Consider the following 54734-nt stretch of genomic DNA (forward strand, 5'->3'; position numbering starts at 1 on the left):
CGGGCGACGGCGCCGAGTGACAGCTGACGACGACAAGGTGAGAGAAGGCGCGATGGAGAAACAGATAGCGCGGCTCAAGCTGCTACGCGGCCTGAGTCTGGTGGGGGTGGTGTTTACCATCGTGGTGATCCTGGTGGGCGTCTGGACACGTCTGGTGGACGCGGGTCTCGGCTGTCCCGACTGGCCGGGTTGCTATGGTCGCCTGGTGGTGCCCGACGCCGATACGGCCTCACTGCACTCCCCGGATGCCCCGCTCGAGACCTTCAAGGCCTGGGTCGAGATGATTCATCGCTATATCGCTTCCGGCCTCGGTTTGCTAGTGCTGGCACTGGTGGCGTTGGCGTTCCCGCTGCGCCGGCTGGCGGGGTATCCGTGGCGTTTGACCCTGGTGCTGCTGGTGGTGATTATCCTGCAGGGTGCTTTTGGTGCCTTTACCGTCACCCTAAAGCTATGGCCGCAGGTGGTGACCCTGCATCTGCTGGGGGGGCTGACTGTAATGCTGCTCTTCCTATGGCTCTATCTGCGCCTGCGTCAGACCTCCTTCGAGGACATCCACAAACCGGTCGCCAAGCGACGCATGTCGCCACTATGGGCGTTGGTCGCGGCCCTGCTGGTGGGGCAGTTGGCGCTGGGCGGTTGGACCTCAAGCAACTATGCCGGCATCTCCTGTCAGGGGTTCCCGACCTGCAACGGCGAATGGTGGCCGGACATGGACTGGAGTGACGGTTTCCATCTGACGCAGACGGTGGGGCCCAACTATCTTCACGGTCAGTTGCATGCAGATGCGCGCGCCGCCATTCACTTCGGCCATCGGTTAGGCGCATTGGCGCTGGGGGTGGGACTGGTATTGCTGGCCGTGGCACACTGGGCTCGGCGCGATCTGCGCCCCTGGATGCTGGGTATCCTCGGCGCTTATGCTCTTCAGATAGCGTTGGGCATCGCCAACGTGCTGCTGTGGTTGCCGTTAAGCCTGGCACTTGCGCATACGGCAGGTGCCGTACTATTGATTGTGGTGATGACGCTCACTTACTGGCGGGCGGGTCTGACGCACTCCCACGAGTCGGGACATCAGCAAGCGGATAACGAGAAGGAGTGGGTTCATGCGTAACCCTGCGATCGAGCAGGCGGAGCTGCTGCCCGGAGACCAGAACATGGCGTCTGCTGGCTGGCAGTGGCGCGACCTGATTACGCTGTGCAAGCCGCGTGTCGTCATCGTGATGCTGGCGTGTGCACTGGTCGGGATGGCCTTGGCAACGCCGGTTATTCCGCCACTGGCCACGGTGGTCTATGGGTTGCTGGGCATTGCCCTGTGTGCTGGTGGTGCGGCGGCCTACAATCATGTGCTTGACCGTCGCCTGGACGCCATGATGGTGCGCACCTCACGGCGTCCGCTGGCGACCCAGCGTCTGCCGACCCACTATGCATTGATCTGGGCAACAGGATTGTCGGTGGTCGGGTTTGCGCTGCTGCTATGGCAGGTCAATGCCTTGACGGCATGGCTGACGCTGGCGTCTCTGGTTGGCTATGCGCTGATTTACACGGCCTTTCTCAAACGCGCCACGCCGCAGAATATCGTGATTGGGGGGGTGGCCGGCGCAGCGCCGCCGCTGCTCGGCTGGACGGCAGTGACCGGCCAGCTGAGCGCCGAGCCGCTGCTGTTGCTGCTGATTGTATTTGCCTGGACGCCGCCCCACTTCTGGGCGCTGGCGATTCACAAGCGCGATGAGTACGCCAAGGCCGGGGTGCCGATGCTGCCCGTGACCCACGGTGACGCCTTCACCCGTCTGCAGGTATGGCTCTATGGCTGGTTGACCGTGGCGGTGACCTTGATGCCGTTCGTGATTGGCATGAGCGGGATGCTCTATCTGATTGGGGTCATGGCGCTCAATGCGCGTTTCATGTTCTGGAACTGGAAAGTATGGCGGGGCCAGGATGATCAGGCGCCGATCAACGCCTTCTGGTTCTCGATTCGCTACATTCTTGGGGTGTTCGGCGTACTGCTGTTCGACCACTACGCCGTCAACTGGGTGATGTGAGCGAGCAGGCGGGGAATAGTTTGAGTCAGCAGGGCCGGCAGAGATGCCGGCCCTGCTGGTTGGTGAGGATCGCAGTCCTTCCTGGCTTGATGGATGCAGGGTGGCTGCGTATGGTTCACGTAACGAAATAAGCGACCCTTAGCTGAGTAGAGAGTGTATGAGCGTAACCCTGTTCTGGAGCCTTGTGGCCCTTGCCGTCGTGATTGTCGCGGGGCTTGGTGCCTATGCTGCCACGCTGTGGCGAGAGGTGCGTCGGCGCGAAGCCTTCCGCCAGGATGAGGTGCGGCGCGCCCATCAAAACTGCCTCGACAGCCTTGGCGCGATTGCCGCCGCCATGCGTGCCGAACAGATGGATCTGGTCGAGGGCGCACTGCGCTGCAAGGTGCTGCTTGAGATCATCGATCCGGCGCTGGTGGAGCGCGAAGCGTTTCGGGTCTTCGGTACTGTGCATGCCGAAACCCAGCACCTGCGTACGCACTCCTCGCGCAAGGAGCTGACGCCACGGCAACGCATGGACGAGGATCGCCAGCGCTTGGCGGTGGAGGACGCCTACCGTCCGGCGCTGCTGGATGCTGCACAGGCCATTGAGCGTTTCAAGCAGCGTTGGCCGGAGGGCTTGCACTGAATTGTCTTCGCCAATTCGCGCACTTTCTTGTACAAGAGTTCCACGTAGTTTACATTTTGACTGTCAGCCGAGTATCCAGCGCCCATTTGCGAACATGACTGGTGCTGGTTGCTCTGGCATGAGACGATGCGTACCAGCACATGAGCACTAGCCGAATTGTTGCAAATGTGCTTTCTTTTACCTTGAGTTGATCGAAAAAATCGAATCAGCTCTACGGTTTATATGGATACGCGGTGTAACGATACGTTACGACTAGCGCTGTGTTAGGAAATGGAGTCTTACATGAAAAAATCAACGACTGGCTTGCTGCTCGGTTCTGCATTGGCACTCGGCCTCGCAGGCTGTGCTACGTCCGGACCTACTGGTGGTCAGACATCTTCGCAGATGTCTGGTTCCTCCTCTTCTGCCGATCGTGCCTGGTACCAGCATCCTGCTGTATGTGGTGTTGCGGGTGGTCTGATCGGTGGCAGCATTGGCTATGCCACTTCCGGCAGCTCAGATGAAGAGCAGGGCGGTGCCATCGGTGCTGGTGTAGGCGCTTCCATTGGTGCGCTGCTGTGCGCAGATCGTACACCCGAGCCGCAGCCCCAGCCGGAACCGGAGCCGATGCCCGAGCCTGAGCCCGAGCCGGAACCTGAATTCGAGCCGGTAGTGCTGAGCAGCGAAGTGACTTTCGCATTCGACTCCGCAGAGCTGCGCCCTGAAGCCAGCATGACGCTGGACGAAGTGGCACATCGCCTGCGCGAGAACACCGATCTGCGCGTCAACATCGACGGCCACACCGACTCTGTGGGCAGCGCCGAGTACAACCGTGGCCTGTCTCAGCGTCGCGCTGACTCCGTGCGTGCTTACCTGGTGTCTCAGGGCATCGACGAAAACCGCATGCGGACTCGCGGTTTCGGCGAAGAGCGCCCGGTGGCTACCAACGAGACCGACGAAGGTCGCGCTCAGAACCGTCGCGTCGAAATCGACCGGCAGTAACGCCTTGCGCTACGGCGCATGATGCTTGAGCGGCCACGCCGCTCATCTAACGAGGGAGTGCCACTGGCACTCCCTCGTTGCGTCTGGCTCCCACCCACGCGGCCCATGGCGCGGTGGGGGCGGCATCTGCTACTCTAGGTGGCTGTTTTTCGCCCTGTTTGCTTGATCAGTACCCTTAGACATTCACCTGTTGCGACATGTGATCCCTGGTATGGATCACCACTGCGCCCAAGGAATTTCCGCAATGCCCATCGTGACCCTGCCCGACGGCAGTCAGAGAACCTTCGACGAACCGCTTAGCGTGATGCAGCTGGCCGAATCGATCGGCCCCGGCCTGGCCAAGGCCTGCGTGGCCGGCAAGATCGACGGCGTGCCGGTCGACGCAGCTGATATCATCGATCACGACGCCAGCGTCGCCATCCTCACCGCGCGGGACGAGGAGGGGCTCGAAATCATACGCCACTCCTGTGCTCACCTGATCGGTCACGCGGTCAAGCAGCTCTATCCCGAGGCCAAGATGGCCATTGGTCCGGTGATTGACGACGGCTTCTATTACGATATCGATTTTGGTCGCTCGGTGACCCCGGATGATCTCGCGGCCATCGAGACGCGCATGAAGCAGCTGATCGATCAGGAGTACGAGGTGGTTCGCGAATACGTCGATCGCGACGCTGCGATGCTGGCCTTTCTGCACCGCGATGAGACCTACAAGCAGGAGATCGTGCGTGAGATTCCAGAGGGCGAGACCATTCGCCTCTATCACCACGAAGAGTATGTCGACATGTGCCGTGGGCCCCACGTGCCCAATACGCGCCATCTCAAGGCTTTCAAGCTGACCAAGCTGGCCGGCGCCTACTGGCGCGGTGATGCCGACAAGCCGATGCTGACCCGTATCTACGGTACCGCCTGGCCCGACAAGAAGCAGCTCAAGGCCTATCTCAAGCGGCTCGAAGAGGCCGAGAAGCGCGACCACCGCAAGTTGGCCAAGAAGATGGACCTGTTCCACCTTCAGGAAGAGGCGCCAGGGATGGTGTTCTGGCACCCCAATGGCTGGACCATGTACCAGGCGCTGGAGCAGTACATGCGTCGCGTCCAGGTTGCTCACGGCTACCAGGAGATCAAGACGCCGCAGGTCGTGGACCTCTCGCTGTGGAAGAAGTCGGGTCACTGGGGCCACTATAGTGAGCTGATGTTCACTACCGAGTCCGAGAAGCGCCAGTACGCGGTCAAGCCGATGAACTGTCCTTGCCATGTGCAGGTGTTCAATCAGGGGCTCAAGAGCTACCGCGACCTGCCGCTGCGTCTGGCCGAGTTTGGTAGCTGCCATCGCAACGAGCCGTCCGGCTCACTGCATGGCCTGATGCGGGTGCGCGGCTTTACCCAGGACGACGCCCATATCTTCTGTAGTGAAGGTCAGATTCAGGCCGAGGCGGAAGCCTTTATTCGCCTCACGCTTGAGGTCTACAAGGAGCTTGGCTTCGATGACGTCGAGCTCAAGCTGTCGACGCGTCCCGAGGACTTTCTCGGCGAGGCTGAGCTGTGGGATCGCGCCGAGGCGGGGCTCGAGGCAGCGCTCGATGCTACCGGGCTCGAGTGGGAGCTGCAGCCTGGCGAGGGGGCCTTCTACGGTCCCAAGATCGAGTTCGCACTACGGGATTGTCTCAATCGGGTCTGGCAGTGTGGTACTCTGCAGCTTGATTTCAATCTTCCAGGACGTCTGGGTGCCCAATTCGTCGATGAAGACGGCGCTCGCAAGACCCCGGTGATGCTGCATCGTGCGATACTCGGCTCCTTCGAGCGCTTCTTGGGGATCCTAATCGAGCACTATGCCGGCGCCATGCCGCTGTGGCTGGCCCCGCAACAGGCGGTGATCCTCAATATCACCGATGCGCAGCGGGATTTCGCCCTCGAACTCGAGCAGCGTTTGCAGAAAATCGGTCTTCGCGTCAAGGCGGACTTGAGGAACGAGAAGATCGGCTTTAAAATCCGGGAACATACGTTGCAGAAAGTTCCCTATCTCCTGGTAGTTGGAGATAAGGAAGTAGAATCTGACGCCGTGGCCGTACGTACCCGCAGCGGTGAAGACCTCGGCACCATGAGGGTCGATGATCTCATCGCCCACTTGGTGAGCGAGGGTATCTGATTGCCGGCTGCCCGGGCCACGGCAACGTCAACTAACACGGAGATGTAGCGATCAAGCGAAGCAACCCAAGAGGGCGCGTTCAGGACAAGCGCCCCCCAATGAACGAGCGTATTACCGATGATCAGGTTCGCCTGATTGACAGCGACGGCGAGCAGTTGGGTGTTGTGCCCACCAGTGAAGCACTGGAGCGCGCCGAAGCCGCTGGTATGGACCTCGTGCAGATTTCCAACGCCGATCCGATCGTCTGCAAGATCATGGATTACGGCAAATTCGTCTTCGAGCAGAAGAAGCAGAAGGCTGCCCAGAAGAAGAAGACCAAGCAGATCCAGGTCAAGGAAGTCAAATTCCGGCCTGGCACCGACGAGGGCGACTATCAGGTCAAGCTGAAAAACCTGATTCGCTTCCTCGAAGGTGGCGACAAGGGCAAGGTCACGCTACGGTTTCGTGGCCGCGAGATGGCGCACCAGGATATCGGCCGCAAGCTGATGGAGCGGGTCGCCGCAGATCTCGAGGATCTGGCCAATGTGGAGTCCTTCCCGAAAATGGAAGGGCGCCAGATGATCATGATTCTTGCCCCCAAGAAGAAGTGATCCGAAGGCAAGTCAACGGGTAGTTCGTCTTTATCGGCGGGCTGCCGGCCTTGGGTTTTCTGAAAAATATCGAGCGGAGTTTTCCTCATGCCGAAAATCAAGACCAACAGTGGCGCTGCCAAGCGCTTCAAGAAGACTGCCAATGGCTTCAAGCACAAGCAGTCGTTTCGTAGCCACATCCTGACCAAGAAGTCGACCAAGCGGAAGCGTCATCTGCGTGGGATGAAGCAGATTCACGACGCCGACAAGGCCCTCGTACAGCGCATGCTGCCGAACCTGTAAGCCGGTTGTTCCACTTTTAACGTCAGGAGAATGCTATGACTCGTGTCAAGCGTGGCGTCGTCGCTCGTCGCCGTCACAAGAAAGTACTGAAGCAGGCCAAGGGTTACTACGGTGCTCGTTCGCGGGTGTTCCGCGTTGCCAAGCAGGCCGTGATCAAGGCGGGCCAGTATGCCTATCGCGACCGCCGTCAACGGAAGCGTCAGTTCCGTGCCCTGTGGATTGCGCGTATCAACGCCGCGGCCCGCATCAATGGCATGTCCTACAGCCGCTTTATCGACGGCCTCAAGAAGGCCGAGATCGAGATCGACCGCAAGGTCCTGGCCGATCTCGCCGTGCACGAGAAAGCTGCCTTTGCTGCCATCGTCGAGAAGGCCAAGGCTGCTCAGTAAGTGACGCTGCACCGGTGGCGAAGCGTATACGCCTCGCCACCGCGCATGTCGTAACGTCGCAGGGGAAGAGCCGCCGCTCTTCCCCTGTTTTTTTGTGACCCCGTGTCGGCCGCCTGTCGTGGCCGACGAGATTCGGAGCTTTACGGATGGACCATCTTCCCACACTGGTCGCCGAGGCTCGCCAGGCCATCGCCGCCGCCGATGACATTGCGGCACTGGATGACGTGCGGGTTCGCTATCTTGGCAAGAAGGGTGACGTCACCGCACTGCTCAAGGGTTTGGGCAAGCTGCCGGCAGACGAGCGGCCCGCCGCCGGCGAGCGAATCAATGAGGCCAAGCAGCTGCTTGGCAGCGAGCTTGAAGCGCGCCGCCTGGCATTGCAGCAGGCTGCCTTGAACGCGCGTCTGGCGGCTGAGCGTCTCGATGTGACCCTGCCGGGGCGTGGCCAGGAGAGCGGCGGGCTGCATCCCGTGACGCGCACCCTGGAGCGCATCGAAGGACTGTTCACGCGGATCGGTTTCGACGTGGCGGTAGGGCCCGAGATCGAAGACGATTATCACAACTTCGAAGCGCTGAATATTCCCGCTCACCACCCAGCACGGGGCATGGCAGACACCTTCTACTTCGATGCCAGCCGCCTGCTGCGTACTCACACTTCGCCGGTGCAGGTGCGCACCATGAAGGCCGAGCAGCCGCCGATTCGTGTGGTCTGCCCGGGGCGGGTCTATCGCAGCGACTCCGACCTGACCCATACGCCGATGTTTCATCAGGTCGAAGGCCTGCTGGTCGATGAGGGCATCAGCTTTGCCGACCTCAAGGGCACCATCGAAGACTTCCTGCACGCCTTTTTCGAGCGCGACGATCTGTCGGTACGCTTCCGGCCGTCCTACTTCCCGTTTACCGAGCCCTCCGCCGAGGTCGATATTCAGTGCGTGATGTGCGGCGGTGAGGGGTGCCGAGTCTGCTCCCACAGCGGTTGGCTCGAGGTGATGGGTTGCGGCATGGTGCATCCGGCGGTATTCCAGCACTCGGGTATCGACAGCGAGCGCTACACCGGTTTCGCCTTTGGCATGGGTGCCGAACGCCTGGCCATGCTGCGCTATGGTGTCAACGACCTGCGCTTGTTCTTCGACAACGACCTGCGCTTCCTGCGCCAGTTCGGTTGACCCGCTCGACGCTCGCTTTGAGGAGACAGGACTTTCCATGAAATTTTCCGAACAGTGGCTGCGTGACTGGGTGTCGCCGCAGCTGGCGACCCAGGCGCTGGCCGACCAGATCACCATGGCCGGCCTCGAGGTCGATGCCATTGAACGCGTGGCCGGCGAGTTCAGCGACGTGGTCATCGCCGAAGTGGTGGCCAAATCTCAGCATCCGGATGCCGACAAGCTCAGCCTATGCCAGGTAGACGACGGTAGCGGCGAGCCGGTGCAAGTGGTATGCGGCGCCCCTAATGTGGCGCCAGGACAGAAGGTGCCTTTTGCCCGGGTCGGGGCCGTGCTGCCAGGGGACTTCACTATCAAGCGTGCCAAGCTGCGCGGCGTCGAATCCAGCGGCATGATCTGTTCCGCCTCCGAGCTGGGACTCGAGGAGGAGGCGTCGGCAGGGATTCTGGTGCTGCCCGATAGTGCACCGGTGGGCGATGATCTGCGGCTATGGCTAGGGCTGGACGATAGCACCATCGAAGTCGATCTGACGCCCAACCGCGGCGACTGCCTGAGCGTGCAGGGCATGGCGCGGGAAGTCGGCGTGCTCAATCGCCTGCCGCTCGAAGGGCCCGAGCTTGCGCCGGTGGCGCCGACCCATGAGCAGCGTTTTGCCATTGAGGTGGCCGACCCCGAGCGCTGCCCGCGCTATCTGGGCCGGGTAATCACCGGGGTCGACGTGACCGCCGAGACGCCGCTATGGATGGTCGAGCGGCTGCGTCGCAGCGGCGTGCGCAGCATCGATCCGGTGGTCGATATCACCAACTACGTGATGCTCGAGCTTGGTCAGCCGCTGCACGCCTTCGATCTGGCCAATCTCGACTCGCGCATCGAGGTGCGCCTGGCGCGGCCCGGCGAAAAGCTGGTGCTGCTCGATGGCCAGGAAATCGACCTGCGCGACGACACCCTGGTGATCGCCGACGCCAAAGGAGCCCTGGCGATGGCGGGGGTGATGGGGGGCGAGCACTCCGGGGTCAGCGCCGAGACCCGCGATATCTTTCTCGAATCAGCGTTCTTCAGCCAGCTGGCGGTGGCCGGTCAGGCGCGCTCCTACGGTCTGCATACCGACGCCTCACACCGCTTCGAGCGCGGCGTCGATCCGCAGCTGGCGGTCAAGGCCGCAGAACGCGCCACTCAGCTGCTGCTGGAGATCGTCGGTGGCGAGGCGGGGCCAGTGGTGGAGGTTGCAAGCGTCGCGCACCTGCCCGCCGAGCGCCACGTTGCGCTACGTGCCGAACGGCTCGAGCAGGCGCTGAGCAAGCGGCTCGAAAGCGCCGAGGTAGTGGAAATCCTCGAGCGCCTGGGCATGTGCGTCGAGGTGCAGGTCGACGGATGGCTCGCGAAAGTACCAAGCTGGCGCTTCGATATCGAGATTGAAGAGGATCTGATCGAGGAGCTGGCGCGGATCCATGGCTACAATCGATTGCCGGTGCGTCGCCCGGCAGCGCGACTCGGCCTGCGTGCCGACCATGAGGTTCGCCAGCCGTTGGCCAGGCTGCGTCGCCAACTGGTCGCTCGCGGCTATCAGGAGGCCATCAGCTATAGCTTCGTGGCTCCAGAGCTGCAGCAGACGCTGCACCCCGAGGCGCGTTCGCCGCGCCTGGCCAATCCGATCTCCAGCGATATGGCGGTGATGCGCTACAGCCTGTTCCCGGGGCTGATCAAGGCGCTCCAGCACAACCTCAATCGTCAGCAGGGCCGGGTGCGGCTGTTCGAGACCGGGCTGGTGTTCCGCGGCGAGCTGGATGAGCTCGAGCAGATCCCCATGGTGGGGGCGCTGATATGTGGTTCCCGTGAGCCGGAGGGTTGGGCAGGCGGCCGCGACAAGGTCGATTTCTATGACCTCAAGGGCGACCTTGAGAGCTTGATTGCACTGGGCGGTGAAGCCGATGCCTGGCGTTTCGAGCCGGCCGAGCACAGTGCCCTGCATCCCGGCCAGACGGCCCGCGTTCTCTATCGCGGCGATGCGGTGGGCTGGATAGGTACGCTGCATCCCGCGGTGCGCGGCAGGCTGGGCCTCAAGGTCGATGCACTGCTGTTCGAAGTGCGCCAGGAGGCGCTGAGTAGCGGTGTGCTGCCGGCCTTCGTGCCGCTGTCGCGCTATCCGGAGGTGCGTCGCGACCTGGCACTGCTGGTTGACGAGGATCTACCGCTCCAGGCGCTGCTCGATTGCCTGCGCGAGCAGGCCGGGGAGTGGCTCACTGAACTCAAGCTGTTCGATGTCTATCATGGTCAGGGGGTGCCGGAAGGGCGCAAGAGTCTCGCCTTGGGCTTGACCTGGCAGCATCCTTCGCGCACGCTGAATGACGATGAAATCAATCAGTTAGTCGATGCAATCGTCACCGAGTCCCAAGCGCGTCATGGCGCAGAGCTGAGAGGCTGAGCGTGTCTAGCGCCAGGGACGGTGCCGCTATCCAGCGAGGGAATGATATGGGCGCGTTGACCAAGGCGGAACTCGCCGAACACCTGCACGTGGAATTGGGGCTCTCGAAACGCGAGGCCAAGAGCATGGTGGAGGCGTTCTTCGAGGAGATTCGTGGCTGTCTGCGCGAAAACGAGCAGGTCAAGCTGTCGGGGTTCGGCAACTTTGATCTACGCGACAAGCGTGAGCGACCGGGGCGCAACCCCAAGACCGGCGAAGAGATTCCGATCTCCGCGCGGCGGGTGGTCACTTTCCGTCCCGGCCAGAAACTCAAGAGTCGGGTCGAGGATTTCGACGGCGCGACGGTACTTTAACCCGGCGATCAGCAGTCAACGGCGCCCCCGGTGGGCGCCGAACTGCGTCATGGCTTAGCCCCCGGCGCCGCTTTCCATCAGGTAGGTAATCACCACCTTGATCACATAGCCGAGCATGCCGGCACCCAGCACGATGAACAGCATGATGGTGCCGAACTTGCCGGCCTGAGACTTGCGCGCCAGATCCCAGATGATGAAACTCATGAACAGGATCAGCCCGCCGATCATTACAGGTGTCACCCAGGCCTCGAAGATCTCCTGCATGCTCGCTCCATGTCATTGAATGGCATGCCATTATACGCCTGTGGTAATATCCGACCAAATTTCTCAAGCAAAGAGCTCTCATGGCTACATTGAAGATCTTTGTCGGCACCATGTATGGCGGGGCGCTGGATGTCGCCGAGCAGGTCAAACCGCTGTTCGAGGAGGCCGGCTATCGCGTCGATATTTTCGAGCAGCCGACCCTCGATGACCTGGTTGCCGAACCGCCCACGCTGGCGCTGTTCTGTGTCTCTACCACCGGTAGCGGCGACTATCCCGGTAACCTTGTGCCCTTCACCCGGGCCCTGATCGACCAGAGCCCGTCGCTTGGTGAACTGCGCTATGGTCTGATTGCGCTGGGTGATAGCTCCTACGGGGACACCTTCTGCGGCGCTGGACGCGCGCTGGATGCGCTGCTTGCCGACCTCGGTGCCCAGCGTGTTGGCGAACGGCTTGAGGTCGACGCCATGGAGACCTTCATGGCAGACGATGCCGCGCTTCCCTGGGCCGAGGCGTGGATCGCCGAACACAGCCTGCAGGTGGCGTGATGGGCGGACCGAGTGCAGAGCGTCTGACGGCCCTGCTGGGGCTGCTGGTGGTGATGCTGGCAACCTTGCCGCGCTACCTTGACGGTGGCCACGAAACACGCCTGTCGCTGATGCTGATGGCCTCCGCGGTCGTGACAGTGGTGGTGCTGCTGCACTGGCGGTTGCTGGATGCGGCGGCGCGGCAGCGAGTGCCCGGCCTGCTGCGGCGGCTAGGCTTCTGTCTGCTGGCGGGCTTGGCCGTGATGGCCGCCTGGTACGCCCTGGCATCTACCCTGACCGGCTGGCAAGTACTGCTCTCCCATGGCACTACGGCAGGACTGCTGATGCATGTGCTCAGTCTGTGGTGGCGCCAGGAGCGCTCCGAGCTCCGCTAAGTCCGGCTGCCATGCCTGATTCGCCCAGCGCCATGCGACGCCCCCGGCTGTGCCGGGGGCGTCGTCGGTTTGGGGCGGGCAGATCAGGCGAGCTGGTAGCAGGGGACGTAGGCGGTGCCGGGAAGTTTCATGCGGCCCTGGGCCACGAAGGACGTCAGCAGGGCGTCGAGCTGGCGCATCAGCTCGGGCTCGGCGTGGAGGGTGAAGGGGCCGTGGGCCTCGATGGCCCTGATACCGGGCTCCTTGACGTTGCCGGCGACGATGCCGGAGAAGGCGCGGCGCAGGTTGGCGGCCAGCTCGTGGACCGGCTGCTGCTGGTGCAGGGCCAGGCTCGCCATGGCCTCATGGTTGGGCTCGAACGGGGCCTGGAAGTCGCGGGCGATATTCAGGCGCCAGTTGTAGTAGAAGGCATCCTGCTGGTTGCGTCGGAAGTCGGCCACGTCATTGATCCCGTCGCGCATGGCGCGGGCGACCCCTGTCGGGTCGTCGATGATGATCTGATAGCGCTCGCGGGCCTCCTCGCCAAGGGTATAGGCGAGGAATTCATCGATGCGCTTGAAATAATCGGCGGCGCTAGCCGGGCCGGTGAAGATCACCGGGTAGGGCATGCCGCGGTTTTCCGGATGCAGCAGGATGCCGAGCAGGTAGAGAATCTCCTCGGCGGTGCCGACCCCGCCGGGGAACACGATAATGCCGTGGCCGACCCGCACGAAGGCCTCGAGGCGCTTCTCGATATCCGGCATGATCACCAGCTCGTTGACGATCGGGTTGGGCGATTCTGCGGCGATGATGCCCGGCTCGGAGATGCCCAGATAGCGACCCTGAGTGCGGCGCTGCTTGGCATGCGCCACGTTGGCACCCTTCATGGGGCCTTTCATGGCCCCCGGCCCGCAGCCGGTGCAGATGTCCATGTCGCGCAGGCCGAGGTGATAGCCGACGTCCTTGGTGTACTCGTACTCCTCGCGGGAGATCGAGTGGCCGCCCCAGCACACCACCAGCCCGGGATCGCGCCCTGGCTTGAGGGCGCCGGCCTTGCGCAGGATGTGGAAGACGGCGTTGGTAGTGCCCTCGCCGGTGGAGAGATCAAAGCGCTGCTGGGTTTGAATTTCGTTGTAGACATAGACGATATCGCGCAGCACCGAAGAGAGCAGCTCGCGGATACCGCGGATCATCCTGCCGTCGACGAAGGCGTCGATGGGAGCATTGGTCAGTTTGAGGCGAATGCCGCGATCCTGCTGTAGCACCTCGATATCGAAGTCGTGATAGGTCTCCATCACGGCCCGGCCATCGTCGGTGACATTGCCGCAGTTGAGCACCGCCAGTGCGCAGCAGCGCAGCAGGTCGTGCAGGCCGGCGCGGGAGGTGTCACGCAGGCGGTTGACCTCGTGCTGGGAGAGCACCTCGAGGCTGCCTTCCGGCGAGATGATGGTGGAAATGGTCTCGGGCATAGCGGCAATCCTTGTCTTGCTGTCAGGCAGCCCCGCTGCAGGCAGACGGCCTCGGCGGGTCGTCGTGAAATGCTACCACGGGCTGCGCACGAGCCGCAGCGCTGCGGTGATCAACGCAATCTGATAATATTGACGGTCAGTGGCCGTTTCAATTCTCCCTCTGCCAGTGAGTGCTGCGCCGCCCCATGTTCAACGCCCAATATTTTCGCACCTTTATCATGCTGGTGGAGACCGGTAGCTTCACGCAGACGGCGCGGCGCCTGGACATGACCCAGCCCGGGGTCAGCCAGCATATCCGCAAGCTCGAGCAGTACCTCGACAAGTCGTTGCTCAGCCGTCACGGCCGCCGCTTCACGCTGACCGACAGCGGTCGCCGTGCATACGAGTACGCGATCAAGCTGTTTGCCGAACATGAGCACTTTCGTCATTCGCTGGACAACGACTCGCTGGATTCCGGCGAGTGCCGGCTGGCCTCGCCGGGCAGCGTCGGATTGATGCTGTACCCTTTCCTGCTTGGCTACCAGCAGATGCACCCCGGTCTCACCGTCAGCTACAGCTTTGCCTTCAATGACGCGATCGTGCAGGGCGTGCTGGCGGGTCGCTATGACCTGGGAATCGTCACCGATCTGGTCAAGCACACCGATATGCTTGTCGAGCCCTGGCATCAGGAGCCGCTGTGTCTGGTGGTGCCGGCGGACTTCATCGGCATCACCCTCAACGATCTGACCGGGCTCGGCTTCATCAATTACTCCGATGGCGTTCAGCACGCCGCCCAGCTGCTCAAGGCCAACTTCCCCGGCGAATTTCGCAGTATGAAGCGTTTTCCGGAGCAGGGCTTCACCAACGAGGTGTCGATGGTGCTCGACGCTGTGGCGCGGGGGCTGGGCTTCACGGTGGTGCCGCGGCTGGTGCTCGAGACTTCGCCCTGGCAGCGCCAGGTCAAGGAGTTGACGCTGGCTCAGCCGGTTCACGAAACGCTCTATGTGGTCACCTCCAGCGGCTCCGAGATGCCGCGGCGCTATGCGCGGCTGCTGGAGGATTTTCGCGAGCAGCGGCGCCAGTCGCTGTATGGCTACGCCGAGGAGCCGAGTTTCGGCTGATCTCGATTGGCACGCCATGACGCATGCGCCCCGGCCAACTGGCCGGGGCGCATGCGTTGAGCGCTGCCGCGAGGGCGTCTAGTCGCGGTACTCGTCGATGCTTGGGCAGGAGCAGATCAGTTGGCGGTCGCCGTGGACGTTGTCGACACGATTGACCGCCGGCCACACCTTGGCGGCCTTGACCGCCGGCGAGGGGAAGGCGCCCAGCTCGCGGGAGTAGGGCCGCGACCAGTCGGCATCGATCAGGTCGGCCATGGTGTGGGGGGCATGCACCAGCGGATTGTCATCTGCTGGCCAGTCGCCACGCTCGACCCGGCCGATCTCTTCGCGAATGGCAATCATGGCATCGCAGAAGCGATCGATCTCGTAGCGCGACTCCGACTCGGTGGGCTCGACCATCAATGTGCCGGGTACCGGAAATGACATGGTCGGCGCGTGAAAGCCATAGTCCATCAGGCGCTTGGCGATATCCTCTTCGGTGATCCCGGAGCTGGCCTTGAGCGGGCGAATGTCGATGATGCATTCGTGTGCCACCGTGCCGTTGATGCCGCGATACAGGACCGGATAGTGGCCGTCGAGTCGCTGGGCTACATAGTTGGCGTTGAGGATCGCCAGCTCGGTGGCCTCACGCAGGCCTCGTGCGCCCATCATCTTGATGTAGGCCCATGAGATCGGCAGGATCGAGGCACTACCGAACGCCGCCGCGGATACCGCGCCGCACTCGGCCTTGACGCCGCTGATCGGCGTGACCACGTGATTGGAGACGAACGGCGCCAGGTGCGCCTTGACACCGATCGGGCCCATCCCCGGGCCGCCGCCGCCGTGGGGAATGCAGAATGTCTTGTGCAGGTTGAGGTGCGAGACATCGGCGCCAAAATCCCCGGGCCGAGTCAGGCCGACCTGGGCGTTCATGTTGGCACCGTCGACGTAGACCTGGCCGCCGTTGTCGTGAACGATCTGGCAAGCCTCCTGGACGCCCTCTTCGAATACGCCGTGGGTCGAGGGGTAGGTGAGCATGATCGCCGACAGGGCGTCGCGATGCTGCTCCGCCTTGTTGCGCAGGTCGGCGAGGTCGATATTGCCGTCGCTGTCGCATTCGACCACTACGACCTTCATCTGCGCCATGGCGGCGGAGGCGGGGTTGGTGCCGTGTGCGGAGCTGGGAATCAGGCAGATGTCGCGGTGACCCTGGCCCTCCGCTGCCTGGTAGCGGCGGATCGCCACCAGGCCGGCATACTCACCCTGGGCGCCGGAATTGGGCTGCATCGAGATATGGTCATAGCCGGTGATCTCGACCAGGAAGGCCGCCAGCTCGTCGATCATCTGCTTGTAGCCAACCACCTGTTCGTGGGGGGCGAACGGATGGATCTGGCCGAACTCCGGCCAGGTGATGGGAATCATCTCGCTGGTGGCATTGAGCTTCATGGTGCATGAGCCGAGGGGGATCATCGCGTGGGTCAGCGACAGGTCCTTGTTCTCCAAGCGCTTGAGGTAGCGCAGCATCTCGGTTTCGCTGCGGTAGCGTTGGAAAGTGGGGTGCTGGAGGAAGTCGGAGTCACGTTGGCAGGCGGCGGGAATGCCGCTGCTGCCGGCGCTGACGATGGCCTCGTCCAGGGCGCTGACCGACAGTCCATGCTCCTCGCCGATCAGCACGTCAAACAGCACGTCGAGGTCATGGGCGGTGGTGGTTTCGTCGAGGCTGACGCCGATATCACCACCCTCGAAATAGCGCAGATTGATCTCGTGGGTCATGGCGCGGCCGTGGATCTTGCCGGCATCGACGCCGGTCAGGCGCAGGGTATCGAACCAGCTGTCGTGGGCCAGCGAGATGCCCTTTTGATGCAGGCCTTCGGCAAGGATCGTGGTCAGGCGGTGAATGCGCATGGCGATGGTGCGTAACCCTTCGGCGCCATGGTAAACGGCATAGAACCCGGCGATATTGGCCAGCAGCGCCTGGGCGGTACAGATATTGGAGGTCGCCTTCTCGCGGCGAATATGCTGTTCGCGGGTCTGCATCGCCATGCGCAGGGCCTGCTGGCCGCGGGCGTCCTTGGAGACGCCGATGATGCGTCCCGGAATCGAGCGCTTGAGCTTGTCGGTGGTGGCGAAGAAGGCCGCGTGGGGGCCGCCGAAGCCCATGGGTACGCCGAAGCGCTGAGTATTGCCGACCACGATGTCAGCACCGAGTGCTCCGGGCTCCTTGAGCAGCACAAGGCTCATGATATCGGCAGCCACGCAGGTCATGACGCCGCGTCCGCGGGCCTCTTCGAGCAGCCCGCTGATATCGCGAACTTCGCCGCTCTGACCGGGATACTGCAGCAGCGCGCCAAAGACGTCATGCTGCGCCAGTTCGCCGGCCGGTGCCACGACCAGCTCGAAGCCGAAGTAGTGGGCGCGGGTGCGCACCACGTCGAGGGTCTGCGGCAGGACATCGTCGGCAACGAAGAAGGCCTTGCTCTTGGCCTTCTTGTTGGCGCGCTGGCATAGCGCCATGGCCTCGGCTGCTGCCGTGGCTTCGTCCAGCAACGAGGCATTGGCCAGTTCCATGCCGGTGAGGTCCATGACCATCTGCTGAAAGTTGAGCAGGCCCTCGAGGCGCCCCTGGGCGATCTCCGGCTGATAGGGGGTATAAGCGGTATACCAGCCGGGGTTCTCCAGTACATTGCGCTGGATGACCGCCGGGACATGAGTGTTGTGATACCCCTGGCCGATGTAGGTCTTGAAGACCTTGTTCTGGCGTGCCAGGCGCTTGAGATAGTCGAGGGCCTCGGCTTCGGTGCGCGGACCCTCGAGGGAGAGTTCGCGTCCCAGCCGAATACCGGCGGGCACGGTCTGCTCGATTAGCGTGGCCACGCTGTCGACACCTAGGGTGGCGAGCATCTGAACGACATCGTCGGCGCTGGGCCCGTTATGACGATGAATGAAGGCATCGTGTCCGGCCAGGTCGGCCAGGCGTCGAGTCTCGTTAGCCATGAAACACCTGTCAGGGTAGTCGGGCGGTCAGTCCCGGGGAGTAAGGATAGGGGCGAAGGCCGGGTCGCAGCGGACCCGGCGGACTATCAGTCTTCGGCGTCGACGACCTCGCCATAGCCGTCGGCATCGAGCAGGGCGGCCAGCGCATCGCTGTCGCTGAGCTTGAGTTTGGCGATCCAGCCGTCCTCGTAGGGCGATTCATTGACGGTCTCGGGGGCGTCCTCGAGGGCCTCGTTGACGGCGACCACTTCGCCACCCAGCGGGGCATAGAGATCGGACGCCGCCTTGACCGATTCGATGACCCCGAACTCTTCGCCGCTGGCCAGTTCCTGGCCGACCTCTGGCAGTTCGACGAAGACCACGTCACCGAGTGCCTGTTGGGCGTGGTCGGTAATGCCCAGGGTGACGGTGCCGTCACCGTTGTCGAGCACCCACTCATGACTCTTGGTGTAACGCAGGTTGGACGGAATAGCGCTCATAGTGGTTTTCCTATACGAAAAGGTTTTCTGAATCAGGGAATCGTACCGCCATTTGCATGCGATGGCGAGTCTCCAGCACATGCTCTGCCCCTGGCGAAAGGCTGACCGCCTACATAGGTTGGCCGCTGAGATGCCTCTCGTCCAGCCTCGCGCATATGGCCATGCGTCGTATCAAACTGTCTGTGTTCGCCGAGGTTACGTACTCCACCTAAGCTCTACTACGCTGAAGGACAGGCAAACCACTGTGCTGACGTCACTCCCGGGTATCGCTCGGCAGCCCACTGGCGCGCTCCTGGAGCGGTTGCGATGGGGAATGAGGCGCAGTAAGCTAGCCTGTGTTTCCAATAGGAAAATAGTTTCTCTTGTTGTTGGGCTGAATGGTCAATCAAGGGTAATGGCCGAGGAATTCTCCTTGACGTCGCATATCGATAACTCGATGGTCTGCAGCAGTAGAGCCTGGGCGGGTTTATTCGCTATTGTACGCCCATTCGACCGTCGCTATGGCCTTGTGCCACAGGCGGTTGAGGTCAGGTGTCCTGCGCTCGGGTCGGCGGCGTCGGGCACAACAATAATGAACCAGGATTGAAAGGAACAACCATGGAAACCTTGACCAGTCTCTTTACCGCCATCAACGGCGTGGTGTGGGGGCCGTTGATGCTGATACTGCTGCTGGGGGTGGGGCTCTACCTCCAGCTGGGGCTCAAGTTGATGCCGATTCGCAAGCTCGGCTTGGGTTTCAGTCTGCTGTGGCAGGGTCGCGACAAGCCCGGGGCCGACGCGTCCGACAAGCACGGTGAAATCTCGCCCTTCAATGCCTTGATGACGTCGCTGTCGGCGACCATCGGGACCGGCAATATCGCCGGTGTGGCGACGGCGATTGCCCTGGGGGGACCCGGTGCCGTGTTCTGGATGTGGATCACCGCACTGGTCGGCATGGCCACCAAGTTCGCTGAGGCGTTGCTGGCAGTGCGCTATCGTGAGACCGACAGTACCGGCAACCATGTCGGCGGGCCGATGTTCTATATCAAGAACGGCCTGGGCAAGAAGTGGATGTGGCTGGGCGGCGCCTTTGCCTTCTTCGGCGCGGTGGCGGCGTTCGGGATCGGCAACACCGTGCAGTCCAACTCGGTGGCTGACGCCCTCGACTCGACCTTCGGCCTGCCGCACTGGATCACCGGGGTGGTGATCATGGTGCTGGCGGGGGCGGTGATCCTCGGTGGCATCAAGCGCATCGCCAAAGTGGCCGGCAAGCTGGTACCGATCATGGCCATTGCCTACATCTCTGCCGGCATCGTGGTGCTGATCGTCAACGCCAGCGAGATCGGCAGCGCCTTCAGCATGATCTTCTACTACGCCTTCAACCCGCATGCGGCGATGGGCGGCTTCGCCGGGGCGGCCGTGATGGCGGCGATCCGCTTCGGGGTGGCCCGCGGTATCTTCTCCAACGAGGCCGGCCTGGGCAGTGCGCCGATCGCCCACGCCGCCGCCAGGACCAAGAATCCGGTGCGCCAGGGCCTGATCGCCATGCTCGGTACCTTTATCGACACCATCATCGTCTGCACGATCACCGCGCTGGTGATCCTGACCTCTACAGTGTGGATCGACGGCGAGGAAGGGGCATCGTTGACGGCACTGTCGTTCGAGGCGGCGCTGCCGGGCATCGGGAATCAGATCGTCTCCATCGCGCTGGCGGTCTTCGCGTTCACCACCATCCTCGGTTGGTCATTCTACGGTGAGAAGTGCTTCCAATTCCTGTTCGGAACGCGTTCGATCATGCTCTACCGCACCCTCTTCGTGCTGGCCATTCCGCTCGGCGCCATGGCGCAGCTGGGCTTCATCTGGCTGATGGCCGATACCTTCAATGCCATGATGGCTATCCCCAACCTGATTGCGCTGGCGCTGCTGTCGCCGATGGTGTTCAAGCTGACCCGTGACTACTTCGACGGCAAGGAGGTGCTGCCGGGCGAAGATCTGCCGAAATGACCGATCGGCCACGGGGCGCTGTGTTGGCCTCGTGGCCATTCCACGATTCACCCGCCAATGGACCGATACCATGACGCAACTCAACAAGACGCCGCTTCACGACCTCCATCGAGAACTGGGAGGCAAGATGGTGCCTTTCGCCGGTTTCGAGATGCCGGTGCAGTTTCCACTGGGGGTCAAGAAGGAGCATGAGCATACCCGCCAGGCGTGTGGCCTGTTCGACGTGTCACACATGGGGCAGGTGCTGATTCACGGCCCGGCGCCGGCCGAAGCGCTGGAAACACTGGTGTCGGCGGATATTGTCGGTTTGCCCGACGGAATGCAGCGCTATGCACTGTTCACCTCGGAAGAGGGCGGCATCCTCGATGATCTGATGGTGGTCAATGCCGGCGACCACCTCTACCTGGTGGTCAACGCGGCCTGCAAGGAGCAGGACATCAGCCATCTGCGCACCGGGCTTGGCAGCGACTACCAGGTCGAGGTGGTGGAGCGTGGCTTGCTGGCGCTGCAGGGGCCCGAGGCGGCGACGGTCATGCAGCGGCTGTGTCCGACAGCCTGTGAGATGGTGTTCATGCAGCACGGCCGTTTCGAGATCGCGGGTATACCGGTGTGGATCAGCCGCAGCGGCTACACCGGTGAAGACGGTTTCGAAATCTCGGTGCCGGCAGAACACGGCGACGCGCTGGCGCGGCTGCTGCTGGCCGAACCCGAGGTCGAGGCGATTGGCCTGGGCGCCCGCGACTCCCTGCGTCTGGAGGCTGGCCTGTGCCTCTACGGGCACGATATCGATACCACCACGACACCGGTGGAGGCGGGTTTGATCTGGGCGATCGGCAAGCCACGGCGCCGCGCTGGCGAGCGCGCGGCGGGCTTTCCCGGTGCCGACATCATCCTGCACCAGGTCGAGGCCAAGGACCACACTCGCAAGCGGGTGGGGCTGCTCGGCGAGGGGCGGGCGCCGGTACGCGAGGGCGCTGAGCTGTTCAGCGCCGATGACATCAAGATCGGAGTAGTGACCTCGGGTGGCTTCGGTCCCAGCGTGGGGCAACCGGTGGCGATGGGCTATGTGGCCATCGATCAGGCCGAGGTCGGCACCCAGGTATATGCCGAGGTGCGCGGTAAGCGCTTGCCGATGACGGTGAGCAAGATGCCGTTTGTCACGCCGGGCTACCATCGCGGCTGATCGCGTCGCGATGGCCCTGCATTTATACCGTTATCTTCATTGTGCTGTTTGCAATGTCGACCTGGCCGCTCGCTGTTGCGAGCGGCTTTGTTTTTCAGCGTTGCTGAGGCCCGTCTGTGGTGACGATATGGCGAAAGGTCAGGCTGATTCTGAGGCCATGTCGGCGTCGCGGTAGCAGCGCGTGCTGCAGCTGGCGCTGCACGCCGCGGCCCATCACCAGCAGGCTGCCATGGGGCAGGTCGACGTTGAAGGCCGGGGCACGACGATCCTTCCAGCGAAAGCGCAGTGGTCGCGCGCTGCCCAGGCTGAGCGCGGCGATCAGCGGGTCTGTGCCCAGCTCCGGCTCATCGTCGCTGTGCCAACCCATGCGCTCCTCTCCGCTGGCATAGCGATTGAGCAGTGCGCTGTTGAAGGGCGGTATGACAGCCTGCGCTGACATGGCGCGGTTGATCCGCTCGGCGAGATGCGCGACCTCGGGATGCCACTCCTGGGGTGTGAAATCACGCCCGGAGTAGCGATAACGCGCATCCGGGTCGCCCATCCACACCTGGCGGCGGGGAATCGGGTGCTCTCGGCCGAATAGCGTCAAGGTGGGCTGCTGCCAGTCGAGTTCGCGGTCGAGGCATTCGAGCAGTCGATTCGCGTCACCAGCGCCAAGCAGTGCGTCCTGACGCCACAGTGGCGGCGACTCGAGCAACGTTTGCCAGCCAGGGGAGTCATGCATGGGCCGAGCATGCCAGCCCTTCGTGCCCCTGTCACCCCATCACCGGTAGCCACCACCAGCCGAGCAGGCCAAACGCGGCACCGAGCAGGGCACCGCCTATCACATCGCTGATGTAGTGCAGTCCCAGCCCGACCCGCGATGCAGCAATCAACACCGCGAGGGGCAGCACCAGTGGCAGCAGTGCTGGAGTAGTGGCGGCGGTCAGCAGGCTGAACATGACCGCGTGCAGGGTGTGCCCGCTGGGAAAGCTGTAGCGGTCACGGGCTGGCTGAGCGCAGTGAATGGTGCAGAAAGTGATCGAAGGGCGCTCTCGGCATAGCCGTGTCTTGACCAGCCGATAGACGCCAATCGCCAGTAGCGACAGCACTAGGTGGTGCCACATCAGCAGCCATCCCGTGGCGCCGTGCATCAACGGCAGCGAGGCCACCAGCAGCACCCATGCCGGCCAGTCGCCTAGTCGGCTGGCCAGGCGTAGCAGGCGCAGGGTGCTACGACGGCTTCCATGCTGAGCGAGTCGCCGACATAGCTGCGATTCCAGCAGGTCGAGGCGGTCAAAGACGGGCAGGGTGCGTGGTGCGGTCATCAGCGTGCTCCATAGCCGTTGTCAGGACTTGCAGGAAACGGTCGGCGATCTGCGACCAGTGGCAATCGGCGACCCGTGACCGCGCCGCGCGGCCCAGCTGGCTGTAACTTGCCGGTGCACGCGCCAGCTGCGCGGCCTGGTCGACAAAGCTGTGGGGGCTATCGAGCGGCACTATACGACCGTGCTGGTCGGGAACAATCCACTCCGCGGCGGCGGCATAGTCGAACGCCACGACGGCCAGTCCGCTTGCCATCGCCTCGAGCACCACGTTGCCGTAGGTCTCCGAGCGCGACGGAAAGATGAACAGGTCGGCACTGGCGTAGTGACGTGCAAGCTGATCGCTATCGATGAACCCGGTGAAGTGGGTTGTCGGCAGCCGCTGTTGCAGAGACTGGCGCTGGGGGCCGTCGCCGACCACCACGCTGACCAGGTCGGGCTGGGCTAGATGCATGGCCTGGAAGCTCTCCACCAGCAGCCCGAGGTTCTTCTCGCTCGCCAGCCGGCCGACGTGCAGCGCCACCGGTTGGTGGTCGCCGACCCCCCAACGCTGCCGCAAGAGGCGATCTCGCTTGTCGGGCGTGAAGTGCTGAGCATCGATGCCGCGCCCCATGACGACGATGCGCTCGATACCCTGGCGACCAAGCAGATCAGCCTGGCGCTGGGTGGGTACCAGGGTGGCGCCGGTACGGTTGTGGAAGCGCCGCAGCAGGCGGGCTACGCTGCCGCGCAGCCAGCCTAGTCCATAGTCGCTGGCATAGTGATCGAAATTGGTGTGGAAACCGCTGACAGTGGGGATGCCAAGGCGCTCGGCCGTGCGCAGGGCCGACCAGCCCAGTGGTCCTTCGGTCGCCAGGTAGATGACATCGGGACGCTGGTGGTGCCAGGCGGCATGGAGCTGCCCTGCACACGGCCAGCCAAACTGCACGTCTGGATAGCGTGGCAGATGAAAACCTCGCACCTGCAGCTCATCGGCCATGCGTGTGTCTCGACACATGCTGGCAGGGCGTGGCCTGACCAGCTGTAGCGTGATACCGCGTCGCTGCAGCTCGTCGGCCAGTTGGCCAAGGGTGTGGGCGACACCGTTGATGTCTGGCGCCCAGGTTTCGCTGACCAGGCATAACCGCATGAGGAGCTCCCGCGTGGTGAACTCCCTCTAGGGTCAGGGATCAGCATGACAGAGCGTCGACACGGCCATGACAGATCGATGAAGATCGATGCTTAACGCAGTACCTTGGTCGGGTCGACGGGTTTGCCACCATGGCGCAGGTCGAACAGCAGGTCGTGGCGCTCGGTGCTGTTGCTGTAGTCGACCTGGCACACAGGTGTCCCCTGGCTCACCGACTGGCCATCGGCAACCTTGAGCTCTCCACACAGCGCATAAACGCTCTGCAGGTTGCCGTCATGATGGACGATGACCACCCGACCGAGCTGGCGCATGCTGCCGGCAAAACGCACCTGGCCGTCGGCCACCGCCTTGGCCTCGCTGCCATTCTGAGTGGCGAGCAGCATTGGCTGGAGGGTGCCGCGGTCGTCGGGGCCAAAGCGGCGCACTATGCGGTAGTCGTCCAGTGGCCACGGCCAGTTGCGGGCGCTGCTGGGCAGGTTGCCTGGGTCAGGCCGCTGGGCTGGCGGCTGGCTAGTGCTGGCACTGCTTGCAGCTGTGCCGCTGCTCCCCGAGCTGGCGGTGCCACCGTTACCCGAACTGGTGCTGGAGGTGCCGCCGCTAAGCGGCACCTGGATAAGTTGGCCGACCTGCAGGCGGTTGGCGGGTATGCTGCTGTTGGCGGACTGGACCCGGGCAGGGTTGGTGCCGAAACGTCGCGCAATGCCCGAATAGGTATCGCCGGGCCGAACTTGATAGCGGTAGGGGCCGCCAGAGGGCGCTCGCTCCCGCTGCGTCGGGACCAGCAATCGCTGGCCGACCGCCAGGCGCCGGGCATCGACGCCGGGATTAAAACGGGTCAGGCGCTCTAGCGGCACCTCGGCGCGCGCCGCGATGGCGCCCAGGGTATCGCCCCGCTGCACGGTGATCCATTGACCATTGATGCTGTCGTGCCTCTGGGGCGACGACGAGGTGCTGGCGCAACCGGCCAGCAACCATGCCAGCAGCAGCATCAGGACGAGATGTCGAGAGTGTGGTCCTTGTCCTGCCACAGCGCGTTGATCCATGAATGGAAGCGTTCCTTGTAGTCCGGATCCTGGTGATAGTCGCCACCGGGCATCCAGTTGGGTACCTCGAGGCGCCGGATATGGCAGTGAATCAGTCCCTCGCGACCGCAGAGAAATCCCCAGAAGGTCGGGTTGGGCTTGGCATAGCTCAGGGTCGCATCGAGAATGCCGCTGAGATCGTCACCCAGGAGGCTGGCAACTTGAGCGATGCCGCCAGCCTTGGGGCGCAGCAGGTGGCGGTAGGGGCTATCTTGCGCGTCGCGCTTGGCCACTGTGAAGCGTGTTCCTTCAACGAAGTTGTAAATGGCCAGGGGCATCTGGCGGGCCCGCTCGCACATGCGCTGAGTAGCTCGGCGGTCACGCTCGGCGAGGCCCGGGTTGCGCGCCAGCTTTGCACGGCTGTAGCGGCGCATGAACGGAAACTCCAGCGCCCACCACGCCTGGCCGACGATCGGAATCCAGATCAACTGCTGCTTGAGGAAGAAGCGCGGCATGGGGATGCGCCGGTGCAGGGCGAACTGCAGTACAAAGATATCGGTCCAGCTGCGGTGATTGGAGAGCACCAGCCACCAGCGCTGCGGTGACAGGTCATCGGGACTGCGTATATCCAGTTGAGGCTTCAGCCAGCGCCGCATCCACCACAGGTTGGCGCCGATCCAGTTGAGTGCCACGCCGTTGAGACCTGAAAGCACCCGCAGCTTGGCCTGACGGCCAGGTGCGATCAGCTTGAGCAGGATCAGCACGAATAACGGGATGCCCCAGAATAGCGTGGTCACGATCAGCAGGAGGGCACTGACGAGTCCCTTGAGGGTCGACATGTACGGCCTCCATCCTGAACAGTGGTAAAACGCCAATCCTACTTCAAGATCAACGAGATGCCCAGCACCGGTGGCGGATGGTACAGGCCTTGGCGTCGGCGGCCTGATGGACCCAAGGCGAGTCCGCTAGTGAAAAGGTATGACGCTTTGATGTCGAAAAACTGACCATTCTAAGAAAAGTGTCAGCGTCGTCGCACTCGTCGGCGATTGTGCAAGGACTTTGCACAGCGTTATCCACAGGAAATGTGCATAACCTGGTGGCAGCGATCAGGCGATCTCGCAGCGGGTATGCTGGGGCAGCAGCAGCTCGGCGGCGCGCTCGTGATGGCTCGGCAAGCATTTCTGGACCAGCGCCAGTCCACCAAGAGCGATGCGATGCTCATCCCCTGCGGCGAAGGCCAGGCGTCGGGAGCAGGTCGGATAGAACCGATAGTTGAGCAGTGGTGAAATCGGGAATACCCCGTGATGCCGATCGCTGCTGCCGATCAGGCCTGTCTGGCGCAGCGCCTGGTCGAGTTCACCGAGTTCATGCCCCAGACGTTCACTGTCGAAGCCTGCATGGTGCATGCGTGGGCCCATCACCGCCAGCCAAGCCGCCAGGGGGTGTGCCGTTTCCAGCTGTTGAAATGTCTGCCAGTCGGGCATCGGCCAGGGGCGGCCTCGGCACAGCAGATTCTGGCCTCGGCTGTCGTCGGGGTGGGCGGTTGCCACCAGCGCTTTCAGTGAGTCCGATGCGCTACGCGGCAGAGTGTTGAGCTGCAGTTCGCCGAGCACCAGCCAGGCGCCATCGTCTGGGGCGGCGAGCAGGGTGGCCAGCAAGCCGCGATCGGCCATGGCGTAGCGTTCCATCGGACGATAGCCAAAGTGCTGCAGGGTGGGCAGTAGTGAACTGGCCGCATAGCGTCCGTGATTGAGCGTGAGTAGTGCCAGATACTCGGGGGGCGCATCGATCGGCCACACCCGTAGAGCGCCAAGCTCGGGGTGGAGATGGATGTAGTCCAGCCACAGTTGTTGAAGAAATTCCTGGCGCTGCATGGTGTCCTTGGCCTCCCGCCTCGAGCATGCTTTGCAGCTGAGTATAGGCAGGTGGGCGGGGAGGCATTCAACGCGGCAAAGACGCTAACGCCCGGACGTGCCGGGCGCTGTGTCGCAATCGATAGGCGAAGCTGAAGCGTTACTGAGCCGCGGTTTCCGGCATCAGCTCGTTGTCCTTGGCGTACTGGTCGAACTCGGTAAAGCCGCCAATATGGGTCTGGTCGATAAAGATCTGCGGCACGGTATCCACCGGCTTGCCGATGGTCTTTTCCATATCGGCCTTGGTGATGCCTTCTTCATGGATATCGACGTAGCGATAGCCGCCAATGGCACCGATATCGCTGAGCTTGTCAGCCAGCTCTTTGGCGCGTACGCAGAACGGGCAGCCGGGACGACCGAAGATCACGACGAACATAGCAACTCCTTGCAATGCAATATGAGAGATTTCTTACCTGATGATTAACTGGGCACCATTGTTTCGCAACTCGGCGCCAGATGCCAATAGCGAGTCGCTACGCTGATGATGTCGGGCCGCTATAGCGGCGAGACTACTCTCCGTCAGCGCGTTTGAGCAGGTCGCACAGGGGGCGGTGAATGGCCCGACTGGCGACGACGATATGCTCGCCGTAGAGGTCGGCCGGTATGCCCCCAGGCGGAGAGTAGAGGTGCCCGGTACGCGCTCCGGCCTCGCGGGCGATCAGTACCCCGGCGGCAAAGTCCCAGGGCGATACGCTCTCGTAGTAGGCGTCGAGCCGTCCGCAGGCGACGTCGCACAGGTCGAGGGCGGCGGAGCCGTTGCGGCGGATGTCCTGACACTCGCCGAGCACGGCCTGCAGGCGGCGCATTAGTGGCGGCCGCGACTCACGGCGATAGGGGAAGCCGGTGGCCACCAGCGCCTTGTCGAGGCTGGCGCAGCGACTGGCACGGATCGGCTCGGCGTTGCACCAGGCGCCTTCGCCGCGGATGGCGCTGAAGGTCTCTCCGAGGAAGGGCGCATGTACTACGCCGAGCTGGGTCTGGCCATCCTGGCACCAGGCGATCGACACCGCGACGTGGGCCAGCCCATGGGCGAAGTTGACGGTGCCGTCGATGGGATCGACGACCCACAGCGGTCCCTTCTGCTCGATTGCGTCACGTTCAGGGGAGAGCTCTTCGGTAAGCCGCGCTTCCCCGGGAAAGGTGTTCTCGAGCCGCTCGGCAATGTGTCGATCGACGGCCAGGTCGGTGTCGGTCACCAGCTCATGGCCCTCTTTGTAGCGCTGCTCGAAATCCTGATGACGTCGCGCGTCGCGGATCATGCGACCGGCTTCGTGAGCGATCTCGATGGCAGTATCGAGGCGGGGGGCATGGCGCATGATATCTCCTTGTGCGTTGCCGGGACGAGGTGATCAGTCTACGCTGCGCGCCGGTGACGTCGCCATGATCAACAGAGGAGAGACGCCGTGCAGGCCTTGTCCGTGGAGCAGTACGCGCGCTTGCAACAGCTGGCGCGGGCCTATCAGCATCGCTGCGCTGCGACCATCAAGCGCCATCCAGCGCGCAACCCGCACCTGGGGGTGGATCTGCTGTGTTTTCAGCCGCTGCCCGATACTCCCGATGTGCAGGAGCTGGTGGGAGCGTTGATCACGCCGATTTCGCTGTCGCTGGCGGTGGTCAGCGTCACCCCGCTGGCACTGCGCGACGATATGCCGAGACGCTGGCTGGCGCTGCCGGGCGGCGAGTATCCCCTGGAACCGCTGGCGCTGGGTGAGAACGACGGCTTGTGGCAGTGTCCGCTGCTCGATGACCTGTCTGACCTTGCGTCCGTGCACGAGGCCAACAGGCTGGCGCAGCATCTTCTCGAACGGGTGCTGAGCGCCTGATGTGGTTACGCGGTTAGCGGCGCACCGGGCGTTTCTGAAGCTTGCGCTGCAGGGTGCGGCGGTGCATGCCCAGGGCCCGGGCAGTGGCCGAGATATTGCCGTCATGCTCCTGGAGGACTTTCTGTATGTGCTCCCAGGTGACCCGATTGATCGACGGTGGGTTGTCGGCCAGTTCGGTATTGGGATCGCCGCTCTGCTTGTCGAGGGCCGTCAGGATCTCGTCGGCATCGGCCGGTTTGCACAGATAATTGACGGCTCCGAGCTTGATCGCCTCGACGGCGGTGGCGATGCTCGAATAGCCGGTCAGCACCACGACGCGGCACTCTGGCACCACATCGAGCAGTTCGGGCAGCAGCTTGAGGCCGGAGCTGTGCTCGAGCTTGAGATCCAGGGTGGCAATATCGGGCTGCTGGCGATGGGCCAGCATCAGCGCTTGCTCGGCATCGTTGGCCACCTCGACCTCGAAGCCGCGGCGCGTCATGGCACGCTGCATGACATGGCAGAACATTTCATCATCGTCGATGATCAGCAGGCGTTGCGGTTGGTCTTGCATGCGCTTCCCTCGTCACTCGTGGTGCGGTGGTCCCCTAGCCCTGGCTGGTGTCCGGGCGCGGGAGTTTTACTTCGGTGAGGGTGCCGCCCTCTTCATGGTTATAGAGGCTCACGCCACCGCCGAAGCGGTTGATGGTGGCGTGGGTCAGGAATAGCCCGATGCCCATGCCTTTACTCTTGGTCGAGATGAAGGTGTCGCCGAGCTGATCGGCAATCGACATCGCCACGCCGGGGCCGTGGTCGCGAATGTCGATGATGATCTCGTCACTGTTCCAGTCGAGGCTCACGGCAATCTTCTCGGGATTGGCGTCGGCGGCGTTGTTGAGCAGGTTCGTCAGCGCCTGCTCGAGGGTGGCATCCACCGCCAGTGTTGGCATGCCGCGGCGCTCGGCGATATCCAGCTGATGGCTGACATCGGGGCGCAGCACCAACCAGCGCTGTACCACCTGGGCCAGCCACTCGCCGGCGGGTCGCAGTTCGGGTTCGGCCAGGCGTCGTCGGTCGGCATTGGCTACCAGGTGCTGCAGTCGCGATTTGCAGGTATCGACCTGCTGGCGAAGCAGGTCGATGTCGGCGCTCAGTTGAGGATTGTCGTGAGCATCCTCCCGCATCTCGTTGAGCAGCACTGCCATGGTCGACAGCGGCGTGCCGAGCTCATGGGCGGTGCCGGCGGCCTGAGTGGCCACGGCCAGCACCTGCTCGTTGCGCAGTGCGGCCTCACGGGTGCGCGACAGGGCCTGGTCGCGCCCTCGCAGTGCGTGGGCCATCTTGTAGATGAAGAAGGTCACCAGCCCCGCCGAAAGACCAAAGTTAAGCCACATGCCGAGTACGTGAAGGCTGATCGAGCCGGCGATGATACCGTGACTGAGTTGCGGCACCGGCTCGAAGAACAGCATCAGGAAGGTGTAGCCGGCCATGGCAGCGCTGGCAATCAACCAGGCAAAGCGCCACGGCAGCGTCGCCGCGGCAATGGTGATCGGCACCAGGTAGTAGGTGATGAAGGGGTTGGTCGAGCCGCCGGTAAAATAGAATAGCAGCGTCAAGCCGGCCACATCGGCCAACAGGTGGAGCAGATATTCGGTGTCGGTCACCGCTCTGGGGCGGCCCAGGCGCCACCAGGTGGCGACGTTGATCAAGCCCATGGCGACAATCACGCAGATCACCGGTACCACGCGCAGCTGAAAGCCGATCACCTCGATGCCGAAGATGATGGCCGCCAGGAAGCCTGTCCAGGTGATGCCGCGGACGATGGTCAGGCGTACCAGGTTGCGATTGGGCGTCGACAGCGGAAGTGGCAGGGCGGGGTGCATGGGCGCTCCGGAGATGTTCTGCTGCCATGATACCGCATCGACGCGGCCGGCTCAGCCGCTTTGGCGGCTTGTGGCCCTACTTTCAACGGCCTAGACTCAACAGCAAATGGACGACACAGGAGTGATGAGATGCGCGAGGAACGGATTTCCGACGCCGAGCTGGTCGAGAGGCTCCACGAGTGTCTGGCCGGTGAGCGTGTGGTGGTGGCGAGTGAATCGGCGCGCTATCCGGCGCGGATTCAGCATGTCGGCGCCACTGGTCTCAAGGTGATTCCCGAACCGGCGCTCGAGGGTAGCCATGGGGCACCGGGGGATATCGAGGGTCACATGGTGTCATTCGGCGATATCGAGTCACTGGAACTGGGCGAAGTGCGCTTCCTGCGCGACCACTAGCAGCGGATGCGAGGCGCAGGCGGTATGCGTTATCATGCGCGCCACTAATGCCGCTTGCCAGATAGGCGGCCGCTCATTCGTCACAGGGCCAATCATGCCAGACACCGCCATTGCTCGCGAAGCCGAGCTGCGCCGTACCTTCGCCATTATTTCGCACCCCGACGCGGGCAAGACCACCATTACCGAGAAGCTGCTGCTGTTCGGCAATGCCATTCAGTTGGCAGGCTCGGTCAAGAGCAAGCGCGCCGAGCGCCACGCCACCTCCGACTGGATGAAGATGGAGCAGGAGCGTGGCATCTCGGTGACCACGTCGGTGATGCAGTTTCCCTATGGCGGGCGCATCGTCAATCTGCTCGATACGCCGGGCCACGAGGACTTTTCCGAGGACACCTACCGCACCCTCACTGCGGTGGACTCGGCGCTGATGGTGATCGATGGCGCCAAGGGCGTCGAGGATCGCACCATCAAGCTGATGGAGGTGTGTCGCCTGCGCACCACCCCGATCCTGACCTTTATCAACAAGATGGACCGCGACATTCGTGACCCCATCGAGGTGATGGATGAAGTGGAGACGGTACTCAATATCCAGTGTGCGCCAATGACCTGGCCGATCGGCATGGGGCGCCACTTCAAGGGCGTCTACCACCTTTATAACGATGTCATCCATCTCTACACCCAGGGCCAGGGCAGCCGTATCCCCGATGACAAGCGTATCGAGGGGCTCGACAACCCCGAGGTGGAGGCGGTACTCGGTGCCGACCAGGCCGAGGAACTGCGCATGGAAGTTGAATTGGTGCGCGGCGCCTCCCACGAGTTCGATCTGGAGGCGTATCGCCGCGGTGAGCTGACGCCGGTCTATTTCGGCACTGCCATGGGCAATTTCGGTGTGCGCGAGATGCTCGACGGCTTCGTCGAGTTCGCCCCCGCACCGCAGCCGCGGGAGACCGATACCCGCGATGTGACGGCCCACGACGAGCGCTTCAGCGGTTTCGTTTTCAAGATCCAGGCCAATATGGACCCCAAGCATCGCGACCGGGTGGCGTTTCTGCGGGTCTGCTCCGGCAAGTATGAGAAAAACATGAAGATGCGCCACGTGCGGATCGGCAAGGACGTCAAGATCGCCGACGCCCTGACCTTCATGGCCTCGGATAGATCGCAGGTCGAAGAGGCGTGGCCCGGCGACATCATCGGACTGCACAACCACGGCACCATCCAGATCGGCGATACCTTTACCGTTGGCGAGAACATGCGCTTCACCGGGATCCCGCACTTTGCGCCGGAGCTATTCAAGCGCGTGCAGCTCAAGGACCCCTTGAAGATGAAGGCGCTGCAGAAGGGCCTGCAGCAGCTTTCGGAGGAGGGCGCGACCCAGGTCTTCATGCCGCTGGACAACAACGACCAGATCGTTGGTGCGGTGGGTTCACTGCAGTTCGATGTGGTCGCCCACCGTCTCAAGGAGGAGTACAAGGTCGACTGCGTCTACGAGGCGGTCAATGTGCAGACCGCGCGCTGGATCTACTGCGACGATGCCAAGATGCTCGACGAGTTCAAGCGCAAGGCGAGCGCCAATCTGGCTCTGGACGGCGGCGGCTACCTGACCTATATCGCCCCTACGCGGGTCAATCTGCAGATGACCCAGGAGCGCTGGCCGGATATTCGCTTTGCCGCTACGCGGGAGCATTAAGCGCTCGGCGCCCAGCGCCGAGTAGAAGTGAGCCGTGCCAGCCTGTGCGCGCGATAGGGCCGGCTAACCTTGCCGCGTACAACGCTCACACGCTGTGAACCCTTCCCTGGGCGCTCCATTTGTCATCCATGACAAATGAGGTTCGCTTTTGTACGCGCCAAGCGCCGGCCCGTTCCGGCGTTGGCGATCTCTCCAGCACGGTACAATCTATGCTAATCGACGCCCACTGCCATCTCGATTTCCCCGACTTCGATAGCGACCGCGAGGCGGTCATCGCCCGGGCCAAGGCTGCGGGCATTGGCGGCTTCGTGGTGCCGGGCACCACCCGCGCCCGCTGGCCGGACGTGCTGGCGCTGGGGCGTCGCGATGACGTCGCGGTGTGCCTGGGGTTGCACCCCTACTTTATGGATGAGCACGCCGAAGAGGACCTGGAGGCGCTGGACGCTGAGCTGGTGGCTAACCCTCAGGTGATCGCCGTGGGCGAGTGCGGCATCGACGCGCGCTTCAGCGATACCTGGGAGGCGCAGTGGCGGCTGTTCGATGCCCAGGTGCGCCTGGCCAAGCGCCATACGCTGCCGCTGGTAATTCACTGCGTACGGGCCAATGACCAGTTGGCCAAGCGGCTGCGCCAGCTGGCACCGCCTGCCGGGGGGCTGATCCATGGCTTTGCCGGCTCGCCCGAACAGGCCAAGGCCTTCATTGAGCTCGGCTTCGTGGTGGGACTAGGCGGTGCGCTCACCCACCTTCGGGCAAAGCGGCTGCAGCGTGCCGTCGCCGCGCTGCCGGATGACGGTTATGTGCTGGAGACCGACAGCCCCGACATGCCGCTGGCCGGCCATCAGGGAGAGCGTAACGAGCCGGCACGGGTGGCCGAGGTGTGCCGCCAAGTGGCGGCGCTGCGCGGCCAGCCCGAGGAGGACGTCGCAGCGGCCAGCACTGCCACCGCACAGCGCTTGTTTGGCGTCGGCATTATCGCCTCAGGCGTCAGCGAATAGCGCTTCGGGATCGAGGCGCTCCAGCGGGTAGGGCAGCGGGATGCGGGTACAGGGGTGTCCCGCCACGCTCAGGGGCTCCGCCAGCTCGCGAGTGCTGAGTACCGCCAGCAGCTCGATATGGCCCTCGCCGTCGTATTCGGCGGCAATCACATCGCCCTGGCGCTTGCCCGCCGCGTCATTCACGGCGTCACCCGCTGGCGGCGGCGTATCGCCGTCGAATTGCAGGTGCACCAGACGCTTCTTCACCTGGCCACGGAAGTGCGCCCGCGCCACCACTTCCTGACCGGTGTAGCAGCCCTTCTTGAAGCTGATACCGCCCAGCGCTTCCCAGTTGAACATCTGTGGCAGGTAAGCGTCCTGCTGGCCATCATCGACCCACGCCAGGCCTGACCGAATATCCTGCAGGCACCACGCGGCGTTGCCTGTCGGTATGGCATTGGCAGCCAGCCGCGCCCAGCGTGGCGACATGGCGTCCTGGGAATCGATCAGCAGCAGCCTCGGGACTGGTCCCGGATGGCGCAGGACCTGTAGCGTCGATGAGGTCGCTTGCTGCCACGGTTTCGGCGTGGCCAGGCCGGTCTCTGCCTCGACCAGAGATAGGGCAGCGTCACCCATGACCCCTATCAGTGCCAGATCGTCACGAGCCTCGATGCCGACCTTGTAGAAGGGTGCAAACTTGGCGAGGTGCGCTTGCAGCGGGGCAATCCGCTCGCTGGGCATTAGCAGCCAAAGCCGCTCAGCGTCGACGCGCAGCAGCTGTGCAGTGGCGAGCATGCGACCCTTGGGGGTACAGAAGGCCGTGAGGGGCGCGACCTGGCCGTCGGCGAGCTCCACCTGGGCGCTGGTTTGCCCCTGGAGAAATGTCACCCCGCCCTGGCCGTGAATTTCCAGCACCCCGAGATGCACGAGGGGCGTGATCATGGCCTGCCCGGGGGGCCGGGGGGGGCTGGTCTGCGCTGCGAACGTGACGCGATGTGAGCCTTGGGGGATAGCGCCTTGATGACGGCTCCAGTCAAGCATGACAACTCCGGGTGCGGTAGCGGAACGGGGGGTTTCGGGCATCGCCCATGGTACTCCAATGGGGGCGGTGCGTGGTGTTTCAAGCCAGGCGGTAGGGTGTGGCACAGCATGCTAGACTGGCAGGCTTATTGTGATGATCGTGGAGGGCGGAGCATGGCGCAGATATCGCTGTCATTCGAGGGTGTCGACGACGCCGAACTGATCAACCGCATTACCACCGCGCTGATGATGGTCGATGGGGTGGAGAGCGCCGAAGTCGGTCGCCATGGCGCCGAGGTCGATGGCCGTGTGCGGCGCGAGGCGTTGATCGAGGCGCTGGCGCCGCTCAAGGTCAAGGTGCGCTGATGGCCATTACCGTGATCAGCCAACAGGCCGGCACGCTTCGGCAGCGGGTGGAACTCGAGGGCTTCGAGGCCCTCTATGTAGACGCACCTCGGATCGTCGGTGGCGAAGAGAGTGCGCCTGATCCCCACGACTACTTTGATCTGTCACTTGGGGCGTGCAAGGCGATCACCGCGCAGATGTATGCCCAGCGCAAGGGCTGGGCCCTGAGCGGCGTCACCGCAGTGGTCAGTCGCGACGAGCGGGATGAGCGGCGTGGCATCTACCGACTCGAGGTCGCCCTGACCTTTCATGGGGTCAACGACGCCGAGCGGGAGGCGCGGCTCACCGAGATCAGTGACCGCTGCCCCATTCATCGTCTGATGACCAGCGCCACGGTCGAGATCACCACGCGCCAGGGCTGAGTCGTAGTTATACCGTTATCTTACTGGCAAGAGACTCCGTCCATGCAAAAACGCTTCGAGCTGCAGTCCAAGTTTCAGCCCGCCGGCGACCAGCCGGTGGCCATCGAGTCGTTGATCAAGGGATTGGACGCGGGACTGACGCACCAGACGCTGCTCGGCGTCACCGGGTCCGGCAAGACCTTTACCATGGCCAATGTGGTTCAGCGCCTGCAGCGCCCGACCATCGTCATGGCGCCCAACAAGACCCTGGCGGCCCAGCTCTACGGCGAATTCAAGGGGTTCTTCCCCGACAATGCCGTGGAGTACTTCGTTTCGTACTATGACTACTACCAGCCGGAAGCCTATGTGCCCTCCTCGGACACCTTTATCGAGAAGGACGCCTCGATCAATGACCACATCGAGCAGATGCGGCTGTCGGCGACCAAGGCATTGCTCGAGCGGCGCGATGCGCTGATCGTGGTGTCGGTATCGGCGATCTACGGTCTTGGCGATCCCGAGCAGTATTTGAAGATGCGCTTGCACGTCAATCGTGGCGAGCTTATCGACCAGCGCAAGATGCTGCGCCGCCTGGCGGAGCTGCAGTACACCCGCAATGACATGGACTTCCGCCGCGGCACCTATCGCGTGCGTGGTGACGTGATCGATATCTTCCCGGCGGATTCAGAAGAGGAAGCGGTGCGCGTCGAGCTGTTCGATGACGAGATCGACTCGATCAGCCTGTTCGATCCGCTCACCGGCGAAGTCCGTGGCAAGGTGCCACGGATGACCATCTACCCCAAATCGCACTACGTCACGCCACGCCAGACGATTCTCGAGGCCGCCGAGAGCATCAAGGGTGAGCTGGTCGAGCGCCTCGACTGGCTGCGCAAGCACGATAGACTGGTGGAGGCGCAGCGCCTCGAGCAGCGCACCCTCTACGATATCGAGATGATGTTCGAACTGGGCTACTGCAACGGCATCGAGAACTACTCGCGCTACCTCTCCGGGCGCGCTCCGGGCGAGCCGCCGCCGACCTTCTTCGACTACCTGCCGGCGGATGCGCTGCTGTTTATCGATGAGTCCCATGTCAGCGTTCCCCAGGTCGGCGGTATGTACAAGGGCGACCGCTCGCGCAAGGAGACCTTGGTGGAGTACGGCTTCCGCCTGCCGTCTGCGCTCGATAACCGTCCGATGAAGTTCGAGGAGTGGGAGCGGATCTCGCCGCAGACGATCTTCGTCTCCGCAACCCCCGGCCCCTACGAGGCCGAGCATGCCGGCCAGGTGGTGGAGCAGGTGGTGCGGCCCACTGGCCTGGTCGACCCCGAGATCGAGGTGCGTCCGGCCTCGACCCAGGTCGACGACCTGCTGTCGGAGATCCGCCTGCGCGCCGAGGTCGGCGAGCGCGTATTGGTGACGACCCTGACCAAACGCATGGCCGAAGACCTGACCGAGTATCTCGATGAGCATGATGTGCGGGTGCGCTACCTGCACTCCGATATCGATACCGTGGAGCGGGTCGAAATCATCCGCGACCTGCGGCTGGGCAAGTTCGACGTCCTGGTGGGCATCAACCTGCTCCGTGAAGGTCTGGATATCCCCGAGGTGTCGCTGGTGGCAATCCTCGATGCCGACAAGGAGGGGTTTCTGCGCAACGAGCGTTCGCTGATACAGACCATGGGACGTGCCGCGCGCAACGCCCACGGCAAGGCGATTCTCTACGGTGATCGGGTCACCGACTCGATGCGCCGCGCTATCGACGAGACCGACCGCCGGCGTGCCAAGCAGGTGGCGCACAATCTGCAGCACGGCATCACCCCAACCACCGTGACGCGCTCGGTCGCCGATATTCTCGAGGCGGCCGCGGCGCCCGGCTCACGCAAGAGCAAAGGGCGCAAGAGCGAGCGCAAGGTGGCCGAGGGGCAGGGCGACTATAGTGTGCCACTCGACGCCGCTGGCCTGACCCGCGAAATCAGCCGGATCGAGGATGCCATGTTCGAAGCGGCCCAGAACCTGGAGTTCGAGGAGGCAGCCAGGCTGCGCGACCGCTTGCAGGACCACAAGGCGCGCCTGCTGGCGCTGGGCTGAGTCGATGCCGGAAGGTCCCGAGATCCGGCGCGCCGCTGACCGCCTTGGCAAGTTGCTGATCGGTCGTCCGCTGGTGGCCGTGTGGTTCGCCTTTCCCGAGCTTGCGCGGCAGGCCGATACGCTGCTGGGGCTGCGTGTTACCGAGGTGGACAGCTGGGGCAAGGCGCTGCTGACGCGTTTTGAGGACGGCAGGGTGCTCTACTCGCATAACCAGCTCTATGGCCGCTGGATGCTGCATGCCTGGAACAAGCCTCCGTCGACGTCGCGCAGCCTGCGCGCACAGTTGGCAACCCAGACCCACGCGGCCAGCCTCTACAGTGCCTCGGATATCTCGCTGCATGATGGGCAGACGCTGTCGGAGCATCCTTTCCTGAGCAGGCTAGGACCTGACCTGCTGACGCATCAGGTGACCCCCGAGGATGTCATGCAGCGGCTGCTGCTGCCGCGTTTCAGACGGCGGGGGCTAGGCGGGCTGCTACTCGATCAGCGCTGCTATGCCGGAATTGGTAACTACCTGCGCTCGGAGATGCTGTTTTTCGCTGGTCTACGGCCGCAGCGGCGGCCCGAAAGCCTGACTCCGGGCGAGCTAGAGCGCATGGCACAGGTCATGGTGGCAACCATGGCCCAGGCCTATCACGAGGCGGGAGTTACCAACCGTCGTGAGTGGCGCCTGACACTACAGGAGGCGGGACTGCCACGCCGTGTATGGCGACATGCGGTATTTGACCGCGCCGGAGCGCCCTGTCATTGCTGCGGCGCCTTTATAGAGAAAATCAGCGTGGCGTCGCGGCGGCTCTACCTGTGCCCGCGTTGTCAGCAGTAGTAGGCGCTACTTCACTACGAATTTATACCGTTATCTATGTTCGGCGTGATGGCGTAGCACGGATATTCCGACCTTAGCGTTAGTCGCCTGATCAAGGTCACCAGATAGGGTATAATCCGCGCCGCTTAGAACCGTTCGTCGCCACGGTAACCGTTCCCTGACCACAGTGCCGTGCGCCTTATGCCATAGCCAAGGAGCTAGCTGCTCATGACCGTGATCCGCCAGGATGACCTTATCCAGAGCGTCGCAGACGCCCTACAGTATATTTCCTACTATCATCCCAAGGACTTCATCGACGCCATGCACGGGGCGTATCAGCGTGAGGAGAATCCAGCGGCCAAGGATGCGATTGCCCAGATCCTGATCAACTCGCGGATGTGTGCCATGGGGCACCGCCCGATCTGTCAGGATACCGGTATCGTCACGGTGTTTCTGCATGTGGGGATGAACGTGCGCTGGGAGGCCGATATGAGCCTCGACGACATGGTCAACGAGGGCGTGCGTCGCGCCTACAACCTGCCGGATAACGTCCTACGTGCTTCGGTACTCGCCGATCCGGATGGCAAGCGCCAGAATACCGGCGACAATACCCCGGCGATCATTCATCACAAGATCGTGCCTGGCGACACCGTCGAGGTACACGTGGCGGCCAAGGGCGGCGGCAGTGAGGCAAAGTCGAAGTTTGCCATGCTCAACCCCTCCGACAGCGTGGTCGACTGGGTGATGGAGCAGTTGCCCAAGATGGGGGCCGGCTGGTGCCCGCCGGGAATGCTCGGCATCGGCATCGGTGGCACCGCCGAGAAGGCCATGGAGATCGCCAAGGAGGCGCTGCTCGATCCTATCGATATCCAGGAGCTGCAGGCTCGCGGTGCCAGCAACCGTGCCGAAGAGCTGCGCCTGGAGCTGTTCGACAAGGTCAACAAGAGCGGTATCGGCGCCCAGGGCCTAGGTGGCCTCACCACGGTGCTGGATATCAAGGTCAAGGACTATCCGACCCATGCTGCCAACAAACCGGTGGCGATCATTCCCAACTGCGCCGCGACACGTCACGCACACTTCACACTGGACGGCTCTGGCCCCTCGGCACTGCCCGCCCCCAAACTAGAGGACTGGCCGGAGATCACCCGTGAAGCCGGCGACAACGTCAAGCGTGTCGATCTCGACACCATCACCCCGGAAGATGTGCAGACCTGGCAGCCCGGTGACACCCTACTGCTCAATGGCAAGCTGCTGACCGGTCGTGATGCCGCTCACAAGCGTATGACCGACATGATCGCCAAGGGCGAACCACTGCCGGTCGATATGAAAGGTCGCTTTATCTACTACGTCGGCCCGGTAGATCCGGTGCGTGATGAAGTGGTGGGGCCTGCTGGACCGACGACTGCTACGCGCATGGACAAGTTCACGCGCACCATGCTCGAAGAGACCGGTCTGCTGGGCATGGTCGGCAAGGCCGAGCGCGGTCCGGCGGCAATCGAGGCGATCCGTGATAACAAGGCCTGCTACCTGATGGCCGTCGGCGGTTCCGCCTATCTGGTGGCTCAAGCCATCAAGGATTCGCGGGTGGTGGGTTTCGAGGATCTGGGCATGGAAGCCATCTATGAGTTCGAGGTCGAGGACATGCCGGTGACCGTGGCAGTCGATAGCCAGGGCACCTCGGTCCATCAGACCGGCCCCGCCAAATGGAAGGAGATTATCGCCGAACGCGCCTGATTGGCTCGCCGCGGCCCCGCCTCTGGCGGGGCCGCATGGGTTACGGGTATGATGACAGCCCGATTCACGGATCAGGGAGCGTCCATGACATCCTGGCTGATGGGCCTAGCCATCTTCATGGTGCACCTGCTGGGTGTTCTCTCCGCGGTGCTGGCACTGATGTCGAGCCGTACCTCCCAGGGCGCGATTGCCTGGATCATTTCTCTGATTACCTTCCCCTATGCCGCCTTGCCTGCCTACTGGATCTTCGGTCGGCCGCGTTTCTATGGCTATGTCTCTGCTCGCGGTGAGCGCGATACCGTGCTGCGCCGAGTGCTGGCTCGCTATCGAGAGCAGATAGAGCCCTACCTGGCGGATGCCAAGATCGGAGAGGTGAGGGCCGTCGAGCAGTTGGCCATGATGCCACTCACCAGCGGTAACCGCGCCGAGCTGCTGATCGACGGGGACGCCACCTTCGCTAGCCTGTTCGCCGGCATCGACGCTGCCGAGGAGTACCTGCTAGTCCAGTTCTTTATCGTTCGTAACGACGCCCTGGGCCTGCAGTTCAAGGATCACCTGGAGCGCGCCGCAGAGCGGGGGGTGCGTGTCTATTTCCTCTACGATGAGATCGGCAGCCGCAAGCTGGGGGAGGGCTACCTCAACGATCTGCACGATGCCGGCGTGGCGGTGAGTGCCTTCAACTCGTCGCGCGGTGTTCGCCATCGTTTCCAGCTCAATTTCCGCAACCATCGGAAAGTGCTGGTGGTAGACGGTCATGAAGGGTGGCTCGGCGGCTTCAACGTAGGCGTGGAGTACCTTGGCCAGCATCGCAAGCATGGGCCCTGGCGTGATACCCACCTCAAGCTGACCGGCCCCAGCGTGCTGGGTCTCCAGGAGGCCTTCTGGGAAGACTGGCACTGGGCTACCGGCGAGGTCTTGAATCTAAGTTGGACGCCGCAGAGCACCTGCGACGACTGTCAGAACGTGGTGATCGTGCCGTCGGGCCCCGCCGACCGCCAGGAGACCGCCAGCCTGCTGGTTCAGCAGGCCATTCACAGTGCCAGCGAGCGGCTATGGGTCACCAGCCCCTATTTCGTGCCCGATCAGGGCGTGCAGGATGCCCTGCGCCTGGCGGCGATGCGCGGTGTGGATGTGCGGGTCATGATTCCCGAGCGCCCCGACCATTTGCTGGTGTATCTCTCGGCGTTCTCGTTCCTGCCCGACATGCTGCGCGCCGGGGTCAAGGTATACCGCTACCAGCCAGGCTTCCTGCATCAGAAAGTGATGTTGATCGATGGCCATAGCGCAACGGTAGGCACCATCAATCTCGATAATCGTTCCTTCAGACTCAATTTCGAGATCACTGCCTACGTGCCGGATCGCCACTTTGCCGCCGAGGTGCGTTTGATGCTCGAGAAGGATTTTGCCGACTGCCGTCGCATCACCTACGACGAACTCAGAGACCGTGCGCTATGGCGCAAGCTGTTATCGCGGGCGGCCTATCTGCTATCGCCGATTCAGTAGGCGTTTGCGTCATCGGGTTACAGCGATTCGACAGCGTATTTGTCGAACTCCATCATCCACGCTAAAGTGCTGATTTTTCAGTTCCGCCTACCTTGCAGGTCGATGTGCGGAACGCTGACTGACGAGCAGTGGAGTTGCGGTGAACCTCGAAACGAAGTGGCTCGAAGATTTTGTCGCCTTGGCCAATACGCGCAGCTTCTCGGCCTCCGCACGCCAGCGCCATGTGACGCAGCCCGCCTTTAGTCGGCGGATCCGCTCGTTGGAGCAGGCGGTGGGGGTGACCCTGGTCGATCGCTCGACCACTCCGGTGGGGTTAACGCCGGAAGGACAGCTGTTTCTGGTCACCGCGCGCAACCTGGTCGAGCAGCTCAGCGAGTGCCTGGGTCATCTGAGGGGGTTGTCGATGGCCAACGAGGCGCTGGATATCGTCGCTGCGCACTCCTTGGCGCTGACCTTCTATCCGCAGTGGATCTCACGCCTGCAGCAGGGCACCGGCGAGCTGCCGACGCGGCTGATCGCCATGAACATGGGGGAAGCGATCCATGTGCTGCGCGAAGGCAACTGCGACCTGATGCTCGGTTACTACGACCCCTATGCCAGCATGCAGCTCGATGCCGAGGTATTCCCGTCTTTCTCGATTGGCCAGGTCAAGATGGTGCCGGTGTGCTTGCCCGATGCCAGTGGGGCGCCGCGCTACCCCCTGGAGGATAGCGAATCGATTCCCTTTCTCTCTTATACCCAGGGGGCTTTTCTTGGGCGCAGTGTGCGCATGTTGCTCAAGAACGATCCGCTGCGCATGCGCCTGCGTACCGTCTATGAAACCGCCATGGCCGAGGGGCTTAAGGGCATGATGCTGCAGGGGGCCGGGCTGGCCTGGATCCCCGATTTCTGCATCCGTGAGGAGCTGGCCAGCGGCCGCCTGGTGCGTGCCGGTGGCCATGAGTGGGATGTGCCGTTGGAAATCAGGCTCTATCGCTGTTCGCTGGTGCACAAGCCGGGCGTCGAGAAACTTTGGCGACAAATGCAGAAGCTGCCCCGCGACTTCCTGCAGGCCTGACGGCTCAGGCCCCTCCAAAGTCGGCAGGCAGGCCGAGAAAATTCTGGATAATGAAGAAGTGGTCTTCGAACAGGCTTTCGGGCTCGAGGTCGGCCAGCGCCACCCAGCGCGCATGGTCGCCGCCCTTGGCCGGTTTGAGCTGAGGCAGCTGCTGCTCCGGGCGCAAGGCAAAATAGAAGGCTTCGGCCAGGGTTCGGCCACGCCAGCTGCGGTGGGGTTCGTCGAACAGTCGCTGGCCGCGCAGCGAGCCCTTGAGTACCGGCTCCGGGACCTTGAGGCGCAGCCGCTCCCGGAGTTCGCGAAGACAGGCATCCAGCAGTCGTTCATGGGGGTTGATGAAGCCGCCGGGGAGCGCCAGTAGCCCTTTGCCGGGCGCCGCCGTGCGCTTGACCAGTAGCACATGACCTGACTGCACCACCACGGCGTTAACGGTGACGAAGATCGGCGGGTAGGGCGCCTCGGCCCAGGCGCTGCGGTATTGATTGAGCAGCTGCTGCTCCTCGATCAGGCGTTGAAACGGCTCTGCGTCGGTGAACTCGCCGATCGCGGTGTGCACACTGGGAGGTAGGTCGTGAGCGGCGCCGGTAGAGAGGTAGTCCCCCGCTGAGGAGTGGGAGTGGAACAGCCGCTCGCGGATCTGGCTGGCCGAAATGCCTTCCACCAGCGGTACGCTGACCGACTCCCACTGGGGGAACAGCGACAGGTAGTAGCTCGATTGGCCGCGACTGGCGCCGATCAGTGCAATACGCGGCAGGCGCCCGTGCTGCGGGCTGGCGATATCGCGCACCTTGCGCTGCACGTCGCGCACCCAGACATCATCATTATAGAGCGCATCGAGTAGCGGCTCGATGTCGAGGCGCTGATTGTCCTCCTCATCGAAACAGCTGCGCAGCATCGCCTGGCGCTCATCGAAGCGCCACGGATTACGCAGCGAGCGAGCCTGCCATGCCGAGCCAACCAGCACGATTACCTGGCGGGCATGTTTTAGCGCCTCGTGGATGACCGCCAGATGGCCCAGGTGGGGGGGCTGGAAGCGCCCGATAAAGACCAGGCAGTCGAAGTCGGGGGCTGAATCATCGTGCGCGGATGATGCTTGCGGGGTCGACGCCATGCGGGCTCCGTGGGCAGTTGAGTGGAGCCATTATCAGAGCTCGCCCGGCTGGCTGCAATGCGGCGTTGACCCTGCGTCTGCAGAGGCAAACTCACTGACGTATGCTTTAGAGGAGCCTAATCACAGCCGGGAGTCCGCATGATCAAGCATCACACCCTCTACTGGTGGCGAATCGTTCAAGGCGCTATTCAGCTGTGGCTGCGGCGCAACGCCTTCAGCTATGCAGGGTCGCTGGCGTTTTACACGCTGTTCTCACTGGCGCCGACAGTGATTATCGCGGTGACGGTGATTGGCGTGGTGCTGGGAGAGGACGCCGCCCAGGGGCAGATCGTGGCTCAGTTGCAGGGCACCATGGGCGAAGATGCCGCCACTATGGTCGAGCAGGCGGTCGCTCAGTCGCGAATCGAGGAGTCGGGCCTGATGCCGACCTTGCTGGGGATTGGGGCGCTGCTGGTGGGGGCGACCACCGTATTTGCTCAGATGCAGTTCTCGCTGAATACCATCTGGGATGTGACGGCCAAGCCAAGCGGCAACAGTCTGCTGATCTTTATCAAGAATCGCGTACTCTCGCTGACCGTGGTGCTGGCGATCGGTTTTATACTGCTGGTATCACTGGTGTTCGGGGTAGCGCTGCGCGCCGCCCTCAATCACACCGAAGATCTGCTGCCGATGTTTGGCGTGCTGGCAGGCAGTGCCGAATTCCTGATTTCACTCATGATGATTGCTGCGCTGTTTGCGACCATTTTCAAAGTGCTGCCGGATGTGGTGCTGGGCTGGAGGGACGTTATCGTCGGTGCCGCAGTGACCGCCGTGCTGTTTGCACTGGGGCGCTACGGTATCGCCGCCTATCTGGCCTATACCGCTACGGCATCGACCTACGGGGCAGCCGGCTCGGTGGTCGTGATACTGCTGTGGGTCTACTACAGTTCGCTGATCCTGCTGTTCGGAGCGGCATTTACCAAGTGCCATCTACTGGCCCGAGGCAGAACCATCGTGCCGCGCAACTCAGCGGTAGTGGTCAGGCACGAACTCGATGTGTAAGGAGGATGCCATGAGCAAGTGCTCCGTCAAGGCCACCGTTACCGGCAAGGTGCAGGGCGTGTGGTACCGCCGCTCGACTCAGGAGCAGGCGCTACGGCATGGGGTCACCGGTTATGCCAAGAACTTGCCCGACGGTCGTGTGGAAGTACTGCTGTGCGGCGAGAGCGGTGCGGTCAACACGGTTATCGAGTGGTTGTGGAAGGGGCCACCCGGCGCCCGGGTAACCCACGTCGAGCTCGAAGGCGTCGAATACCGCGACCGTGACGCCTTCGTGACGCTGTGATGCTCACTTGAGGGTATCGACGATCCATGTCACCACTGCCGGGCCGTCGGCGTTCAAGCATACCTCGACGAGTGGCGTACGCGACCAGCGCGTGTCGATAAAGTCGCGCCCCTCGGGAGCGAACAGGGTCTGGCCCTCGGCATCGCCGTCGGTCACCACGCTGAGGTGGCCGCGGGCGGTGGTGAACAGCTGCGGCGCCATCAGCCAGGCTAGCGCGCAGCTGTCGTGGGGGCAGCAGCCGTCGATGCCCAGCGCCTGTTGATAGAACTCGCGGTAGAAGGCGTAGCTGCCCTTGAGCACCTCGCCGAGCCGGCCTTGGCCCGCGGCAATGGCGTCCATATCCGCCGGCGAGAGCACGCAGCGGTGGGTGGCATCCAGCCCCACCATGACCAGCGGCCAGCCGGCGGTGAGTGCCCGCGATGCGGCGTGGGGATCATTGAAGATATTGGCCTCCGCCACCGGTGTGACGTTGCCCCCCTCCTTGATCGAGCCGCCCATGATGACTACCTGCTTGACCCGTTCGACGATGCTCGGATCGAGCTGCAGAGCCGCCGCCAGGTTGCCCAGCGGTCCCACGGCCACCAGCGTTACCTCACCGGGACGGGCGTTGACGGTATCGACGATAAACTGCGCCGCGCTGCGCGGATCGGCTTGGCCGTGCACCGCGGGCAGCTCGATATTGCCCAGGCCGTTGGCGCCGTGAATATGCGCCGGTGCCGGATACTTGGTCTTGACCAGCGGCGCTGCGGCGCCCTGGGCGACGGGAATCGACTGGTCGGCCAGCTCGCTGAGTAGCAGCGCGTTGTGAGTGGCAGTGGCGATATCGACGTTGCCATAGGTAGTGGTCAACCCCAGCAGCTCGATATCGGGGTGGGCAAGGGCAATGGCGATCGCCTGGGCGTCGTCGACGCCGGGGTCGGTATCGAAGATGATCGGAGTCGTCATGCGGTGTCCTTGTAGTGGATAAGGCGGTGGGTGGCGCAACGTCAGTATGCCGCAACTGCCAGCGATGGCCAGGCGTCGAGAGCCGTCTCGACCTCGGCGGCGAGCGGGATGCTGGGAGCCGCGCCCTCGCGCTGGACGCACAGGGCCGAGGCGGTACTGGCGCGCTGCAGGCACGCCAAGGCTTCTTCGCCGGCCTGGCGAGCGGCCATGAAATAGCCAATGAAGGTATCGCCGGCGGCGGTAGTATCGACGGCCTCGACGCGATGCGCAGGAAGCATCAGCTGCTGCCGCTCACTGTGGTAACACACACCATCGCCGCCAAGCGTCAGTACCAGTTCGGTCTTGGGCAGGCGCTGCGCCAGTGCCTCCAGCAGCTGACGCGGTGAGCTGCCTTCGGGCAGGTCAACCAGCGCTGCGGCCTCGCCGCGGTTGACGAACAGTAGCCGACAGGCGCTGAGCGGTAGGCCGGCGGCAGTATCGTTCATCGGCGCAGGGTTGAAGGCGATCTCCAGGCCGGCTTGCTGGGCGCTGACCAGCAGGTGCTCGAGACCATTGCACTCGTTCTGCAGCAGCAGGGTGTCGCCGGGCTGAGTCTGGCCCAGCAGGCCATCGAGCGCGGCAGTGCTGAAGCCGTGGTTGGCCCCGGGGTGCAGGATGATAGCGTTTTCGCCCTGGTCATCGACCTGAATCAGCGCATGGCCGCTGGGCTCGTCGTAAAGTTCGGTGCCGTCGAGGCCGACGCCGGCCTGGGACAGAATCTGCAGCGCCCAGGCATCGGCGCGTCCCAATCGCCCCCAGTGCTCGACCTGGCCACCGGCACGGGCCAGAGCAAGCGACTGGTTGGCGCCCTTGCCGCCCAGCACTTGTTGATAGTGGCGGCTGGCCAGGGTTTCACCGGGGCGCACCAGATGGGGCACTCGGTAGACATGGTCGATATTGATCGAGCCGAAGTTGTACGTGGGGCGAGGCATGCGGCGTCTTCCTTGCTTGTGTGGCAGGGCGCGGGAGGCTAGCAGATTCGGCTCAGCCTGTCCTGGACGCCCGCCAGGCGCGCAGATTGTCCACCGTCAGGGCCACCACGTTGGCGCGGGACTCGGGGGTGATCCAGGCGTTGTGAGGTGTCACGATCAGATTGAGCGGTTCGCGGCTGGCGTCGATCAGCGGGTGGCCGTCGCGGGGTGGTTCTACCGGCAGAGAGTCGACGCCGAGACCGCCCAGGGTGCCGGCACGCAGAGCGGCAAGTGCCGCCGCTTCGTCGACGATACCGCCACGCGCGCAGTTGACCAGCAGGGCGTCGTCTTTCATCTGCGCGAGCATGCTGGCGTCAATCAGGCCGCGGGTGGCATCGGTCAGCGGGCAGTGCAGGCTGATGATGTCCGCCGTCGGGGCCAGCTCGGCGAGTCCAGGCCGCTTGTCGTTGGCCTCGTTGCCCGGGCGCGCGGCGAAGGTCACCTGCATGCCGAAGGCCTCGGCGAGCTGGGCGACTCGCGAGCCGAGCTCGCCCTGGCCGACGATCACCAGCCGCTTGTCGGCCAGTTGCAGGGTGCGGTGGTCCATCAGGCAGAAGAACGGGTTTTCGTCCCAGCGGCCGGCGGCGACATCCTGCTGATAGAGGGGCAGGCGATTGGCCAGCGCCAGCATCAGCATCAGGGTATGTTGGGCGACGCTGGCGGTTCCGTAGGCGGCGACGTTGCGTACCTCGATGCCGTGGCGCTCGGCGGCGGCCATGTCGATATTGTTGGTGCCGGTGGCGAGCACGCAGATCAGCTCCAGGGCCGGCAGCTGGTCGAGCAGCTCGGCATCGAGTACTACCTTGTTGACCAGGGCGATGCGCGCCCCGGCGAGGCGCTCCAGGCGCTGCTCGGGGAGGGTGATGGCATGCACGTCGAGGCTATCGACCTGCTCGCGTATCGGCGTCAGGTCGATGTCCTCACCCAGGGTGGCGGCGTCCAGAATCACGGCTTTCATGGCAGTTCCTCGCTGGAATTGTCAGTGGGGCGGCTGGCCTTGCCCGTTGGGGGGCTCAACACGCTATACTATCCGGCTTTCGAGCCAGGCTTGGAAAGCGCGATCCCTTGGAATGGGCGCGGCTGACCCTATATTCCCTGTTCGGCCCCAGGCAGCACCGCCAACAGTTTGACTCAGCGGTTCGCCAAGGCCTTATCGCATTGTGGTCTTTCGGAGAGATATGAACCATGCCCATCTACGAATATGAGTGCAAGGCCTGCGGCCAACGTCTCGAAAAGCTTCAGAAGATCAGCGCCGCGCCGTTGACCGACTGCCCCAGCTGCAAGAGCCCGGCGCTGAGTCGTCTGGTCTCCGCGGCGGGTTTCCGTCTGGCCGGCGGCGGCTGGTATGAAACCGACTTCAAGTCCGGCAGCAAGAAGAATCTGGCAGGTGACGGCGGAGAGAGCAAATCGCCGAGCAAGACCCCAAGCAAGGATGGCGCCGCGGCCTGAGCCGGGCGCCGTGCCTGACCCTTTCGATCCATTGCAACAGAACAGGATGTAACATGCGCAGCCATTATTGCGGCCAGCTCAACGAGACCCTGGTGGATGACCAGGTCACCCTGTGCGGCTGGGTACACCGTCGCCGTGACCACGGCGGGGTGATTTTCCTCGACATGCGCGACCGTGACGGCATCGCCCAGGTAGTGGTGGATCCCGATACCGAGGAGGCCTTTGCCACCGCCGATCGCGCCCGCAATGAGTACGTGCTGCGCATTACCGGTCGCGTGCGCCCGCGCCCGCAAGGCACCGAGAATCCCAACATGCCCACCGGCATGATCGAGGTGCTGGCCAAGCAGGTCGAGGTGCTCAACAGTGCGGCCACGCCGCCGTTCCAGCTTGACGAACACGGCAAGGTGGGCGAGGAGGTGCGTCTCAAGCACCGCTATATCGACCTGCGCCGCCCGGAGATGATCGACAAGCTGCGCCTGCGCTCGCGGATTTCACATAACGTGCGCGCCTACCTCGAGAACCAGGGTTTCCTGGATATCGAGACGCCGATCCTGACCCGCGCCACCCCGGAAGGTGCCCGCGACTATCTGGTGCCGAGCCGTACCCACGCCGGCAGCTTCTTTGCCCTGCCGCAGTCACCACAGCTGTTCAAGCAGCTGCTGATGGTGTCGGGTTTCGACCGCTACTACCAGATCGCCAAGTGCTTCCGCGATGAAGATCTGCGCGCCGATCGTCAGCCGGAGTTTACCCAGATCGATCTCGAGGCCTCGTTCGTCGAAGAAGACGACATCATGGGCATCACCGAGTCGATGATTCGTGGGCTGTTCCAGGAGGTGCTCGACGTCGAGCTGCCGAGCTTCCCGCGCATGCCCTACAGCGAGGCGATGTCGCGGTTTGGCTCCGACAAGCCGGACCTGCGCATCCCGCTGGAGCTGACCGACGTCGACGACCTGATGGCCAAGGTCGACTTCAAGGTGTTTTCTGGCCCGGCCACCGCCGCCGATGGCCGCGTGGCGGCGCTCAAGGTGCCGGGGGGCGCCGAACTATCGCGCAAGGCGATCGACGAGTACACCAAGTTCGTCGGTATCTATGGCGCCAAGGGGCTGGCCTGGATCAAGGTCAATGAGCGTGCCAAGGGGCTGGAAGGGCTGCAGTCGCCGATCGTCAAGTTCATGGAGAACGTGATCGACGACCTGCTCGAGCGCCTCGACGCTCAGGATGGCGATATCATCTTCTTCGGCGCCGACAAGGCGCGAGTCGTCAACGAGGCGCTGGGCGCGCTGCGCGTCAAGCTGGGCGAGGATCTCGATCTCTACACCCAGGACTGGGCGCCGCTGTGGGTGGTCGACTTCCCGATGTTCGAGGCCGACGACGCGGGGCGCCTGCATGCGCTGCACCATCCGTTCACTGCGCCGTCCTGCAGCCCCGATGCGCTCAAGGCGGAGCCGGCGTCTGCACTGTCACGGGCCTATGACATGGTGCTCAACGGTACCGAGCTGGGCGGTGGTTCGATCCGTATTCACGACCAGGCCATGCAGCGCACGGTCTTCGAGGTGCTGGGCATTGGCGAGGCCGAGGCCGAGGAGAAATTCGGCTTCCTGCTCGACGCCCTGAAGTACGGCGCGCCGCCCCACGGTGGCCTGGCCTTCGGTCTCGATCGACTGGTGATGCTGATGACCGGCGCCAAGACCATCCGCGAAGTGATTGCCTTCCCCAAGACCCAGAGCGCCAGCTGCCTGATGACCGATGCCCCCGGCGAGGTCAGTCCCGAGCAGCTCAAGGAGCTCAATATCCGGCTGCGCCAGAAGGCCAAGCCGGAGACGGCTGGCGAGTGATTCTCGCCATGCTCGCAGTACAGTTTGTCGGCGCCCGCGTGGCGCCGATACTGTCTCTGCCTTGTATCCCTGGTGAGCGGAGGGCGGCATGCTGATCCTCGGCATCGACCCCGGCTCACGGATCACCGGCTACGGCGTGCTCGATGTATCGCTGGCCACACCGCGCTACGTGGCCAGCGGCTGCATCCGTATCCAGGCCGACGAGCTGTCCCAGAAGCTGGCCCAGGTATACGCCGGTATCAGCGAACTGATCGCCGTGCACTGCCCCGGCGAATTCGCCATCGAGCAGGTATTCATGGCCAAGAATGCCGACTCGGCGCTCAAGCTGGGGCAGGCCCGTGGCGCGGCGATCGTGTGTGCCGCCAACCACGGCCTGCCGGTCAGTGAATATGGGCCGCGCCAGATCAAGCAGGCCGTTACCGGAACCGGCGCTGCCGACAAGACTCAGGTGCAGCATATGGTCACCGCCATCCTGGGCCTCAGTGCCACGCCGCAGGCGGATGCCGCCGATGCGTTGGCCATCGCCTTGACCCATGCTCATGCGCGGCTGGGGCTCGTGCAGCGCGGCAGCTACGGCGGGCGCGGGACGGCCAAGGGCCGTGGCAAAGGGTGGCGCGACTACCGCCCCGGCTAGCGCCGAGGCACTTCCGGAGGATTATCAAACAGTGTTTGAAGACGCTGGTCAGCCGTCGCGGCGACCAGTATAGTGGCAAGCCAGTCAGCTCAAGGATGCGATGCATGATTGGACGCCTGCGAGGCACCCTGCTCGAGAAACAGCCGCCCTGGCTGGTGCTCGATGTCGGCGGGGTCGGTTACGAGATTGAAGCTTCGATGAATACGTTGTTGGCGCTGCCCGCCGCCGGCGAGCAGGTCCAGCTGTATACCCATCTGATCGTTCGCGAGGATGCGCATTTGCTGTTCGGGTTTGCCCGAGAGCAGGAGCGCGCCCTGTTTCGCGCGCTGATCAAGGTCAATGGCGTAGGGCCCAAGCTGGCCCTGGCGATCCTTTCCGGCATGGAAGAGTCGCAGTTCATCCGCTGTGTCATGGATGATGACGCCAAGGCGCTCACGCGCCTGCCCGGGGTCGGCAAGAAAACCGCCGAGCGGCTGATCATCGAGATGCGCGATCGCTTTCCGCACTGGCAGCAGGGCGGTGAACTCGGCGACCTGGAGCGGGCCGCCAACCCAGTGGCGAACAGTGCCGACCCGCTGCTGGATGCCGAGGCGGCGCTGGTGTCGCTGGGCTACAAGCCCACCGAGGCCACCAAGATGCTCAGCGGTCTCGACAAGGGGCTCTCCACCGAGGCCTTGATCAAGGCTGCCCTGACCCGCAAGCTGGCAGGTTAAAGGAGCGACGCATGACGCCCATGAGAGCGACGAATGATTGACAGCGATCGTCTGATCGCGGCCGACAGCCAGCCCGGCGAGAGCCGGGTCGATCATGCCATCCGCCCGCAGCGACTGGCCGACTATATCGGTCAGCCGGCGGTGCGTGAGCAGCTGGATATCTTTATCAGCGCGGCTCGTGGCCGCGACGAGAGCCTCGATCACACCCTGGTGTTCGGTCCGCCGGGGCTGGGCAAGACCACCCTGGCGAATATCATCGCCGCCGAGATGGGCGTCGATATCAAGTCGACCTCCGGGCCGGTGCTCGAGCGCGCCGGTGACCTGGCCGCGATGCTGACCAATCTTCAGCCTGGCGACGTGCTGTTCATCGACGAGATTCACCGCCTGTCGCCAGTGGTGGAGGAGGTGCTGTATCCGGCGATGGAGGATTTTCAGCTGGATATCATGATCGGCGACGGCCCCGCGGCGCGCTCGATCAAGCTCGACCTGCCGCCCTTTACCCTGGTGGGGGCGACCACCCGCGCCGGTCTTCTGACCTCGCCGCTGCGTGATCGCTTCGGCATCGTGCAGCGACTGGAATTTTATGATGTGACGGAACTGACCGAAATCGTCACTCGCTCGGCACGGCTGCTGGGGGTGACGGCAGACCGGCCGGGGGCCACCGAGATCGCGCGCCGTGCCCGCGGTACGCCACGCATCGCCAACCGTCTGCTGAGGCGGGTGCGTGATTTCGCCGAGGTGCGCGGAGATGGCGCCGTCGATGCGGCTATCGCCGATAGCGCGCTGAACATGCTGCACGTCGACCGCCACGGCCTGGATCATATGGACCGTCGGCTGCTGTTGGCGATGATCGAGAAGTTCGACGGCGGGCCGGTGGGCGTCGACTCGCTGGCCGCGGCGATCGGCGAAGAGCGCGATACCATCGAGGATGTCATCGAGCCCTACTTGATTCAGCAGGGCTTCATGATGCGCACCGCTCGTGGGCGCGTCGTCACTCGCCAGGCCTATCAGCATTTCGGGATTCCTGCGCCGGCGGAGCGCGATGCGGGGAGCGGGGCATGAGTCGCTTCAGCTGGCCGGTGCGCGTCTACATCGAGGATACCGATGCCGGCGGCATCGTCTATTACGTCAACTATCTCAAATATATGGAGCGGGCACGCAGCGAGTGGTTGCGGCAGTACGAGGTCACCCAGCAGGGGTTGCTCGACGCCAATATCCAGTTGGTGGTACATCGTCTCGAGTGCCGCTATGCCAAGCCCGCCCGCCTCGATGATGCGCTGCAGGTCAGCGCCGAAATCGAACGTCACGGCGCCTGCCAGATGACCTTTCATCAACAGGTGACGTGCGGCGGGGAACCCTTGTGCGACGCTCGGGTCGACATCGCCTGTATCGATGCGACCCGCCTCAAACCGACGCGATGGCCAGCGCCGCTGCGTGCCGCTCTGCGCGGTCAACACTTGCAAGACTGACGAGGATAGCCGTGAACGACTCCATGTCCATTCCCCACCTGATCATGAGCGCCAGTACCGTGGTGCAGCTGGTCATGCTGCTGCTGACGGTGGGCTCGATCGCCTCCTGGATCGTGATCTTCCAGCGCACCTTCGTGATGCGACGCGCCAAGAAGACCCACCTGGCGTTCGAGGAGCGCTTCTGGTCCGGGGTCGACCTCAACGAACTCTATCGTGAGACGCCCTCCGAGCAGGAAACCAACGGTGCCGAGCATGTGTTCCGTGCCGGATTCCGCGAGTTCAACCGTCTGCTACCCAAGACCCGCAGCCCCCAGGCGATTCTCGATGGTGTGCAGCGCTCGATGCGCGTGGCCTGGTCCCGGGAAGAGGAGCGCCTCAACCTGCATCTGGTGTTCCTTGCCACCGTGGCCTCGGCGAGCCCCTATATCGGCCTGTTCGGCACCGTGTGGGGCATCATGGGCTCGTTCCAGAGCCTGTCGATGACCGACCAAGCGACCCTCTCCACGGTGGCGCCCTGGATCGCCGAGGCGCTGATCGCGACGGCCATGGGGCTGTTCGCGGCGATTCCTGCGGTGATTTTCTACAACCGGCTGTCATCGGAGGCCGGCAAGCTTCTCGGCAAGTACGAAGGGTTCGCCGAAGAGTTCCACTCCATCCTGCATCGCAATCTGCAGGGACGTGGCGAAAGCGACGCCGGCTGAGGGAGAACCGCTATGCATGGTCCGTTCAATCGTGGCGGCAACCGCAAGCCGATGGCTGAGATCAACGTCGTGCCGTTTATCGACGTCATGCTGGTGCTGCTGGTGATTTTCATGATCACTGCGCCGATGCTCACTCAGGGCGTGCGCGTCGATCTGCCCCAGGTCACCTCCGAGCCGATCGATGACGTCGACGACAGCGAGCCGATCATCGTCTCGGTGGATCGTGAGGGGGAGTACTACATTTCGCTGGGCGACGAAGAGACCGCGGTATCGCTTGACGATATCGCCGACCAGATCATCATCATTCTCGATCGCCGCCCCGATACCCCGGTAATGGTGCGGGGTGATCGCAACGTCAGCTACGGCCAGGTGGTCACCTTGATGAGCACCCTGCAGATTGCCGGCGTCAGAAACGTCGGGCTGATCTCAGAGCCGCCCTCGAGTGAGAATTGAGGAACGACATGGCCAGACACGATAGCCGTGTAGGCTATGGCCTGCCTACGCTGCTCGCCGTTGGCTTGCACGTGCTGGTAGTGGTGATGAGCGTGATTACGCTACCTAGCCGCGAGCCGGAAGCGACATCGTCGTCGGTGGTGCAAGCCACATTGGTGAGTACCGAAACTACCACCGACCAGGCGCTGCGCGCCGAAGAGGCGCGCGCCAGGGCAACCCAGCGGCAGGCCGAGGAAGAGGCGGCGGCCGCAGACGCCGACGCGGCCGCCGAGGCCGAGCGTCAGCAGGCCGAAGAGGAAGCTGCCCAGCGCCAGGCCGAGCAGCAGGCGGAGCGCGAAGCGCTGCAGCAGGCGCGTGAGCAGGAGCGACTCGAGGCGGAAGCCGATGCCCAGCGTCGCGCCGAGGAGGCCGAGCAGCAGGCACGACTGCGCGAAGAGCAGGAAGCCGCGGCTGAGGCCGAGCGCCAGCGTCAAGAGGAGCAGCGCCGCGAAGCCGAGCAGCAGCGTGAGGCCGAGGCCGCCGAGCGGCAGCGCCAGGAAGAGGAGGCGCGCCGTCAGGCCGAGCAAGAGGCCGAAGCCGAGCGCCAGCGTGAGGCGGAGCGCGAAGCTGAACGTCAGCGCCAGGAAGAGGAGGCGCGCCGCCAGGCCGAGCAGGAAGCGGAAGCGCAGCGCCAGCGTGAGGAGGAAGAGGCGCGCCGCCAGGCCGA

The 54734-nt window shown here is 63.4% G+C and carries 58 protein-coding genes (2 of these 58 running past the window's edge); 39 read left to right on the forward strand and 19 right to left on the reverse strand.

All coding sequences use genetic code 11. The features are described 5' to 3' along the window. The 12 genes from IEI94_RS00265 to ihfA all read left to right on the forward strand — a co-directional run. On the forward strand, positions 1-27 hold the 3' portion of the coding sequence (locus tag IEI94_RS00265) for a hypothetical protein (RefSeq protein ID WP_224749842.1). The gene continues 477 nt to the left of window position 1, outside the view; only the last 27 of its 504 coding nucleotides appear in the window; its start codon lies beyond the left edge, outside the window; its stop codon occupies positions 25-27. A gap of 25 nt (positions 28-52) precedes the next feature. Beyond that, the gene (locus IEI94_RS00270) at positions 53-1108 is read left to right on the forward strand and encodes a COX15/CtaA family protein (RefSeq protein WP_191164441.1); all 1056 of its coding nucleotides are present in this window, start codon (positions 53-55) and stop codon (positions 1106-1108) included. Positions 1109-1151: 43 nt separating this feature from the next. Then, positions 1152-2036 carry a heme o synthase gene (cyoE, locus tag IEI94_RS00275; RefSeq protein ID WP_191164929.1) on the forward strand — a complete coding sequence of 295 codons (885 nt, stop codon included), beginning with the start codon at positions 1152-1154 and terminating at the stop codon, positions 2034-2036. Positions 2037-2193: 157 nt separating this feature from the next. Next, complete coding sequence (locus tag IEI94_RS00280) at positions 2194-2661, forward strand: DUF2489 domain-containing protein (protein ID WP_191164443.1); 468 nt, start codon at positions 2194-2196, stop codon at positions 2659-2661. Positions 2662-2943: 282 nt separating this feature from the next. Then, the gene (locus IEI94_RS00285; RefSeq protein WP_191164445.1) at positions 2944-3642 is read left to right on the forward strand and encodes an OmpA family protein; all 699 of its coding nucleotides are present in this window, start codon (positions 2944-2946) and stop codon (positions 3640-3642) included. Between the two features lie 244 nt (positions 3643-3886). Next, on the forward strand, positions 3887-5785 hold the full coding sequence (gene thrS / locus IEI94_RS00290) for a threonine--tRNA ligase (protein ID WP_191164447.1): 1899 nt from the start codon (positions 3887-3889) through the stop codon (positions 5783-5785). Positions 5786-5835: 50 nt separating this feature from the next. Next, positions 5836-6375, forward strand: a complete 540-nt coding sequence (infC, locus tag IEI94_RS00295) for a translation initiation factor IF-3 (RefSeq protein WP_318153341.1) — start codon at positions 5836-5838, stop codon at positions 6373-6375. Between the two features lie 87 nt (positions 6376-6462). Then, on the forward strand, positions 6463-6657 hold the full coding sequence (gene rpmI / locus IEI94_RS00300; protein WP_076748010.1) for a 50S ribosomal protein L35: 195 nt from the start codon (positions 6463-6465) through the stop codon (positions 6655-6657). 35 nt (positions 6658-6692) lie between these two features. After that, positions 6693-7046 carry a 50S ribosomal protein L20 gene (gene rplT, locus IEI94_RS00305; RefSeq protein WP_191164451.1) on the forward strand — a complete coding sequence of 118 codons (354 nt, stop codon included), beginning with the start codon at positions 6693-6695 and terminating at the stop codon, positions 7044-7046. Between the two features lie 146 nt (positions 7047-7192). Further along, complete coding sequence (gene pheS, locus IEI94_RS00310; protein WP_191164453.1) at positions 7193-8212, forward strand: phenylalanine--tRNA ligase subunit alpha; 1020 nt, start codon at positions 7193-7195, stop codon at positions 8210-8212. A gap of 37 nt (positions 8213-8249) precedes the next feature. Beyond that, positions 8250-10631: a phenylalanine--tRNA ligase subunit beta gene (gene pheT, locus IEI94_RS00315; protein WP_191164455.1), complete on the forward strand. Its 2382-nt coding sequence runs from the start codon at positions 8250-8252 to the stop codon at positions 10629-10631. 47 nt (positions 10632-10678) lie between these two features. Then, entirely contained in the window at positions 10679-10984 is a 306-nt protein-coding gene (gene ihfA, locus IEI94_RS00320; RefSeq protein ID WP_191164457.1) for an integration host factor subunit alpha, read from the forward strand. Positions 10985-11038: 54 nt separating this feature from the next. On the opposite strand, the gene IEI94_RS00325 is transcribed toward ihfA, so the two are convergent. After that, the gene (locus IEI94_RS00325) at positions 11039-11248 is read right to left on the reverse strand and encodes a DUF2788 domain-containing protein (protein WP_191164459.1); all 210 of its coding nucleotides are present in this window, start codon (positions 11246-11248) and stop codon (positions 11039-11041) included. Positions 11249-11328: 80 nt separating this feature from the next. Here IEI94_RS00325 and IEI94_RS00330 point away from each other — a divergent pair, with 80 nt between their 5' ends. Both IEI94_RS00330 and IEI94_RS00335 read left to right on the forward strand, forming a co-directional pair. After that, positions 11329-11793 (forward strand): flavodoxin, encoded by a 465-nt coding sequence (locus tag IEI94_RS00330; RefSeq protein WP_191164461.1) that lies wholly within the window; start codon positions 11329-11331, stop codon positions 11791-11793. Beyond that, complete coding sequence (locus IEI94_RS00335; RefSeq protein ID WP_191164463.1) at positions 11793-12167, forward strand: hypothetical protein; 375 nt, start codon at positions 11793-11795, stop codon at positions 12165-12167. Before IEI94_RS00330 ends, IEI94_RS00335 begins: the two co-directional genes overlap by 1 nt. An 83-nt stretch (positions 12168-12250) precedes the next feature. Here IEI94_RS00335 and ppnN read toward each other — a convergent pair whose 3' ends face one another. After that, positions 12251-13615, reverse strand: a complete 1365-nt coding sequence (ppnN, locus tag IEI94_RS00340; protein WP_224749843.1) for a nucleotide 5'-monophosphate nucleosidase PpnN — start codon at positions 13613-13615, stop codon at positions 12251-12253. A 185-nt stretch (positions 13616-13800) separates the two neighbouring features. Between ppnN and IEI94_RS00345 the strand changes: the two genes are divergently transcribed. Further along, positions 13801-14715: a LysR family transcriptional regulator gene (locus tag IEI94_RS00345; protein ID WP_191164465.1), complete on the forward strand. Its 915-nt coding sequence runs from the start codon at positions 13801-13803 to the stop codon at positions 14713-14715. A gap of 78 nt (positions 14716-14793) precedes the next feature. Here the strand turns inward: IEI94_RS00345 and gcvP are convergent, their stop codons facing one another. Together gcvP and gcvH are read right to left on the reverse strand one after the other, a co-directional pair. Then, positions 14794-17688 carry an aminomethyl-transferring glycine dehydrogenase gene (gcvP, locus tag IEI94_RS00350; protein ID WP_191164467.1) on the reverse strand — a complete coding sequence of 965 codons (2895 nt, stop codon included), beginning with the start codon at positions 17686-17688 and terminating at the stop codon, positions 14794-14796. 86 nt (positions 17689-17774) lie between these two features. Then, positions 17775-18167, reverse strand: a complete 393-nt coding sequence (gcvH, locus tag IEI94_RS00355; RefSeq protein ID WP_191164469.1) for a glycine cleavage system protein GcvH — start codon at positions 18165-18167, stop codon at positions 17775-17777. A gap of 597 nt (positions 18168-18764) precedes the next feature. On the opposite strand from gcvH, the gene IEI94_RS00360 reads away from it, so the two are divergent. Together IEI94_RS00360 and gcvT are read left to right on the forward strand one after the other, a co-directional pair. Then, positions 18765-20150, forward strand: coding sequence for an alanine/glycine:cation symporter family protein (locus IEI94_RS00360; protein WP_191164471.1), 1386 nt, complete (start codon positions 18765-18767; stop codon positions 20148-20150). A 70-nt stretch (positions 20151-20220) separates the two neighbouring features. After that, on the forward strand, positions 20221-21333 hold the full coding sequence (gene gcvT / locus IEI94_RS00365; RefSeq protein ID WP_191164473.1) for a glycine cleavage system aminomethyltransferase GcvT: 1113 nt from the start codon (positions 20221-20223) through the stop codon (positions 21331-21333). A gap of 94 nt (positions 21334-21427) precedes the next feature. On the opposite strand, the gene IEI94_RS00370 is transcribed toward gcvT, so the two are convergent. The 8 genes from IEI94_RS00370 to IEI94_RS00405 all read right to left on the reverse strand — a co-directional run bounded on the left by IEI94_RS00370 (position 21428) and on the right by IEI94_RS00405 (position 28017). After that, positions 21428-22057, reverse strand: coding sequence for an alpha-ketoglutarate-dependent dioxygenase AlkB family protein (locus tag IEI94_RS00370; RefSeq protein ID WP_191164475.1), 630 nt, complete (start codon positions 22055-22057; stop codon positions 21428-21430). A gap of 31 nt (positions 22058-22088) precedes the next feature. Further along, positions 22089-22640: a phosphatase PAP2 family protein gene (locus IEI94_RS00375; protein WP_191164477.1), complete on the reverse strand. Its 552-nt coding sequence runs from the start codon at positions 22638-22640 to the stop codon at positions 22089-22091. Beyond that, positions 22609-23766, reverse strand: coding sequence for a glycosyltransferase family 4 protein (locus tag IEI94_RS00380; protein WP_191164478.1), 1158 nt, complete (start codon positions 23764-23766; stop codon positions 22609-22611). Before IEI94_RS00380 ends, IEI94_RS00375 begins: the two co-directional genes overlap by 32 nt. Before the next feature lie 92 nt (positions 23767-23858). Further along, the gene (locus tag IEI94_RS00385; protein WP_191164479.1) at positions 23859-24809 is read right to left on the reverse strand and encodes a LysM peptidoglycan-binding domain-containing protein; all 951 of its coding nucleotides are present in this window, start codon (positions 24807-24809) and stop codon (positions 23859-23861) included. Then, on the reverse strand, positions 24755-25627 hold the full coding sequence (locus tag IEI94_RS00390; RefSeq protein WP_191164481.1) for an acyltransferase: 873 nt from the start codon (positions 25625-25627) through the stop codon (positions 24755-24757). The genes IEI94_RS00385 and IEI94_RS00390 overlap by 55 nt, the downstream gene beginning before the upstream one ends. A 267-nt stretch (positions 25628-25894) precedes the next feature. Beyond that, positions 25895-26662 carry a DUF1338 domain-containing protein gene (locus tag IEI94_RS00395; RefSeq protein WP_191164483.1) on the reverse strand — a complete coding sequence of 256 codons (768 nt, stop codon included), beginning with the start codon at positions 26660-26662 and terminating at the stop codon, positions 25895-25897. 139 nt (positions 26663-26801) lie between these two features. After that, the gene (locus IEI94_RS00400; protein ID WP_095619176.1) at positions 26802-27077 is read right to left on the reverse strand and encodes a GrxA family glutaredoxin; all 276 of its coding nucleotides are present in this window, start codon (positions 27075-27077) and stop codon (positions 26802-26804) included. Positions 27078-27210: 133 nt separating this feature from the next. After that, entirely contained in the window at positions 27211-28017 is an 807-nt protein-coding gene (locus IEI94_RS00405; protein WP_191164485.1) for an inositol monophosphatase family protein, read from the reverse strand. An 87-nt stretch (positions 28018-28104) separates the two neighbouring features. On the opposite strand from IEI94_RS00405, the gene hybE reads away from it, so the two are divergent. Next, positions 28105-28524, forward strand: coding sequence for a [NiFe]-hydrogenase assembly chaperone HybE (gene hybE / locus IEI94_RS00410; RefSeq protein ID WP_191164486.1), 420 nt, complete (start codon positions 28105-28107; stop codon positions 28522-28524). A 13-nt stretch (positions 28525-28537) separates the two neighbouring features. On the opposite strand, the gene IEI94_RS00415 is transcribed toward hybE, so the two are convergent. Further along, positions 28538-29077: a response regulator transcription factor gene (locus IEI94_RS00415; RefSeq protein ID WP_191164488.1), complete on the reverse strand. Its 540-nt coding sequence runs from the start codon at positions 29075-29077 to the stop codon at positions 28538-28540. Positions 29078-29111: 34 nt separating this feature from the next. Beyond that, on the reverse strand, positions 29112-30386 hold the full coding sequence (locus IEI94_RS00420; RefSeq protein ID WP_191164490.1) for an ATP-binding protein: 1275 nt from the start codon (positions 30384-30386) through the stop codon (positions 29112-29114). Between the two features lie 129 nt (positions 30387-30515). On the opposite strand from IEI94_RS00420, the gene IEI94_RS00425 reads away from it, so the two are divergent. The 3 genes from IEI94_RS00425 to IEI94_RS00435 all read left to right on the forward strand — a co-directional run bounded on the left by IEI94_RS00425 (position 30516) and on the right by IEI94_RS00435 (position 33458). Further along, positions 30516-30779: a hypothetical protein gene (locus IEI94_RS00425; RefSeq protein WP_191164492.1), complete on the forward strand. Its 264-nt coding sequence runs from the start codon at positions 30516-30518 to the stop codon at positions 30777-30779. Between the two features lie 94 nt (positions 30780-30873). Then, entirely contained in the window at positions 30874-32463 is a 1590-nt protein-coding gene (locus IEI94_RS00430; RefSeq protein WP_191164494.1) for a peptide chain release factor 3, read from the forward strand. Between the two features lie 209 nt (positions 32464-32672). Further along, positions 32673-33458: a TatD family hydrolase gene (locus IEI94_RS00435; protein WP_191164496.1), complete on the forward strand. Its 786-nt coding sequence runs from the start codon at positions 32673-32675 to the stop codon at positions 33456-33458. On the opposite strand, the gene IEI94_RS00440 is transcribed toward IEI94_RS00435, so the two are convergent. After that, positions 33441-34379: a YgfZ/GcvT domain-containing protein gene (locus tag IEI94_RS00440; protein WP_224749844.1), complete on the reverse strand. Its 939-nt coding sequence runs from the start codon at positions 34377-34379 to the stop codon at positions 33441-33443. The two genes, IEI94_RS00435 and IEI94_RS00440, sit on opposite strands and share 18 nt — an antisense overlap. Positions 34380-34631: 252 nt before the next feature. Here IEI94_RS00440 and IEI94_RS00445 point away from each other — a divergent pair, with 252 nt between their 5' ends. The 7 genes from IEI94_RS00445 to IEI94_RS00475 all read left to right on the forward strand — a co-directional run bounded on the left by IEI94_RS00445 (position 34632) and on the right by IEI94_RS00475 (position 42384). Beyond that, a complete protein-coding gene (locus IEI94_RS00445) occupies positions 34632-34823 on the forward strand; it encodes a hypothetical protein (protein WP_191164500.1) in 192 nt (63 codons plus the stop codon). Beyond that, positions 34823-35224 carry an OsmC family protein gene (locus IEI94_RS00450; protein WP_191164501.1) on the forward strand — a complete coding sequence of 134 codons (402 nt, stop codon included), beginning with the start codon at positions 34823-34825 and terminating at the stop codon, positions 35222-35224. Before IEI94_RS00445 ends, IEI94_RS00450 begins: the two co-directional genes overlap by 1 nt. 42 nt (positions 35225-35266) lie before the next feature. Continuing rightward, positions 35267-37288: an excinuclease ABC subunit UvrB gene (uvrB, locus tag IEI94_RS00455; RefSeq protein ID WP_191164503.1), complete on the forward strand. Its 2022-nt coding sequence runs from the start codon at positions 35267-35269 to the stop codon at positions 37286-37288. A gap of 4 nt (positions 37289-37292) precedes the next feature. Further along, positions 37293-38111, forward strand: a complete 819-nt coding sequence (gene nei, locus IEI94_RS00460) for an endonuclease VIII (RefSeq protein WP_191164505.1) — start codon at positions 37293-37295, stop codon at positions 38109-38111. Between the two features lie 207 nt (positions 38112-38318). Then, the gene (locus IEI94_RS00465) at positions 38319-39824 is read left to right on the forward strand and encodes a fumarate hydratase (RefSeq protein WP_191164507.1); all 1506 of its coding nucleotides are present in this window, start codon (positions 38319-38321) and stop codon (positions 39822-39824) included. Positions 39825-39908: 84 nt separating this feature from the next. Further along, complete coding sequence (cls, locus tag IEI94_RS00470; protein ID WP_191164509.1) at positions 39909-41327, forward strand: cardiolipin synthase; 1419 nt, start codon at positions 39909-39911, stop codon at positions 41325-41327. Positions 41328-41466: 139 nt separating this feature from the next. After that, positions 41467-42384 carry a LysR substrate-binding domain-containing protein gene (locus IEI94_RS00475; RefSeq protein ID WP_191164511.1) on the forward strand — a complete coding sequence of 306 codons (918 nt, stop codon included), beginning with the start codon at positions 41467-41469 and terminating at the stop codon, positions 42382-42384. A gap of 4 nt (positions 42385-42388) precedes the next feature. Here the strand turns inward: IEI94_RS00475 and IEI94_RS00480 are convergent, their stop codons facing one another. Then, the gene (locus IEI94_RS00480; protein WP_191164512.1) at positions 42389-43495 is read right to left on the reverse strand and encodes a bifunctional nicotinamide-nucleotide adenylyltransferase/Nudix hydroxylase; all 1107 of its coding nucleotides are present in this window, start codon (positions 43493-43495) and stop codon (positions 42389-42391) included. Positions 43496-43633: 138 nt separating this feature from the next. Between IEI94_RS00480 and IEI94_RS00485 the strand changes: the two genes are divergently transcribed. Together IEI94_RS00485 and IEI94_RS00490 are read left to right on the forward strand one after the other, a co-directional pair. Next, the gene (locus IEI94_RS00485) at positions 43634-44536 is read left to right on the forward strand and encodes a YihY/virulence factor BrkB family protein (protein ID WP_191164514.1); all 903 of its coding nucleotides are present in this window, start codon (positions 43634-43636) and stop codon (positions 44534-44536) included. 10 nt (positions 44537-44546) lie between these two features. Next, entirely contained in the window at positions 44547-44819 is a 273-nt protein-coding gene (locus IEI94_RS00490) for an acylphosphatase (RefSeq protein WP_191164516.1), read from the forward strand. Positions 44820-44822: 3 nt separating this feature from the next. Here IEI94_RS00490 and IEI94_RS00495 read toward each other — a convergent pair whose 3' ends face one another. Genes IEI94_RS00495 through IEI94_RS00505 form a run of 3 tightly spaced genes read right to left on the reverse strand, consistent with a single transcriptional unit; the run spans position 44823 to position 47732 of the window. After that, positions 44823-45764: a nucleoside hydrolase gene (locus IEI94_RS00495; protein WP_191164518.1), complete on the reverse strand. Its 942-nt coding sequence runs from the start codon at positions 45762-45764 to the stop codon at positions 44823-44825. Positions 45765-45805: 41 nt separating this feature from the next. Next, the gene (locus IEI94_RS00500; protein ID WP_191164520.1) at positions 45806-46735 is read right to left on the reverse strand and encodes a ribokinase; all 930 of its coding nucleotides are present in this window, start codon (positions 46733-46735) and stop codon (positions 45806-45808) included. 52 nt (positions 46736-46787) lie between these two features. Next, positions 46788-47732 carry a D-2-hydroxyacid dehydrogenase gene (locus IEI94_RS00505; RefSeq protein ID WP_191164522.1) on the reverse strand — a complete coding sequence of 315 codons (945 nt, stop codon included), beginning with the start codon at positions 47730-47732 and terminating at the stop codon, positions 46788-46790. A gap of 227 nt (positions 47733-47959) precedes the next feature. Here IEI94_RS00505 and IEI94_RS00510 point away from each other — a divergent pair, with 227 nt between their 5' ends. From IEI94_RS00510 to tolA, 9 genes are all read left to right on the forward strand, one after another. Next, positions 47960-48223, forward strand: coding sequence for an FmdB family zinc ribbon protein (locus IEI94_RS00510; protein WP_191164524.1), 264 nt, complete (start codon positions 47960-47962; stop codon positions 48221-48223). Between the two features lie 53 nt (positions 48224-48276). After that, positions 48277-50058: an aspartate--tRNA ligase gene (aspS, locus tag IEI94_RS00515; protein WP_191164526.1), complete on the forward strand. Its 1782-nt coding sequence runs from the start codon at positions 48277-48279 to the stop codon at positions 50056-50058. Between the two features lie 88 nt (positions 50059-50146). Then, the gene (gene ruvC / locus IEI94_RS00520; RefSeq protein ID WP_191164528.1) at positions 50147-50692 is read left to right on the forward strand and encodes a crossover junction endodeoxyribonuclease RuvC; all 546 of its coding nucleotides are present in this window, start codon (positions 50147-50149) and stop codon (positions 50690-50692) included. A gap of 104 nt (positions 50693-50796) precedes the next feature. Beyond that, a complete protein-coding gene (gene ruvA, locus IEI94_RS00525) occupies positions 50797-51405 on the forward strand; it encodes a Holliday junction branch migration protein RuvA (RefSeq protein WP_191164530.1) in 609 nt (202 codons plus the stop codon). Positions 51406-51438: 33 nt separating this feature from the next. Further along, a complete protein-coding gene (ruvB, locus tag IEI94_RS00530; RefSeq protein ID WP_191164532.1) occupies positions 51439-52467 on the forward strand; it encodes a Holliday junction branch migration DNA helicase RuvB in 1029 nt (342 codons plus the stop codon). After that, positions 52464-52874, forward strand: coding sequence for a tol-pal system-associated acyl-CoA thioesterase (gene ybgC, locus IEI94_RS00535; protein ID WP_191164534.1), 411 nt, complete (start codon positions 52464-52466; stop codon positions 52872-52874). The genes ruvB and ybgC overlap by 4 nt, the downstream gene beginning before the upstream one ends. A 23-nt stretch (positions 52875-52897) precedes the next feature. Next, entirely contained in the window at positions 52898-53575 is a 678-nt protein-coding gene (tolQ, locus tag IEI94_RS00540; protein ID WP_191164933.1) for a protein TolQ, read from the forward strand. A 12-nt stretch (positions 53576-53587) separates the two neighbouring features. Then, on the forward strand, positions 53588-54028 hold the full coding sequence (tolR, locus tag IEI94_RS00545) for a protein TolR (RefSeq protein ID WP_191164536.1): 441 nt from the start codon (positions 53588-53590) through the stop codon (positions 54026-54028). 8 nt (positions 54029-54036) lie between these two features. Further along, positions 54037-54734, forward strand: the 5' portion of a protein-coding gene (gene tolA, locus IEI94_RS00550) for a cell envelope integrity protein TolA (RefSeq protein WP_191164538.1). It continues 475 nt past the right edge of the window; the window shows 698 of its 1173 coding nt (coding positions 1-698); its start codon is at positions 54037-54039; its stop codon lies off the right edge, out of view.

The organism is Halomonas sp. ML-15, from assembly GCF_014779595.1.
In the GTDB taxonomy this organism is placed as follows: Bacteria; Pseudomonadota; Gammaproteobacteria; order Pseudomonadales; family Halomonadaceae; genus Franzmannia.

What these genes read in the sequence shown, in the direction of transcription:
- IEI94_RS00270 (WP_191164441.1), top strand. Translation starts at nt 53, where the DNA reads ATGGAGAAACAGATAGCGCGGCTCAAGCTGCTACGCGGCCTGAGTCTG.
- cyoE (WP_191164929.1), top strand. Translation starts at nt 1,152, where the DNA reads ATGGCGTCTGCTGGCTGGCAGTGGCGCGACCTGATTACGCTGTGCAAG.
- IEI94_RS00280 (WP_191164443.1), top strand. Translation starts at nt 2,194, where the DNA reads ATGAGCGTAACCCTGTTCTGGAGCCTTGTGGCCCTTGCCGTCGTGATT.
- IEI94_RS00285 (WP_191164445.1), top strand. Translation starts at nt 2,944, where the DNA reads ATGAAAAAATCAACGACTGGCTTGCTGCTCGGTTCTGCATTGGCACTC.
- thrS (WP_191164447.1), top strand. Translation starts at nt 3,887, where the DNA reads ATGCCCATCGTGACCCTGCCCGACGGCAGTCAGAGAACCTTCGACGAA.
- rpmI (WP_076748010.1), top strand. Translation starts at nt 6,463, where the DNA reads ATGCCGAAAATCAAGACCAACAGTGGCGCTGCCAAGCGCTTCAAGAAG.
- rplT (WP_191164451.1), top strand. Translation starts at nt 6,693, where the DNA reads ATGACTCGTGTCAAGCGTGGCGTCGTCGCTCGTCGCCGTCACAAGAAA.
- pheS (WP_191164453.1), top strand. Translation starts at nt 7,193, where the DNA reads ATGGACCATCTTCCCACACTGGTCGCCGAGGCTCGCCAGGCCATCGCC.
- pheT (WP_191164455.1), top strand. Translation starts at nt 8,250, where the DNA reads ATGAAATTTTCCGAACAGTGGCTGCGTGACTGGGTGTCGCCGCAGCTG.
- ihfA (WP_191164457.1), top strand. Translation starts at nt 10,679, where the DNA reads ATGGGCGCGTTGACCAAGGCGGAACTCGCCGAACACCTGCACGTGGAA.
- IEI94_RS00325 (WP_191164459.1), bottom strand. Translation starts at nt 11,248, where the DNA reads ATGCAGGAGATCTTCGAGGCCTGGGTGACACCTGTAATGATCGGCGGG.
- IEI94_RS00330 (WP_191164461.1), top strand. Translation starts at nt 11,329, where the DNA reads ATGGCTACATTGAAGATCTTTGTCGGCACCATGTATGGCGGGGCGCTG.
- IEI94_RS00335 (WP_191164463.1), top strand. Translation starts at nt 11,793, where the DNA reads ATGGGCGGACCGAGTGCAGAGCGTCTGACGGCCCTGCTGGGGCTGCTG.
- ppnN (WP_224749843.1), bottom strand. Translation starts at nt 13,615, where the DNA reads ATGCCCGAGACCATTTCCACCATCATCTCGCCGGAAGGCAGCCTCGAG.
- IEI94_RS00345 (WP_191164465.1), top strand. Translation starts at nt 13,801, where the DNA reads ATGTTCAACGCCCAATATTTTCGCACCTTTATCATGCTGGTGGAGACC.
- gcvP (WP_191164467.1), bottom strand. Translation starts at nt 17,688, where the DNA reads ATGGCTAACGAGACTCGACGCCTGGCCGACCTGGCCGGACACGATGCC.
- gcvH (WP_191164469.1), bottom strand. Translation starts at nt 18,167, where the DNA reads ATGAGCGCTATTCCGTCCAACCTGCGTTACACCAAGAGTCATGAGTGG.
- IEI94_RS00360 (WP_191164471.1), top strand. Translation starts at nt 18,765, where the DNA reads ATGGAAACCTTGACCAGTCTCTTTACCGCCATCAACGGCGTGGTGTGG.
- gcvT (WP_191164473.1), top strand. Translation starts at nt 20,221, where the DNA reads ATGACGCAACTCAACAAGACGCCGCTTCACGACCTCCATCGAGAACTG.
- IEI94_RS00370 (WP_191164475.1), bottom strand. Translation starts at nt 22,057, where the DNA reads ATGCATGACTCCCCTGGCTGGCAAACGTTGCTCGAGTCGCCGCCACTG.
- IEI94_RS00375 (WP_191164477.1), bottom strand. Translation starts at nt 22,640, where the DNA reads ATGACCGCACCACGCACCCTGCCCGTCTTTGACCGCCTCGACCTGCTG.
- IEI94_RS00380 (WP_191164478.1), bottom strand. Translation starts at nt 23,766, where the DNA reads ATGCGGTTATGCCTGGTCAGCGAAACCTGGGCGCCAGACATCAACGGT.
- IEI94_RS00385 (WP_191164479.1), bottom strand. Translation starts at nt 24,809, where the DNA reads ATGGATCAACGCGCTGTGGCAGGACAAGGACCACACTCTCGACATCTC.
- IEI94_RS00390 (WP_191164481.1), bottom strand. Translation starts at nt 25,627, where the DNA reads ATGTCGACCCTCAAGGGACTCGTCAGTGCCCTCCTGCTGATCGTGACC.
- IEI94_RS00395 (WP_191164483.1), bottom strand. Translation starts at nt 26,662, where the DNA reads ATGCAGCGCCAGGAATTTCTTCAACAACTGTGGCTGGACTACATCCAT.
- IEI94_RS00400 (WP_095619176.1), bottom strand. Translation starts at nt 27,077, where the DNA reads ATGTTCGTCGTGATCTTCGGTCGTCCCGGCTGCCCGTTCTGCGTACGC.
- IEI94_RS00405 (WP_191164485.1), bottom strand. Translation starts at nt 28,017, where the DNA reads ATGCGCCATGCCCCCCGCCTCGATACTGCCATCGAGATCGCTCACGAA.
- IEI94_RS00415 (WP_191164488.1), bottom strand. Translation starts at nt 29,077, where the DNA reads ATGCAAGACCAACCGCAACGCCTGCTGATCATCGACGATGATGAAATG.
- IEI94_RS00420 (WP_191164490.1), bottom strand. Translation starts at nt 30,386, where the DNA reads ATGCACCCCGCCCTGCCACTTCCGCTGTCGACGCCCAATCGCAACCTG.
- IEI94_RS00425 (WP_191164492.1), top strand. Translation starts at nt 30,516, where the DNA reads ATGCGCGAGGAACGGATTTCCGACGCCGAGCTGGTCGAGAGGCTCCAC.
- IEI94_RS00430 (WP_191164494.1), top strand. Translation starts at nt 30,874, where the DNA reads ATGCCAGACACCGCCATTGCTCGCGAAGCCGAGCTGCGCCGTACCTTC.
- IEI94_RS00435 (WP_191164496.1), top strand. Translation starts at nt 32,673, where the DNA reads ATGCTAATCGACGCCCACTGCCATCTCGATTTCCCCGACTTCGATAGC.
- IEI94_RS00440 (WP_224749844.1), bottom strand. Translation starts at nt 34,379, where the DNA reads ATGATCACGCCCCTCGTGCATCTCGGGGTGCTGGAAATTCACGGCCAG.
- IEI94_RS00445 (WP_191164500.1), top strand. Translation starts at nt 34,632, where the DNA reads ATGGCGCAGATATCGCTGTCATTCGAGGGTGTCGACGACGCCGAACTG.
- IEI94_RS00450 (WP_191164501.1), top strand. Translation starts at nt 34,823, where the DNA reads ATGGCCATTACCGTGATCAGCCAACAGGCCGGCACGCTTCGGCAGCGG.
- uvrB (WP_191164503.1), top strand. Translation starts at nt 35,267, where the DNA reads ATGCAAAAACGCTTCGAGCTGCAGTCCAAGTTTCAGCCCGCCGGCGAC.
- nei (WP_191164505.1), top strand. Translation starts at nt 37,293, where the DNA reads ATGCCGGAAGGTCCCGAGATCCGGCGCGCCGCTGACCGCCTTGGCAAG.
- IEI94_RS00465 (WP_191164507.1), top strand. Translation starts at nt 38,319, where the DNA reads ATGACCGTGATCCGCCAGGATGACCTTATCCAGAGCGTCGCAGACGCC.
- cls (WP_191164509.1), top strand. Translation starts at nt 39,909, where the DNA reads ATGACATCCTGGCTGATGGGCCTAGCCATCTTCATGGTGCACCTGCTG.
- IEI94_RS00480 (WP_191164512.1), bottom strand. Translation starts at nt 43,495, where the DNA reads ATGGCGTCGACCCCGCAAGCATCATCCGCGCACGATGATTCAGCCCCC.
- IEI94_RS00485 (WP_191164514.1), top strand. Translation starts at nt 43,634, where the DNA reads ATGATCAAGCATCACACCCTCTACTGGTGGCGAATCGTTCAAGGCGCT.
- IEI94_RS00490 (WP_191164516.1), top strand. Translation starts at nt 44,547, where the DNA reads ATGAGCAAGTGCTCCGTCAAGGCCACCGTTACCGGCAAGGTGCAGGGC.
- IEI94_RS00495 (WP_191164518.1), bottom strand. Translation starts at nt 45,764, where the DNA reads ATGACGACTCCGATCATCTTCGATACCGACCCCGGCGTCGACGACGCC.
- IEI94_RS00500 (WP_191164520.1), bottom strand. Translation starts at nt 46,735, where the DNA reads ATGCCTCGCCCCACGTACAACTTCGGCTCGATCAATATCGACCATGTC.
- IEI94_RS00505 (WP_191164522.1), bottom strand. Translation starts at nt 47,732, where the DNA reads ATGAAAGCCGTGATTCTGGACGCCGCCACCCTGGGTGAGGACATCGAC.
- IEI94_RS00510 (WP_191164524.1), top strand. Translation starts at nt 47,960, where the DNA reads ATGCCCATCTACGAATATGAGTGCAAGGCCTGCGGCCAACGTCTCGAA.
- aspS (WP_191164526.1), top strand. Translation starts at nt 48,277, where the DNA reads ATGCGCAGCCATTATTGCGGCCAGCTCAACGAGACCCTGGTGGATGAC.
- ruvC (WP_191164528.1), top strand. Translation starts at nt 50,147, where the DNA reads ATGCTGATCCTCGGCATCGACCCCGGCTCACGGATCACCGGCTACGGC.
- ruvA (WP_191164530.1), top strand. Translation starts at nt 50,797, where the DNA reads ATGATTGGACGCCTGCGAGGCACCCTGCTCGAGAAACAGCCGCCCTGG.
- ruvB (WP_191164532.1), top strand. Translation starts at nt 51,439, where the DNA reads ATGATTGACAGCGATCGTCTGATCGCGGCCGACAGCCAGCCCGGCGAG.
- ybgC (WP_191164534.1), top strand. Translation starts at nt 52,464, where the DNA reads ATGAGTCGCTTCAGCTGGCCGGTGCGCGTCTACATCGAGGATACCGAT.
- tolQ (WP_191164933.1), top strand. Translation starts at nt 52,898, where the DNA reads ATGTCCATTCCCCACCTGATCATGAGCGCCAGTACCGTGGTGCAGCTG.
- tolR (WP_191164536.1), top strand. Translation starts at nt 53,588, where the DNA reads ATGCATGGTCCGTTCAATCGTGGCGGCAACCGCAAGCCGATGGCTGAG.